Origin of the sequence: Amycolatopsis sp. CA-126428 (assembly GCF_002904335.1) — a bacterium.
GTDB lineage: Bacteria > Actinomycetota > Actinomycetes > Mycobacteriales > Pseudonocardiaceae > Amycolatopsis.
Map to the genome: position 1 here is coordinate 56,102 of NZ_PPHF01000021.1, position 47,153 is coordinate 103,254.

51 protein-coding genes (1 of these 51 cut by a window edge) are annotated in these 47,153 nt (G+C 71.4%); 23 read left to right on the plus strand and 28 right to left on the minus strand.

What is annotated here, in order from left to right; translation table 11 throughout:
- On the minus strand, positions 1-415 hold the start of the coding sequence (locus tag C2L58_RS05650; RefSeq protein ID WP_199191114.1) for an ABC transporter substrate-binding protein. 590 nt of this gene lie to the left of the window's left edge; 415 of the gene's 1,005 nt are visible here — the first part of the coding sequence; it begins with the start codon at positions 413-415; the stop codon falls past the left edge of the window.
- Positions 416-1,138: 723 nt separating this feature from the next.
- Here C2L58_RS05650 and C2L58_RS05655 point away from each other — a divergent pair.
- The 6 genes from C2L58_RS05655 (at position 1,139) to C2L58_RS51445 (ending at position 8,471) form a co-directional block, all read left to right on the plus strand.
- Positions 1,139-4,303 carry a sensor histidine kinase gene (locus tag C2L58_RS05655; RefSeq protein WP_103336416.1) on the plus strand — a complete coding sequence of 1,055 codons (3,165 nt, stop codon included), beginning with the start codon at positions 1,139-1,141 and terminating at the stop codon, positions 4,301-4,303.
- A gap of 20 nt (positions 4,304-4,323) precedes the next feature.
- Positions 4,324-4,785: a roadblock/LC7 domain-containing protein gene (locus C2L58_RS05660; RefSeq protein WP_013230256.1), complete on the plus strand. Its 462-nt coding sequence runs from the start codon at positions 4,324-4,326 to the stop codon at positions 4,783-4,785.
- Positions 4,786-4,810: 25 nt separating this feature from the next.
- Positions 4,811-5,590, plus strand: coding sequence for a DUF742 domain-containing protein (locus tag C2L58_RS05665; protein WP_103336418.1), 780 nt, complete (start codon positions 4,811-4,813; stop codon positions 5,588-5,590).
- On the plus strand, positions 5,571-6,179 hold the full coding sequence (locus tag C2L58_RS05670; RefSeq protein ID WP_013230254.1) for a GTP-binding protein: 609 nt from the start codon (positions 5,571-5,573) through the stop codon (positions 6,177-6,179). The genes C2L58_RS05665 and C2L58_RS05670 overlap by 20 nt, the downstream gene beginning before the upstream one ends.
- A gap of 402 nt (positions 6,180-6,581) precedes the next feature.
- Complete coding sequence (locus C2L58_RS05675) at positions 6,582-6,998, plus strand: roadblock/LC7 domain-containing protein (RefSeq protein ID WP_003085368.1); 417 nt, start codon at positions 6,582-6,584, stop codon at positions 6,996-6,998.
- 6 nt (positions 6,999-7,004) lie between these two features.
- Positions 7,005-8,471 (plus strand): DUF742 domain-containing protein, encoded by a 1,467-nt coding sequence (locus C2L58_RS51445; RefSeq protein WP_103336420.1) that lies wholly within the window; start codon positions 7,005-7,007, stop codon positions 8,469-8,471.
- On the opposite strand, the gene C2L58_RS05685 is transcribed toward C2L58_RS51445, so the two are convergent.
- Positions 8,468-9,040 carry a hypothetical protein gene (locus C2L58_RS05685; RefSeq protein WP_233225567.1) on the minus strand — a complete coding sequence of 191 codons (573 nt, stop codon included), beginning with the start codon at positions 9,038-9,040 and terminating at the stop codon, positions 8,468-8,470. The two genes, C2L58_RS51445 and C2L58_RS05685, sit on opposite strands and share 4 nt — an antisense overlap.
- Positions 9,041-9,096: 56 nt before the next feature.
- The gene (locus C2L58_RS05690; RefSeq protein ID WP_103336424.1) at positions 9,097-11,334 is read right to left on the minus strand and encodes a helicase-associated domain-containing protein; all 2,238 of its coding nucleotides are present in this window, start codon (positions 11,332-11,334) and stop codon (positions 9,097-9,099) included.
- A gap of 90 nt (positions 11,335-11,424) precedes the next feature.
- Between C2L58_RS05690 and C2L58_RS05695 the strand changes: the two genes are divergently transcribed.
- Entirely contained in the window at positions 11,425-11,604 is a 180-nt protein-coding gene (locus C2L58_RS05695) for a hypothetical protein (protein WP_103336426.1), read from the plus strand.
- Between the two features lie 104 nt (positions 11,605-11,708).
- Positions 11,709-13,097, plus strand: a complete 1,389-nt coding sequence (locus tag C2L58_RS05700) for an NAD-dependent malic enzyme (protein ID WP_103336428.1) — start codon at positions 11,709-11,711, stop codon at positions 13,095-13,097.
- Positions 13,098-13,330: 233 nt separating this feature from the next.
- On the opposite strand, the gene C2L58_RS05705 is transcribed toward C2L58_RS05700, so the two are convergent.
- Entirely contained in the window at positions 13,331-13,741 is a 411-nt protein-coding gene (locus C2L58_RS05705) for a type II toxin-antitoxin system VapC family toxin (RefSeq protein WP_103336429.1), read from the minus strand.
- Complete coding sequence (locus C2L58_RS05710) at positions 13,729-13,995, minus strand: type II toxin-antitoxin system Phd/YefM family antitoxin (RefSeq protein ID WP_103336431.1); 267 nt, start codon at positions 13,993-13,995, stop codon at positions 13,729-13,731. The genes C2L58_RS05705 and C2L58_RS05710 overlap by 13 nt, the downstream gene beginning before the upstream one ends.
- Positions 13,996-14,075: 80 nt before the next feature.
- Between C2L58_RS05710 and moaC the strand changes: the two genes are divergently transcribed.
- Positions 14,076-14,546 carry a cyclic pyranopterin monophosphate synthase MoaC gene (gene moaC, locus C2L58_RS05715; RefSeq protein ID WP_091318516.1) on the plus strand — a complete coding sequence of 157 codons (471 nt, stop codon included), beginning with the start codon at positions 14,076-14,078 and terminating at the stop codon, positions 14,544-14,546.
- Entirely contained in the window at positions 14,543-15,526 is a 984-nt protein-coding gene (locus C2L58_RS05720) for a molybdenum cofactor biosynthesis protein MoaE (RefSeq protein ID WP_103336432.1), read from the plus strand. Before moaC ends, C2L58_RS05720 begins: the two co-directional genes overlap by 4 nt.
- Here the strand turns inward: C2L58_RS05720 and C2L58_RS05725 are convergent.
- The gene (locus tag C2L58_RS05725) at positions 15,513-15,962 is read right to left on the minus strand and encodes a nitroreductase family deazaflavin-dependent oxidoreductase (RefSeq protein ID WP_103336434.1); all 450 of its coding nucleotides are present in this window, start codon (positions 15,960-15,962) and stop codon (positions 15,513-15,515) included. The two genes, C2L58_RS05720 and C2L58_RS05725, sit on opposite strands and share 14 nt — an antisense overlap.
- Before the next feature lie 53 nt (positions 15,963-16,015).
- Here C2L58_RS05725 and C2L58_RS05730 point away from each other — a divergent pair, with 53 nt between their 5' ends.
- Positions 16,016-16,471: a MarR family transcriptional regulator gene (locus tag C2L58_RS05730; RefSeq protein ID WP_233225568.1), complete on the plus strand. Its 456-nt coding sequence runs from the start codon at positions 16,016-16,018 to the stop codon at positions 16,469-16,471.
- A gap of 304 nt (positions 16,472-16,775) precedes the next feature.
- On the opposite strand, the gene C2L58_RS05735 is transcribed toward C2L58_RS05730, so the two are convergent.
- The 3 genes from C2L58_RS05735 to moaA form a co-directional block, all read right to left on the minus strand.
- Entirely contained in the window at positions 16,776-17,429 is a 654-nt protein-coding gene (locus C2L58_RS05735; protein WP_103336435.1) for a LysM peptidoglycan-binding domain-containing protein, read from the minus strand.
- 1,057 nt (positions 17,430-18,486) lie between these two features.
- Positions 18,487-18,738 (minus strand): MoaD/ThiS family protein, encoded by a 252-nt coding sequence (locus C2L58_RS05740; protein WP_103336483.1) that lies wholly within the window; start codon positions 18,736-18,738, stop codon positions 18,487-18,489.
- Positions 18,739-18,748: 10 nt separating this feature from the next.
- The gene (moaA, locus tag C2L58_RS05745; protein ID WP_103336437.1) at positions 18,749-19,756 is read right to left on the minus strand and encodes a GTP 3',8-cyclase MoaA; all 1,008 of its coding nucleotides are present in this window, start codon (positions 19,754-19,756) and stop codon (positions 18,749-18,751) included.
- 137 nt (positions 19,757-19,893) lie between these two features.
- Between moaA and C2L58_RS05750 the strand changes: the two genes are divergently transcribed.
- From C2L58_RS05750 to C2L58_RS05770, 5 genes are all read left to right on the plus strand, one after another.
- A complete protein-coding gene (locus C2L58_RS05750; protein ID WP_103336438.1) occupies positions 19,894-20,373 on the plus strand; it encodes a MarR family winged helix-turn-helix transcriptional regulator in 480 nt (159 codons plus the stop codon).
- Between the two features lie 33 nt (positions 20,374-20,406).
- Entirely contained in the window at positions 20,407-20,811 is a 405-nt protein-coding gene (locus C2L58_RS05755) for a TOBE domain-containing protein (protein WP_014467790.1), read from the plus strand.
- A gap of 59 nt (positions 20,812-20,870) precedes the next feature.
- Positions 20,871-21,677 carry a molybdate ABC transporter substrate-binding protein gene (gene modA, locus C2L58_RS05760; protein WP_103336485.1) on the plus strand — a complete coding sequence of 269 codons (807 nt, stop codon included), beginning with the start codon at positions 20,871-20,873 and terminating at the stop codon, positions 21,675-21,677.
- A 61-nt stretch (positions 21,678-21,738) separates the two neighbouring features.
- Positions 21,739-22,503 carry an ABC transporter permease gene (locus C2L58_RS05765; RefSeq protein WP_103336440.1) on the plus strand — a complete coding sequence of 255 codons (765 nt, stop codon included), beginning with the start codon at positions 21,739-21,741 and terminating at the stop codon, positions 22,501-22,503.
- Positions 22,500-23,567, plus strand: coding sequence for a sulfate/molybdate ABC transporter ATP-binding protein (locus C2L58_RS05770; protein WP_103336441.1), 1,068 nt, complete (start codon positions 22,500-22,502; stop codon positions 23,565-23,567). Before C2L58_RS05765 ends, C2L58_RS05770 begins: the two co-directional genes overlap by 4 nt.
- Positions 23,568-23,631: 64 nt before the next feature.
- Here C2L58_RS05770 and C2L58_RS05775 read toward each other — a convergent pair whose 3' ends face one another.
- Positions 23,632-25,407 (minus strand): multicopper oxidase domain-containing protein, encoded by a 1,776-nt coding sequence (locus tag C2L58_RS05775; RefSeq protein ID WP_103336443.1) that lies wholly within the window; start codon positions 25,405-25,407, stop codon positions 23,632-23,634.
- Positions 25,408-25,597: 190 nt separating this feature from the next.
- On the opposite strand from C2L58_RS05775, the gene C2L58_RS05780 reads away from it, so the two are divergent.
- Complete coding sequence (locus C2L58_RS05780; protein WP_103336445.1) at positions 25,598-26,392, plus strand: HAD-IIA family hydrolase; 795 nt, start codon at positions 25,598-25,600, stop codon at positions 26,390-26,392.
- 37 nt (positions 26,393-26,429) lie between these two features.
- Positions 26,430-27,230, plus strand: coding sequence for a metallophosphoesterase (locus tag C2L58_RS05785; protein ID WP_103336447.1), 801 nt, complete (start codon positions 26,430-26,432; stop codon positions 27,228-27,230).
- On the opposite strand, the gene C2L58_RS05790 is transcribed toward C2L58_RS05785, so the two are convergent.
- The 12 genes from C2L58_RS05790 to C2L58_RS49135 form a co-directional block, all read right to left on the minus strand.
- Positions 27,227-27,601 (minus strand): YccF domain-containing protein, encoded by a 375-nt coding sequence (locus C2L58_RS05790; protein WP_103336448.1) that lies wholly within the window; start codon positions 27,599-27,601, stop codon positions 27,227-27,229. The two genes, C2L58_RS05785 and C2L58_RS05790, sit on opposite strands and share 4 nt — an antisense overlap.
- A complete protein-coding gene (locus C2L58_RS05795) occupies positions 27,601-28,350 on the minus strand; it encodes a PhzF family phenazine biosynthesis protein (protein WP_103336450.1) in 750 nt (249 codons plus the stop codon). Before C2L58_RS05795 ends, C2L58_RS05790 begins: the two co-directional genes overlap by 1 nt.
- A gap of 64 nt (positions 28,351-28,414) precedes the next feature.
- Positions 28,415-29,887, minus strand: coding sequence for a hypothetical protein (locus tag C2L58_RS05800; RefSeq protein WP_103336451.1), 1,473 nt, complete (start codon positions 29,885-29,887; stop codon positions 28,415-28,417).
- Between the two features lie 2 nt (positions 29,888-29,889).
- Complete coding sequence (locus C2L58_RS05805; RefSeq protein WP_103336453.1) at positions 29,890-30,372, minus strand: hypothetical protein; 483 nt, start codon at positions 30,370-30,372, stop codon at positions 29,890-29,892.
- Between the two features lie 96 nt (positions 30,373-30,468).
- Entirely contained in the window at positions 30,469-31,020 is a 552-nt protein-coding gene (locus C2L58_RS05810; RefSeq protein ID WP_103336454.1) for a DUF3558 family protein, read from the minus strand.
- A 46-nt stretch (positions 31,021-31,066) separates the two neighbouring features.
- A complete protein-coding gene (locus C2L58_RS05815) occupies positions 31,067-31,780 on the minus strand; it encodes an ESX secretion-associated protein EspG (protein WP_233225569.1) in 714 nt (237 codons plus the stop codon).
- 23 nt (positions 31,781-31,803) lie between these two features.
- Positions 31,804-32,997, minus strand: coding sequence for a ComEA family DNA-binding protein (locus C2L58_RS05820; RefSeq protein WP_103336457.1), 1,194 nt, complete (start codon positions 32,995-32,997; stop codon positions 31,804-31,806).
- Complete coding sequence (locus C2L58_RS05825) at positions 32,994-33,437, minus strand: hypothetical protein (protein ID WP_103336459.1); 444 nt, start codon at positions 33,435-33,437, stop codon at positions 32,994-32,996. Before C2L58_RS05825 ends, C2L58_RS05820 begins: the two co-directional genes overlap by 4 nt.
- Positions 33,434-34,009: a 4Fe-4S single cluster domain-containing protein gene (locus C2L58_RS05830; protein WP_103336461.1), complete on the minus strand. Its 576-nt coding sequence runs from the start codon at positions 34,007-34,009 to the stop codon at positions 33,434-33,436. Before C2L58_RS05830 ends, C2L58_RS05825 begins: the two co-directional genes overlap by 4 nt.
- On the minus strand, positions 33,997-34,200 hold the full coding sequence (locus tag C2L58_RS05835; protein ID WP_233225570.1) for a DUF2997 domain-containing protein: 204 nt from the start codon (positions 34,198-34,200) through the stop codon (positions 33,997-33,999). The genes C2L58_RS05830 and C2L58_RS05835 overlap by 13 nt, the downstream gene beginning before the upstream one ends.
- A gap of 8 nt (positions 34,201-34,208) precedes the next feature.
- Positions 34,209-35,828 (minus strand): AAA family ATPase, encoded by a 1,620-nt coding sequence (locus C2L58_RS05840; protein WP_103336464.1) that lies wholly within the window; start codon positions 35,826-35,828, stop codon positions 34,209-34,211.
- Positions 35,829-35,865: 37 nt separating this feature from the next.
- Positions 35,866-36,765: a hypothetical protein gene (locus C2L58_RS49135; RefSeq protein ID WP_158264082.1), complete on the minus strand. Its 900-nt coding sequence runs from the start codon at positions 36,763-36,765 to the stop codon at positions 35,866-35,868.
- A 104-nt stretch (positions 36,766-36,869) separates the two neighbouring features.
- Here C2L58_RS49135 and C2L58_RS05850 point away from each other — a divergent pair, with 104 nt between their 5' ends.
- Both C2L58_RS05850 and C2L58_RS05855 read left to right on the plus strand, forming a co-directional pair.
- Positions 36,870-38,528: an AMP-binding protein gene (locus C2L58_RS05850; RefSeq protein WP_103336465.1), complete on the plus strand. Its 1,659-nt coding sequence runs from the start codon at positions 36,870-36,872 to the stop codon at positions 38,526-38,528.
- A 90-nt stretch (positions 38,529-38,618) separates the two neighbouring features.
- Positions 38,619-39,758, plus strand: a complete 1,140-nt coding sequence (locus tag C2L58_RS05855) for a hypothetical protein (RefSeq protein ID WP_103336467.1) — start codon at positions 38,619-38,621, stop codon at positions 39,756-39,758.
- 43 nt (positions 39,759-39,801) lie between these two features.
- Here the strand turns inward: C2L58_RS05855 and C2L58_RS05860 are convergent, their stop codons facing one another.
- Together C2L58_RS05860 and C2L58_RS05865 are read right to left on the minus strand one after the other, a co-directional pair.
- Entirely contained in the window at positions 39,802-40,770 is a 969-nt protein-coding gene (locus tag C2L58_RS05860) for a R2-like ligand-binding oxidase (RefSeq protein ID WP_103336468.1), read from the minus strand.
- Positions 40,767-41,366, minus strand: a complete 600-nt coding sequence (locus C2L58_RS05865; RefSeq protein ID WP_103336470.1) for a TetR/AcrR family transcriptional regulator — start codon at positions 41,364-41,366, stop codon at positions 40,767-40,769. Before C2L58_RS05865 ends, C2L58_RS05860 begins: the two co-directional genes overlap by 4 nt.
- A gap of 95 nt (positions 41,367-41,461) precedes the next feature.
- On the opposite strand from C2L58_RS05865, the gene C2L58_RS05870 reads away from it, so the two are divergent.
- A complete protein-coding gene (locus C2L58_RS05870) occupies positions 41,462-42,085 on the plus strand; it encodes an HAD family hydrolase (RefSeq protein WP_103336471.1) in 624 nt (207 codons plus the stop codon).
- Positions 42,086-42,139: 54 nt separating this feature from the next.
- On the opposite strand, the gene C2L58_RS05875 is transcribed toward C2L58_RS05870, so the two are convergent.
- On the minus strand, positions 42,140-42,376 hold the full coding sequence (locus C2L58_RS05875) for a hypothetical protein (RefSeq protein ID WP_199191115.1): 237 nt from the start codon (positions 42,374-42,376) through the stop codon (positions 42,140-42,142).
- 131 nt (positions 42,377-42,507) lie between these two features.
- Between C2L58_RS05875 and C2L58_RS05880 the strand changes: the two genes are divergently transcribed.
- Positions 42,508-42,894, plus strand: coding sequence for a cold-shock protein (locus C2L58_RS05880; protein ID WP_013230216.1), 387 nt, complete (start codon positions 42,508-42,510; stop codon positions 42,892-42,894).
- On the opposite strand, the gene C2L58_RS05885 is transcribed toward C2L58_RS05880, so the two are convergent.
- Genes C2L58_RS05885 through C2L58_RS05895 form a run of 3 tightly spaced genes read right to left on the minus strand, consistent with a single transcriptional unit; the run spans position 42,891 to position 46,084 of the window.
- Entirely contained in the window at positions 42,891-43,367 is a 477-nt protein-coding gene (locus C2L58_RS05885; RefSeq protein WP_103336473.1) for a DUF2771 family protein, read from the minus strand. The genes C2L58_RS05880 and C2L58_RS05885 overlap by 4 nt on opposite strands.
- 9 nt (positions 43,368-43,376) lie before the next feature.
- A complete protein-coding gene (locus tag C2L58_RS05890; RefSeq protein WP_103336474.1) occupies positions 43,377-45,266 on the minus strand; it encodes an MFS transporter in 1,890 nt (629 codons plus the stop codon).
- A 50-nt stretch (positions 45,267-45,316) separates the two neighbouring features.
- On the minus strand, positions 45,317-46,084 hold the full coding sequence (locus C2L58_RS05895) for a glutaminyl-peptide cyclotransferase (protein WP_103336476.1): 768 nt from the start codon (positions 46,082-46,084) through the stop codon (positions 45,317-45,319).
- 50 nt (positions 46,085-46,134) lie between these two features.
- Between C2L58_RS05895 and C2L58_RS05900 the strand changes: the two genes are divergently transcribed.
- Positions 46,135-47,153 (plus strand): DUF3027 domain-containing protein (locus C2L58_RS05900; protein ID WP_146073530.1); only part of this gene is annotated, 1,019 nt, incomplete at its 3' end.

A 47,153-nucleotide genomic window follows, 5' to 3' on the forward strand; every position in this document is an offset into this window, starting at 1 on the left:
GCACCGTGACGATGGCGTTGCTCTTCGCGTTCACCGACGTGCCGTCGGCGACCAGCTGGATGTCCGTGTCCTTGCTCTTGGCGATGAAGAACGGCGTGTACGTCGAGAGGGCGATGTCGACCTCGCCGGCGATCGCCTTCTGCATCGACTCTTGTCCGCTCTTGGCCACGACCTGCTCGACCTCGAGACCCTCGGCCTTGAAGTAGCCGCCGTCCTGGGCCAGCCAGAAGGGGCCGAGGTCGGTGGTCGGCATGATCGAGACCTTGATCTTCGACTTCTCCAGGCCGCCCCCGCTCGACGAGGCGTTCGAGCTGTCCGAGCCGAGCGCACTGCAGCCGGTGAGGGCCGTGGCGGCTGCGACGGTGAGGGCGAGCCCGAGCGCGGCGCGGCGAGTGCGAACCCGGCCACTGCTCATGGCGTTTCCAAGCAAGGCCTGCTCCTTGAAGAAAGTGACGGTTGGGGAACCGATTTAGGTGGAAGTGCGTGACTCATTCCCGGGAGCCACGCGGGCCACTGTAGAGAACGTGACAGCTTGCTCACAATGGGTGGAATCACTACCGAACCGAGTGGCGCACGTCACTCTTTAGGCCTCTGGTCTAGACCCACTGCTCCACTCGCCGTAGCTGTTCACCCAGCGTAGGGTGAGGTTCCTGAATTCAGGACGGCTGCTGTGCGTCGACTGAGCGAACGCTGTGCAAGATTGAGTGGGTCCTGTCGGGAGGGTTACATCTTCCCTTGCCGTTCGCTACCCTCTGCACCTGCGGGGAGGTATCAACCTCCGATGTAGTGAGAGAGAGTGCCTGGATGGCCGATCAAGAAGTCCCACTTCGGTGTACCAGCACACACTGTGCTTTTCCTGAGAGAATCTTCCCCGCGAAGACCACTGCCTGGCCGGGCACAACCGCCGCGCCGGTGGGTTAGGCCGACCAACAGACCGATGCAGGACCAGCGCAGGGACCGACCGTGATGCTCGAGCTGAACCGATTCCGTCCGGCTGGACGGGGTTCAGGAACCCCCAGTACCGATACTGGAGACGATCTTTTCACCCGTACGGGTAGCGTCTTGCGCTGGGCTCCTACCGATGGGCCGGAGCGCCGGAACGCCGGGAGCGTGCAGACGAGTGGCTGAGGAGAACGCGATGCGCCCTGGCGGGCGCTGGACCGACCAGGGTTTCCCGAGCACGAACGATGATGGTGGAGCGGCGGTGCCGAACGAAGACGCCGCAGGGGTGGGAGGGGCCCCTGCGCAGTCGCCCGGAGCGGATCCGGGCCGGAAGGCCGGGCTGTTCGCCGGCATGCGTGACTGGCGGCTGCGGTCCAAGCTGGCCGCGGTCCTGATCATCCCGACCCTCACCGCGCTCGCACTGGGTGCGGTGCGCGTGATCGACGACGCCCGCGAGGCGGCCGAGTTCCAGCGCACCGCCGACCAGGTGGCGTTCGCCGTCAAGGTCACCACAGTGGTGCACGAGCTGCAGAACGAACGCTCGCTGTCCGTGGCGCGGATCGCTTCGCAGAACCAGCTGCTGCAGACCGGGCTCGACTCGCAGATCGCCAAGGTGGACCGCGAGGTCCAGGACCTGCGCGGCGCGGCCGGCACCCTCAACTACGACGACCAGGCGACCAAGGACCGCTACACCCGCGGTCTCCAGCGCCTCGACGCCCTGCGCCCGCTGCGGGCGGCGTTCAACACCTCGAACAGCCTGCCCGACATCACGGTGCTCACCGCCTACTCGGGCGTCATCGACTCGCTCATCGAGCTCGGCCGCGAGGTGACCACCGCGGTCACCGACCGGGACGTGCTGCGCCTGGGCACGAGCACGCAGGCGGTCAGCGAGGCGAAGGAGTTCACCACCCGCTCCGACGCCGAGCTGCAGATCGCCGCGTTCCGCGGCAACTTCCCCGGCGACCTGCTGGACCAGACGCGCGCGTCGGCGTCCAGCGCGGACGCCTCCGTCGCGTCCTTCCTCGCGAACGCGGACGACGACCAGCGCCAGCTCTACAACGACACGTACTCCGGCCCGGAGGTCGACGACCGGCGCCGGATCCAGACCTCGGCGTTCTCCTTCGCCCAGCTGGGTGACCCGCCGAACATCGACACCACGGCGCTCAGCAAGGACAGCACCGTGTCGGCCGACAAGCTGCACGCGGTCGAGTCGAACCTGCTCGCCCAGCTCAAGACGCGCGCCGACGACCTCGCCACGCAGAAGGTCAACTCGGCGTGGGTCGGCGGTGCCGTGGTCCTCGCGGCCCTGGCGCTCGCGGTCGCGCTGATGCTCCTCGTCGCCCGCCTGATGCTGCGCCCGCTGCGGGTGCTGCGGAAGAGCGCGCTGGACATCGCCTACACCCGGCTGCCCGAGACCGTGCAGGGGATCCTGGACGACCCGGATCCCGTCGGCGCCTCGAAGCGAGCCGTCCAGCCGGTGCCCGTCAACACCCGCGACGAGATCGGCGAGGTCGCGCGGTCGTTCGACATCGTCCACGAACAGGCCGTCAAGATGGCCGCCGAGCAGGCCCTCCTGCGGGAGAACGTCAACGGCATCTTCGTGAACCTCTCCCGGCGGTCGCAGCGGCTGGTGGAACGCCAGCTCGGCGTCATCGACCGCCTCGAGGCCGACGAGCAGGACCCGGACCACTTGGCCAGCCTGTTCGAGCTCGACCACCTCGCGACGCGGCTGCGGCGCAACGGTGAGTCCCTGCTGGTGCTCTCCGGCGCCGGCCTGGCCAAGTCGGTGCCCAAGCCGGTGCCCGCCGCCGACGTCATCGGCGCCGCGGTGTCGGAGATCGAGCAGTACGCCCGGATCGAGGTCGGCATCGTGCCCGACGTCGCGGTCCAGGGCCTGGCGATCCACGACCTCGTGCACGTCCTCGCCGAGCTGCTCGACAACGCGACCTACTTCTCCGAGCCGGAGACGAAGGTCATCGTGCGGGCCGTGGTGACCCGGCGCAAGGCGCTGGCCATCCAGGTCACCGACCACGGCGTCGGCATGAGCGAGGAGCGGCTGGCCGAGGTCAACGCGCGCCTGGCCGACCCGCCGGACCTGGACGTGTCGGTGACCCGGCGAATGGGTCTGTACGTGGTTTCGCGGCTGGCCAAGCGCCACGGCATCGAGGTCCGGCTGCGCGAGAACGAGGACATCGAGGGTGGCGTGATCGCCCGGGTCGTCGTCCCGGCCGAGCTGCTGACCCAGCTCCGCCCGGGCATGCAGCGGCAGACCCCGCCGCCGGCGAACCGCTCCGAGACGTCGATGTCGATGCCGAGCATCCCGATCCCGGCCGCGCGCTCGGACTTCGACCAGACGCAGTCGTTCGCGCAGACCCCACCGCCGCCGTCGGCACCACCGCCACCGCCCCCGGTGCACGAGCCGGTGCCGAACCAGGGCGGCCTGGTGCCGCTCGACCAGCCGATCAGCCTGGACGACCTGGTCAGCGGCGGCCGTGCGGCGGGCCCGTTCCTGTCGCCGGACCTGCCGAAGCCCGAGACGCCGGCCTGGCCGACGGCCGAGGACCTGGCGCCACTGGCACCTTCGTCGAACGGCGACGGGGCGAGCTCGCGGGCCGCGGACACGCAGTTCGCGCCGCTGGTCCTGCCCAAGCGCGAGCCGAAGTTCGTGCCGCCGGAGGAGCCGCCCCCGCCGCCACCGCCCGTGCACGAGGTCGGTTCGTCGGCGCTCGAGGACGATGTACCCACCCGGCGGTTGCCGATCTACCAGTCGGTGCTGTCACGCTGGTTCAGTGAAGGTGACGACGCGGCAGCCGACCCGGTGCCGGCGCAGAGCGAGGGCGAAGACCCCAACCTGCCGCCGCTCACCGGTACCGACGAGCCGCTCGCGCCGCCGGCGCCCGCTGCGCACGTCCACGCCGAGCCGTCCCACGCTGAGCCGTCCCGTGACGAGCTCCAGCCGACCGCGGCGACCCGGCACCCACTCCTCCCGGCCGACGACGGCTGGCACAGCGCCTCCGACGACGGCTGGCAGGCGGCGCAGTCGCTGCTCGAGTCCAAGAACGAGGAGATCACCCCGGCCGGGCTGCCGAAACGCGTCCCGAACGCCTACCTGGTGCCGGGGTCGATCAACAGTCCTTCGGCCGACGCCCCGCCGCAGAACAGCTTCGCGGACAACACCGCGGGCATGCCCGGAACGGGTGCGATCACCCGCTCGGCGTCCGCGGCGCGGAGCCGGATGGCAAGCTTCCAACGGGGCTACACCTCGGGACGGCACGCCTTGAAGGAACTTCCGGCCGAAGAACAGCTGCAAGGCAGCAGGGTTCCGGGGCGTGGCAACACCACAGACAGCAGTGAGGAGTGAAAGTGACACGGGCGGGTGCAATGCAGCCGGGTGGCTCCGCGCAGCCGAACGGCCAGGCGCATGCCAAGGCGAACAATGCCGGCAGCTTCGCTTGGCTGATCACGGATTTCGTGCACCGGGTGCCCGGCGCGGCCCACGCGGTCGTGGTGTCGGCCGACGGCCTGCTCCTGGCGGCCTCGCGAGGTCTGCCGAAGGACCGGGCGGACCAGCTGGCCGCGGTGGCGTCGGGGCTGACCAGCCTCGCGCGCGGTGCGGCCAAGGTGTTCGAGGGCGGCACGGTGGCGCAGACCGTGGTCGAGATGGCCAACGGTTTCCTCTTCCTCATGTCGGTTTCCGACGGTTCGTGTCTGGCGGTGCTGGGATCGCCGGAAAGTGACATCGGCCTGGTCGTCTACGAGATGACCTTGCTGGTGGAGCGGGTCGGCCAGCAGCTGACTCCGGAGATGCGGGCGCAACTGCAGGGTTCGGCAGTTCGCCGCTGAGGACCTGGGAACCGAGGAGAGAGCCGTGGACGACGGGCGCTTGAGGGGTGAAGGGCGGCTCGGTGACGACTTCTCCGGCGGGTGGTCCGACCAATCGGACGACGGCCGGGAGGACTGGCAGTCGTTCCGGGACCGCGTCGACCGCGAGTGGCGCGCGCGGCGGGTGCAGGCCTCCGACAGCGACCCCGTGCGGGAGCCGCCGAACTGGCTGACCGACAGCAATGCCGGGCAGGAACCGATCCGGCCGATCGCCGGGGGTACCGAGTACCGCGACCGCCTCCTCGGCGGTCCGGGCGCGGAGCTGTTCGGCGGTTCGAGCGGGCCGCTGTACGACGCGCACGAGTTCGCCGCGTACAGCGCCGAGCGGGACTTCTCGTCGGGGCCGGACTCCGGGGAGCTGGCCGCGGCGCTGCCGCGGCAGGCCCACCAGGAGTACGTCGACGAGCCGCCGGCGACGGAGATGGAGACTTCGGGCCTGGTCCGGCCGTACTTCCGGACCCGGGGCCGGACGAAGGCGACGCTCGACCTGGCCATCGAGGCGTTGATTTCGACCAGCGAACAGGGCCGGATGCTCGACCGGGTCCGGGTGCCCGAGCACCGGTCGATCTGTGACCTGTGCCTCGACACCAGGTCGGTGGCCGAAGTGGCGGCGCTGCTGCGCCTGCCGCTCGGCGTGGTGCGCGTGTTGATTGGTGACGTGGCGGGCCTCGGGCTGGTGCTGGTGCACTCCAGCAGCCCGACCGTGGGCGACCGCCCGAGTATCGAGTTCATGGAAAGGGTGCTCAGTGGGCTTCGGAGAATTTGACTCCGACGCGAACGCGCCGCAGGTGACGGGTCCGACCTCGTCGGCCAAGATCGTGGTCGCCGGCGGGTTCGGTTCGGGGAAGACGACCATGGTCGGGGCGATCTCGGAGATCGACCCGTTGACCACCGAGGCCATGATGACCGAGGCGAGCGTCGGCCACGACGACACCACGGCCACGCCGAACAAGACGACCACCACCGTGGCGATGGACTTCGGGCGCATCTCGCTGGACTCGGACCTGGTGCTGTACGTGTTCGGTACCCCGGGTCAGCACCGGTTCTGGTTCATGTGGGACGACCTCGCGGTCGGTGCCATCGGCGCGGTCGTGCTGGTCGACACGCGGCGGCTGGCCGACGCGTTCCCGTCGATCGACTTCTTCGAGAACCGGAAGCTGCCCTACGTCGTGGCCATCAACTGCTTCGACCGGCTGCTGCACCACCAGATCGAGGACGTCCGGCACGCGCTCACCATCGCGCCGTCGGTCCCGATCATGGCGTGCGACGCGCGGGAGCGCGAGTCCGCGAAGCAGGTGCTGATCTCGGTCGTCCAGCACGCGATCGCGCACGATTCGGCGTTGCGCGCGGGATAGCCCATGACGCCCCGATCCGGATGCGGCCGTTGGAGTGAACTCCGCGTGCTTCACCCACTTCGGGGAGTGCTGTCACCGTCCGGAGGAGTAACCGGGCGGGGCGGTCCGGTGGCGCCGTCAGAGGTGGTGCCCGCGTGGGCTGGTCGCACCCGGGTTGACCTGCGCGGACAGCCCACGGGTGCGAGCCGTGGACGACGCCCTGGTGTGTCCCCCGGATGGGGGAGGCGAGCCGGGCTGCCGCGGAACTCGGCCGGGTGCACACGTAGGGTGCGCAGCGGCCGGCCGGTGGCGGGCTCGACACCATCGGCGGTGCGAATACGCTTTACCGTGGCGTCGCCGACCGGCCGTGCCGGGCGCTCCGGGGTGCGGCGGGCGACGCCGCACGAGCAAGGAGGAGCAGTAGTGACGGCTTCCGGCCAGGGCACGTTCGGCTGGCTCATCACGGACTTCGTCCGCCGGGTACCCGGTGCCGCGCACGCCGTTCTGGTGTCCGCGGACGGGTTGCTGCTGGCACCGTCGGAGGGGCTGCCCCAGGAACGTGCCGAGCAGTTGTCGGCGGTGGCGTCCGGGTTGATCAGCCTGACGGCGGGGGCCGCGCGTTGCTTCGAGGCGGGCGGTGTCAACCAGACCGTGGTGGAGATGGAGCGCGGCTACTTGTTCTTGATGTCCGTTTCGGACGGTTCTTCGCTGGCGGTGCTGGCCGCGCCGACGTGCGACATCGGCACGGTCGCCTACGAGATGACCCTGCTCGTCGAGCGGGTCGGCCAGCAGATCACCCCCGAGCTGCGCGCCCAGCTCCAGGGCGGCGTGCGTGGGTAGGGCGAGATGAGGATTTCGGGATTCGACGATCCGGACTCCAGCGGCTGGGACGCACTGCACCGCGGCACCGAGCGCGAGGGCTTCGATTCGCCCAGCAAGTTCGACATGTCGACGTTGTCGATGATCATGCCCAAGCGCAAGCCGGCCCGCCCTCAGCCGGACCCCCAGGGCTACACCGACGAGGACACCCGCGAGTGGGGCTCATCGGCCGACGACGACGAGGATTACGCGGCTCCCGCACCGGACTTCGCGGGCGACGACGAGCCGACCGGCCGCCGGGCCAGGCGCGCACGTTCGCGGGAGTACACCGCCGACGATGACGTCCGCCCGGAACCCAGGGCCCTCCCCGGCCGCCGCTCGGCCGAGTACACCGGCGGCGGTTACCGGGGTGAGCACTCGCCGGAGCCCGGCGACGACTACGCCCGCCCGGGACCCTCCGGCGACGAGACCGCCCGCTCGGCGTTCGGCGGCTACCAGGGCCGCCGCCGCCGTTCGCCGGAATCCGGCGACGACTACTCCCGTCCGGATCCCGTGGGCTATCAGAGCCCGCACTCGGAGTCCGGCGGCGACTACTACCGTCCGGATCCCGTGGGCTATCAGAGCCCGCACTCGCCGGAGTTCGGCGACTACTCCCGCCCGGACCCCTTGGGCTACCAGAGCACGCACTCGCCGGAGTTCGGCGACTACTCCCGTCCGGACCCCTTGGGCTACCAGAGCACGCACTCACCGGTGGTGGACGAGGACGGCTACGACCCCGTCGAGCCGGAGTGGCAGGACGGGGACAGGTCCGAGCCGGAACCCCCGCCGCTGGAGCCGGCGTGGACCCCGCCGCGGGGTGCCCGCTCGCCCGCTCCGCCGCGGCCGCCGGTCCACCCGGCCGCCCCGCGGCCGCCCGCACCCCGCCCGCCCGCGCCGCGGCCACCCGCCCCGGTAGCCCGGCCCGTGCACCCGGCGGCCCCGCCCGCACCCGTGTCGCGGCAGGCGGCGCCCCCGCCCGCGTGGACCCCGCCGCCGCCCGCCGACTGGACGCCCCCGCCGGACCCGGAGACCCGCTGGATCCCGCACCCGGAACCGTGGGAGGACCCGGCCTGGAACGAGCCGGCCCGGGTGGCGAGCCCGGTGCCCGTCGCTGCGCCGGGGTCGCGGGTCCGCCCGTACACCCGCACGGGCGGCCGCACGCGGTCGGACCACAACCTGGCGCTGGAGGCGCTGGTCTCGACGTCCGACGACGGCCGCCGCTACCGCGGGGTCCGCTCGGTCGAGCACCGCCGGATCTGCGACCTGTGCCTGGACACCCGGTCCGTGGCGGAGATCGCCGCGCACCTGCGGCTGCCCCTGGGCGTGGTGAAGGTGCTGGTCGGCGACATGGCCGACATCGGCCTGGTGCTGATCCACCAGACCGAGCTGATCCTCGGCGACCGGTCGTCCCGCGAGTTCATGGAACGCGTCCTGGCCGGCCTGCGCGCCCTCTAAGCCGGGGTGAGGTCGAGGGTCAGGGTGTTGCCGTCACCCGGCACGAACCCGTTGATCAGCGGCGTCGCCGAACCGCAGTTCTCGAAGGCACCGATCGTGTAGGTCGATTCGACACGGCCGCCCTTGCCCACGGTGAAATCGTCCGAGGTCCATTCGGTCGTCACCGGCTCGGCCGTGCCGCACTTCGCGCCGACGTCGTACGGCACCCCGTTGACGTGGACGTCGGAAAGCTTCACCGGCCAAGACGCCGAGCCGGAGAAGCCGCCGGACACCGAGCCCTCGGCGTGGCCGGGGCCGAACGTGACGGTGCCGCCGACCCGGCCCACGCCCGGCACCGGCCGGGTGACCTCGACCGGCGGCAGCGTGAACGTGCCGGCGAAGGTGCCCCGCCCGATGTCCACGGCGAGCTTCCCCGGCCCGAGCTCGAGGTCGGCGTCCGGCTTCGCGATGTGCGTGGTGCCGGTGACGGTGTACTCGGAGTGACCGGGCGGTACGGCCGCCGCCGCGGTTCCGGCTCCGCCCAGCACCGTTGCCGCGACCAGCGCGGTCACGCGTGTTCCCCGCTTCATGCACCACGCTTACCACCGGCCCGAGGCAGTCCGGCGGGAATTCACCGGATCCGGCGTCAGTCCTCGACCAGCGCCGCGGACGTGATGCGGTGCAACGAGTAGCGCTCGTTGTTCTCGCCTTCGAGCACGCCGCCGCCGACGCGCACCGGCCGGACGACCCGCTGGCTCGCCGTGCCCCGGGAGTCCACGAACCCGATCCACACCTCGCGGCGCTCCAGCGTCGCCCGGGACAGCAGTTCCAGCGTCGCCGACGTGTCCGCGCCGCCGCCGACCGGCGCCCGCACCGACGAGCCGCGACGGCGGGCCGAAGCCGCGTCGCCGGCGCGGAGGTTGGAGACGATCCGGGCCGCCTGGTCCTCCGTCAGCACCGCCTGCTCACCCGGGCCGCGGCGCGCCGCCCGCGCCTTCGCCGGCAGCCGGCGGCCGCCGGGCCGGATGTCGACGACCCGGCCGTCCGGGCCCTCCGCCGCCGGGGCGAACCCGGCGCCGCGCAGCGCGGTGAGGACCTCGTGCAGCGGGTCCGGGCTGATCACCACCGTCGGCGCGATGAGCCGCAGTGCGTGCTCCGCCGCGACCGGGTGGGCCAGCACCTCGGCCAGCAGCGCTTCGTCGTCGCACCGCAGGAACGACGCCGCGACCCCGCCACGCAGCCGGCCGTGCCGCCGGGCGACGTCGTCGATCAGGTAGCTCAGCCCCTGCGGCACCGGCGTCGCCGACTTCGACTTGAACAGCGCGTGCAGCTCGTCGGCCGTGCGGCCGGTGTCCAGCGCGCGCCGCACCGAGCCCTCGGTGATCCGGTAGACCGTCGCGTGTCCCGCCGACTCGACGTCGGCGGTGGCGGCGATTTCGGCCGCCAGCTCCGGTTCCAGCGGCCCCGGCGCGACGACCGTCAGGTCGGCCTGCAGCAGCACGCGGTCCACCGGCGCGGGCAGCGCGTCCATGATCGCCTCGACCGCGCCCGGCCGGTCGTCGGCGAGCAGCGCCCGCGTCGCCGTCGTGACACCCCCGAGCCCGACGATCCCCAGCGCGCTCGCTTCGGCCATCGTCCAGCGGACGGTCTCGTCCCGCAGCCGCCCACCCCGGCGAGGGGCCCGCCAGGCCAGCACCGCGACGAGCTCGTCGACGCTCTTCACGCCCGCGCCGCGGGGGAGGTCGGCCAGCGCGGCGAGGATCCGCCGCCGGGCGACCGAGGCCAGCGGGCGGCGGAGGTCCTCCGACAGCGGCGCGATCGGCTTGTCCTTGACGTCGCGCCCGCCGGCCATCCCCGGCAGGCGCGGTAGCTCCAGCCACGCCTGGGCGAGCGTCATCCACCGCTGCGCGGTCGGCGACGCGAGCCACGTGTCGGTCAGCGTCGTCGGCACCCACTCGGGCACGGTCGCCTCGCTGTCCGCGACGAGCCCGGCGCCCACGGCCAGCTCGGCGAGCAGGATCGCCTGGGTGTCGTCGATCTCCAGGTCCTTGGCGAGCTTCTTCAGCTCGCGGACCCCGAGGCCGCCCGACTTGAGCACCGGCGGCGGGGCCGCCGACCACGCGCGCAGCAAAGCTTCGGTGTGGCGCAGGAACTCCATCGCCTCACCGGCCGCCGCTTCGTCCAAAGTGGACGGCTGGTGCGGGTGGACCGGCAGCTCGGGCTCGGTGAGCGTGCCGGGCGCGAACGCCCCGCCGCGCACCGCGATGCCGAGTTCGCGCGGCAGCTCGACGGTCTGGTCGTCCCGCCGCAGCAGCAGGTCGCGGGCGAGCAGCTTCTGCACCGGCGTCCCGGCCTTCTCGAGCGGGAGGTCCAGCCCGGCGTCCCGGGTGCGGCCGATCGGCGGGCCCGCGGCGAGGGCGGTCAGCACGCCGCGTTCGTCGTCGGGCAGCTCGGCGAGCCGCGCGCCGAGGTCCTCACCGGCCAGCGCCGGCGAGGACGAGCCCAGCCCGGCGGGGAACGGCCCCAGGGCCTCCCGAGCCGAGGGCGGCACGCGCAGGGCGTCGTCCGAGCCCCAGGTCAGCGCCCGCGCGCGCAGGCGGGCCAGCGGCTCGGCGATGTCGGCGCCGATGAGCTTCGCGACGTCTTCGACCGGCACCGGGTCGCGGTCGGCCCCGGCGAGCAGGCACGCTTCGAGCACGGCCAGGGTGAAGGTGTCGAGGTCCTCGCAGGCGCGCGCGACCGAGCCCGGTGTACCGGCCCGGGTGGCCAGCACCGTGCTGTCGGAGGGCGGGGGCGTCGACAGGTCGCGCCGCGTGCGGAGCAGCTCTGCGAGTGCGTCGTCGGACTCCGCGCGCAGCCAGTCCGCCAAGGAGGTCGCGGGCATAGACGACCAGGATACCGGGCGGTTGTGACCGGCCGCGGGGGCTCAGGCAGACTGTCTGCGTCAGCCGAAGACCGGTGGTGGGAGGACGTTGTGGCCAAGGGTGAGAAGAAGCACAAGGGCATCGACCCGACCTGGCCGGGCGAGGACGGCGAACACCCCGTGACCGAGCTCGCGGCCGACCGCCAGGGCGCGCTTTCGCCGTTCGGCGACCTCACGTTCCCCCTCGACACCGTGCCCTACGTGCACCCCGAAACCGAGATCAACCGCTGATCGCATAGTTACTGGTCAGTACCGGTATCGGCCCCTCGTGAGGGCGGTCACGGGAGTAGGTTTCCTCCCGTCCCAGCCCAGCTTTCCCACACGGGGGTAGTGCCATGCCGGTTCCCGGTCCCGGATATTCGATCACCGTCCGGGTGGAGGCCCCGGCCTCGGTCACCGCGGCCGGTGACCTGACCGCCGCCGTCGGCCGCGTCGGTGGCGTGCTGACCGCGTTCGACGTCGTCGAGTCACACTCCGACTCGATCGTGGTCGACATCAGCGCCAACGCGCTGTCGGAGAACCACGCGAACGACATCACCCAGACGCTCGACTCGCTGCCCGGCGTCAAGGTCCGCAAGGTCTCCGACCGGACGTTCCTGATCCACCTGGGCGGCAAGATCGAGGTCACCCCCAAGGTCGCGCTCCGCAACCGTGACGACCTCTCCCGCGCCTACACCCCAGGTGTGGCCCGCGTCTGCCAGGCGATCGCCGCCAACCCCGAGGACGCGCGCCGGCTGACCATCAAGCGCAACACCGTCGCGGTGCTCACCGACGGCTCCGCGGTGCTCGGCCTCGGCAACATCGGCCCCGCCGCCGCGCTGCCGGTGATGGAGGGCAAGGCGGCGCTGTTCAAGAAGTTCGCCGACGTCGACGCGTGGCCGGTGTGCCTGGACACCCAGGACACCGAAGAGATCATCCTGATCGCGAAGGCGCTGGCCCCGGTGTACGCGGGCATCAACCTCGAGGACATCGCCGCACCCCGGTGTTTCGAGATCGAGAAGCGCCTGCGCGAGCAGCTGGACATCCCGGTGTTCCACGACGACCAGCACGGCACCGCGATCGTGGTCGTCGCGGCGCTGCGCAACGCCCTGCGCGTGGTGGGCAAGAGCATCGAGGACTGCAAGATCGTGGTCAGCGGCGTCGGCGCGGCCGGCTCGGCGATCATCCGCCTGCTGCTGCACAAGAACCCGGGCGACATCGTCGCGGCGGACATCGACGGCATCGTCCACCCGGCCCGCGGCAACCTCGACGACAACCTGGCGTGGATCGCCTCGCACACGAACAAGCAGCAGGTCAGCGGCACCCTGCACGAGGCGTTGGCGGGCGCGGACGTGTTCATCGGCGTGTCGGCCCCCAACCTGTTCGGCGCCGAGCAGGTGGCGACGATGAACAAGGACGCGGTGGTCTTCGCCCTGGCCAACCCGGACCCGGAGATCGACCCGATGGAGGCCCAGAAGCACGCGGCGGTCGTGGCCACGGGCCGCAGCGACTTCCCGAACCAGATCAACAACGTCCTGGCGTTCCCGGGCGTGTTCCGCGGGTTGCTGGACGCGAACGCCCACAACATCGACGACTCGATGCTCCTGGCCGCGGCCGACGCGATCGCGGACGTGGTGGACAACGGGAAGCTGAACGCGTCGTTCATCGTGCCGAGCGTGTTCGACAGCGCTGTCGCGCCCGCGGTGGCCGAGGCGGTGCGGAAGGCTGTGCGCGCGGAGCGCTGAGGGGTAGCGACCTCGCCCTTTTGTGGTGTCCGCCCGGCCGCGGAGGCTGTGCTCGCGAAGCGCTGACCGGCCGCGAACCAGCCCCGCGGTGGCCGAGGCCGCGCGGAAGGCTTTGCTCGCGGAGCGCTGAGCTTTGCGGCGTTTCCGCGGTGGCTGCCGGGCGATGGGCCGGTCGCTGCGGGCTCGGTGCGCGGCCCCGGCTCCGGAAGGCCGGACTCGCGGAGCGCTGAGCCTCAGCTGGTTCGCGCCAGCAGCCTCACCTCGACCTCCGGCAGGTCCTCGAACCGGGCCCGGCCGTCCGTGGTCACCAGCGTGCGGCCGGTGGCCCGGGCGGTGGCCGCGATGATCAGGTCGTGTGCGCCCCGAACCTGGCCGGTCCGCTGCAGGTGGGCCAGGAGCTCGGCGTGGTGCTCGACGACGTTCGTCGTGTAGTCGACCACCGGCGTGACGGCCAGGAACTCGGCCAAGAACGCGCTGTGCGCCGCCCGGCGGGCCGGGTTCGGGTCGAGCCGCAAGCCCACCTCGTACTCGGTGATCACCAACGCCGGTACGGCGATATCGTCCTCGTCGCCGATCGCGCCCGCCGGCAACCGACGGCGGGCGGCGTCGATGAGGATGCCGGTGTCGAGGATCAGTCGCGCCACGGGTCGCCGTCCAACTCGGCGGACGCCGTCTCGCGGACCTTCGCCACGTTCTCCTCGAACCGGTCGTCGACGTCGAGCTTTCCGGCCCAGCGGTGGAACACCGCGCACACCTCGGCGCCGTTCGCGCGCGGCGCGGGCACGATCAGCGCCACCCGCCTGCCGTTGCGGGTGACGACGATCGTTTCGCCCTTCTCCGCCTCATCGAGCACTGCGGAGAACGACCGGGAAGCTTCTGACGCCGTCAGTTCCAGCACGAGATCAGATTATCAGATTCCGGGGTTCTGAACCATGCGGCCGCGGCGGTGTTCCCCCGATGGTGGAATAGCCTCGGCTGGTGAGTGAACTCAGCCACGTCGACGAGACCGGCGCCGCCCGCATGGTCGACGTCTCCGGCAAGACCGCCACCGCGCGCACCGCGCTCGCCGCCGGGACCGTGCGGACCACCGCCGAGGTGCTGCGGCTGCTGGCCACCGATGGCCTCCCCAAGGGTGATGCCCTCGCCACCGCGCGCATCGCCGGGATCATGGGCGCCAAGCGCGTCCCCGAGCTGATCCCGCTGTGCCACCAGATCGCGCTGTCCGGGGTCAAGGTCGAGTTCGCGCTCGGCGAGGCCGAGGTCGGCATCCGCGCGACGGCGAAGACCACCGACGTCACCGGGGTCGAAATGGAAGCGCTGACCGCGGTGGCCGTGGCCGGGCTGACGCTGCACGACATGATCAAGGCCGTCGACCCGGCGGCGACGCTGGACGAGGTCCGCCTGCTCCGCAAGGACGGCGGCAAGACCGGAACCTGGGAGCGGCCGTGAAGCGCAGCGCGCGCGTGATCGTGGCGTCCAACCGCGCCGCGAAGGGCGTCTACGAAGACAAGACCGGCCCGGTGATCGCCACCTGGCTGGCGGACCGCGGCTACGACGTGCCGGCGCCGGTCGTCGTCGAGGACGGCGATCCGGTCGGCGTCGCGCTGCGGGCCGCGCTGGCCGACGGTGTCGCCGTGGTCCTCACCACCGGCGGGACCGGCATCTCGCCGACCGACCGCACCCCGGACGTCACCCGTGCGCAGCTCGACCACGAGCTGCCGGGCGTGGCGGACGCGATCCGCGCCGCCGGCCTGCCGAAGGTGCCCACGGCGGTGCTGTCGCGCGGCGTGGCGGGCGTGGCCGGGCGCACCCTGGTCGTGAACCTCCCCGGCTCCAGCGGCGGCGTCAAGGACGGCCTGGGCGTCCTGGACGGCATCCTGGCCCACGCCGTCGACCAGCTGGCCGGGGGCGACCACCCGCGGCCTGCCGCCGCCGCGCCTGCTGTGACAACCGGAGCTTCGCCCCGGGCCGGGGGCTTCGCCACCCGGACCCCCGAAAAGCCCGAGGTGCGGGTCGCGCGGGCGCTGGTGACCGAGGAGCCGCTGTCGGTCGAGGAGCACGCCCGCCTGGTCGAGGACGACGCCGCGGGCGCGGTGGTGACCTTTGCGGGGGTGGTCCGCGACCACGACGGCGGCAAGGGCGTCCGCGACCTGACGTACGAGGGCCACCCGAGCGCGAGCCAGGTGATCGAGGACGTCGTCGCGGACCTGTCGGGGCGCTGGACCGGCGTCCGCGCGGTCGCCGTGAGCCACCGGCTGGGGGCGCTGACGATCGGCGACGTCGCCCTGGCGTGCGCCGTGGCGGCCGAGCACCGCGGGCAGGCGTTCGCGGCGTGCTCGGAGCTCGTGGACGAGGTCAAGGCGCGGCTGCCGGTCTGGAAGCACCAGCACTTCGCCGACGGCACGGACGAGTGGGTCAACTCGCCGTGATCCGGAACGCCGCGACCCGCTGAGCGGCCGCGGCGAACTCGTCCGGGTCGGGGCCGGTGACCAGGCCCAGCCGGACGAACATGGGCACGCCGTGCGGCACCTCGCGCGGGAAGGCGCGCATCGCCCGCTCGCGCTCGTCGGCGTCGGTGACTTCGGTCAGCGTGACGGCCTGCCGACGGCGCCCGTGGGCGAGCTCGCCCCGGCCGGCGGCGCGGACGTTGCGCGCCCAATCGCCCTCCGGCAGGCCGGCGATGACGTACCGCCGGCCGTCGACGGTGAGCGGGGAGACCGGAGTGGGCCGTGGCGCGCCCGAGCGGCGGCCCGGGACGGTCAGGACGTGCACGGTGCCCAGGCGCAGCCCCAGGCGCGTCAGGAGGCGTACGAGGCGGTTGGCGGGGCGCAGCCAGCGGGGTAGGGCGGGGAGGGTGGTCGGCACGGTAAATCCTTTCGACGATCGAAATACTTACCGGCCAAGGTAGACTCTTTCGAGTGTCGAAGCAATCACTGGTCACCGAGGCAACCCACGCGGCAGCGGCGTTCGGCGCGGCGAACGACGTGGTGGACGAAGCCGCCGCGGCGGCTTTCGGCGTGAACCGCACGGACCTGCGCATCATCGGCCTGGTGGCGGCGGCGGGAGCGGTGGCGGCGGGCCGGCTGGCCACGGAGGCGAACCTGAGCCCGGCGGCGACCACGACGGCGATCCAGCGCCTGGCGAACGCGGGCCACCTGACCCGCCGGACAGACGCGGACGACCGGCGCCGGGCGGTGGTGGAGCTGACGCCCAAGGCGGCGGAGCTGCTGGAGGAGGTCTACGGCCCGATCGAGCGGGCGGGACGGGCGCTGCTGGCCGAGTACGCGCCGGAGCAGCTGGAGCTGGTCATCGAGGTGCTGCGGAAGGGCGAGCGGATGCAGCTGGCGGAGGCGGAGCGGATCCGGGCGCGCTGAGGGGCTGGGACCTGCTGGCGAATCTGTGCGCGCTTCTCGCGCTGAGGCGGTTGTGGGGCCGCTGGTATGGCGCCCGGCGCCCGGCTGGGGCGGCTGCGGGCCGCTGGGTTGGCGTCCGGCCTCCGGCTGGGGCGACTGGGGCCGCTCGCCTGGCCTCCGGCCCCCGATAGCCAGCTTACCGGCGAGGGCCGACAGTTTCGGGCGCCGCGGAACGCGTGAAGGGCTCCCACCGCCCGGGGGATCGGCGGTGGGAGCCCTTTCAGGTCACGGCTCGAGGCCGGACCCGCGCATCACTGCGAGATCGTCACTTGGTGGCGATCTTCTGCCCGACGAGGATCAGGTCCGCGTTCGGGATGTACTTCGCGTTCATGTCCTGCAGCTTCTGGTAGCCGCCCTGGACGTTGAACTTCTGGGCGATCTTCGACAGGGTGTCGCCCGCCACGACGGTGTAGTCACCGGCCGGGTTGGAGCTGCTCACGCCGGTCGCCACCGGGGCGGCCGGGGCCGCGGCCGGAGCCGACGCCGCCTTCTTCGGGGCGGGCGCGGTCGTGCTCTTCTTCGGGGTCACCTTCTTGGTGGTGGGGCTGCTGGCCTTGGGGGCCGACGAACCGCCGCCGCCCTTCTTGCCACAGACCGGCCACGCACCGATGCCCTGGCCCTGCAGGACGCGCTCGGCCACGGCGATCTGCTGGTCGCGGGAAGCGTTCGCCGCGCTGCCGGTGCCGCCGTAGGCCTTCCAGGTGCTCTGCGTGAACTGCAGGCCGCCGTAGTAGCCGTTGCCGGTGTTGGTGTTCCAGTTGCCGCTGCTCTCGCACTGCGCGATGGCGTCCCAGTTGGTCGCCGACGCGGGGGTCGCGGCGATCGCGAGGGGAGCGCCGACCGCAATGCCCGCGATGGCGACGCGAGCGACGGTGCGGGTGGCAGCGGACATTTTGCGGTGCTTGCCTCGGTAAGACATTTGGATGCTTCTCGGTTTCCCAGCGCCTACGAACCGTTGTGAGGGTCAGGATCGGGGTCCTGGCGCCGGCCATCTCAGGCCGACAGGCGAGTCCGACGCACGGCGCGTCATCGTCGTCCCCTCGTCCCTGTCCGGAAATGCTTTCGCTCGGGGTATGGGTCCGGGGATCCGTCGGACAGGGCTAGGCGCTACGGATTCCCGGTCTTGCTGGTTGGTCGGGGCCAACCGAAAAGCGACGGTACGTAACGATGGCCGTGATCGGAAATTATTCGGGGCGTGACCTACGTCACAGTAACAGCACGCAACCCTGGCCGATATGCATGTTTGTGCAGGTCAGCGGGCCGTTATCTGGCCGTTTCCTCCCCGAGATAAAACACGGATCGTGAGGCTTGCATCACGTGTTTCGGGGAGCGAATGGGCCATTCGCGCCCCCGCGATCGCGATTGAAGCGCGCATCTTAAGAGCCCCGGGGGTACGGCGCCAGACTTGACAATCCTGCCCCACATGCCCCAGGAGTCACAACAGTCCCACCTGTTCGAGCGGTTTCCCGACCCGGTCGGAGAGAAGCTGACCGTCCCGCCCGGGCCCTGATGCCGACGCAGGGCGACGGACCAGGTGAAACAGGTCACCGGAAGGCGTGGTGGCCGGTCGCGAGCAGCTTCTCGCGAACACCCGGATCCGGTGACGCGCGACGCCGAGGGCCCGAAACCCCGTCGCCGAGCGGTCGGCCGCCGTACCCGAGCGGTCGCCGAGTTACCGGAAGGGTGAACTCGCCACGCCTCCGCCGAACGGACCACCCGCTTACAAGCTTCGGCGCAAGCCGCCCAGTCCAGCCTGCGTACCCAGGCGGTCGGCCTGCGCACCCAGAGGGTCGGCCTGCGTACCCAGAGGGTCGGCCCGCGTGTCTGGAGAGCCGACACACGTGATCAGGAGGTCGACACGCGTGATTAGGGGGTCGACACGAGGGGCTTGCCTAGTTTCGCCGTGTCGACCCTTCGATCACGCGTGTCGACTGTTCAGACACGCGAGTCGACCCTTCGATCACGAGGGCGGGGGGTCAGCCGCCGGCGAATGGGGGGAGGACGTCCAGCTCTGCGCCGTCGCGGAGGGGGCGGGTGAGGTCGCGGACCGCGATGCCGTCCAGGAGGTAGCTGACCGCCTCCAGGATCCGCGGCAGAGAAGAAGGGTGCAGGCGGGCCAGCTCGGCCACCGCGTCGGCGACCGACGCCCCGGCCGGCAGCTGCACCTTCTCCTCTTCCACGCCCGCCGCGGCCCGCGCCGCCGCGAAGTACCGGACCACGATGGTCACCGTCGCCACCTCAACCACCGATCGCGCTCATCGGCCGGATCGGCTGCGCGAACCCGGCGTCGTTGATCTCGTGCCCGGCGAGCTTGCCCCACATCGTCGCCCGCCACGCGTCCGCCACCTCCTCATCGCGCGCGCCCGCGCGCACGAGGGACCGCAGATCCGTCTCGTCGTTGCTGAACAGGCAGGAGCGCACCGCGCCGTCGGCGGTCAGCCGCGTGCGCTCGCACGCCGCGCAGAACGGCCGGGTCACCGACGCGATCACGCCGACGTCGCCGGGGCCGCCGTCGACCAGCCAGCGCTCGGCCGGTGCGCCACCCCGCGCCGCCGGGAACGGCGTCAGCTCGAACTCCGCTTTCAGCGTCGAAAGGATCTCGGCCGCGGTGATCATCTCGCCGCGGTTCCAGCCGTGCTGGGCGTCCAGCGGCATCTGCTCGATGAACCGCAGGTGGTAGCCCTCGTCGAGGCAGAACCGCAGCAGCGGCACGGCTTCGGTCTCGTTGAGCCCGCGGATCAGCACGGCGTTGACCTTCACCGGCGACATCCCGGCGTCCCGCGCCGCGGCGAGGCCGGCGATCACGTGCGAGAGCCGGTCGCGCCTGGTGATCGTCTTGAACAGCTCGGGGTCGACGGTGTCGAGCGAGACGTTGATCCGGTTCAACCCGGCCTCGGCGAGGCCCGCGGCCCGCCGGGCCAGCCCGATCCCGTTCGTGGTCATGGACAACCGTGGCCGGGGCGACAACGCCGTGATCCGCGCGACGAGGTCCTCGAGGCCCGCCCGCAGCAGCGGTTCGCCGCCGGTGAGCCGGATGTCGGTGACGCCGAGCATCTCGACGGCGATCCGCATCAGCCGGACCAGCTCGTCGTCGGTCAGCACTTGCTCGCCCGGCATCCAGTCGAGGCCCTCCGCGGGCATGCAGTAGGTGCAGCGCAGGTTGCACCGATCGGTCAGGGAGACCCGCAGATCGGTGGCCACCCGGCCGAAGGTGTCGATGAGATGGGGGTTCTCGGGCCGGGGCACGCGAGAAGATCCTCGTGTACCGGGGACGCGAGGAAACCCGAGATCCACTGCTGTCATTACGCACAGAGTAGCTCCGCAACGGCCCGTTAGGATACTTTGCGCAGAGAGTGGTTCAGTGGACGAACTAACGAGGGCCCGTGACGGAAAAGACTTACCCGGTCACCGAAGAGGAACTCTTCCGCTTCGCGGAATTGGGCCGCCAAGGCAGCACGTTCACCGTCCTGCGGCACGCCCGGATCGCCGAGCAGATGGGGCTGTCCGGCACCGACCACAAGGCCTTCGACCTGGTCATCCAGGCTGGTGGGCCGCTCACCGCGGGCCGGATCGCCGGGCTGACCGGCCTGTCCACCGGCGCCGTCACCGGCGTCATCGACCGGCTGGAGAAGGTCGGGCTGGTCCGCCGCGTACGCGACCCCGAGGATCGGCGCAAGGTCCTCGTCGAGGTGGTGCCGGGGACGGCCGAACGCTTCGCGCCGCTCTTCGAGTCGGCCTTCGACGTCCTCCGCGAGCTGCTCGCGCAGTTCTCCCCGGCGGAGCGAAAAGTGATCGAGCGTTATCAGACCGCAATGCTCGAAGAGCTGCGCACCGAAGTCATGGGCAATTCGCGTCCCGCGTAGCTTTTCCTCAACTGCGGAGATAATGTCTGCGGCATGCCGCAATTTCGGTTGTCCGAGGCCGCGCGCCTGCTCGGCGTCAGTGACGACACCGTCCGGAGGTGGGTGCGCGCGGGGCAGTTGACCGCGACCGACGACGCCGCCGGCCGCAAGGTCGTCGACGGCGCCCAGCTCGCCGGGTTCGCCCGGGCCCAGGCCACCGCGCCCGACGACCCCTCCGCGGTCGGCCGGTCCGCCCGCAATAGGTTCGTGGGGCTGGTCACCGAGGTGATCACCGACAAGGTGATGGCTCAGGTGGAACTGCAGTGCGGGGCGCACCGCGTGGTGTCCCTGATGAGTACGGAAGCCGTCCGCGAGCTGGGCCTGCGCCCGGGGGTGCTCGCGGTCGCGGTGGTCAAGGCGACCACTGTCGTGGTGGAGACACCGGAAGGAAGTAGATGAACAAGCCCGCTTTTCGGGGGTCCGGGTGGCGGAGCCCCCGGCTCGGGGCGAAGCCCCGGATATCACAGCTTGCTCTGGCCGTCGCGGCCGTCGCCCTGTTCGCGGGCGCGTGCAGCAGCTCGGACGAGCCCAGCACGCAGCCCGGCGGGTCGGTCACCGCGCCCGCGCCCAAGGGGGCCGGCAACACCGGTGGCGGCACGCTGACCGTGTTCGCGGCCGCGTCGCTCACCGAGTCGTTCACCGCGCTCGGCAAGGCGTTCGAAGGCCGGCACCCCGGCGTCACCGTGAAGTTCAGCTTCGCCGGCTCGTCCGGCCTGGTCCAGCAGCTGACCAACGGCGCCAAGGCCGACGTCTTCGCCTCGGCCGACCAGGCCAACATGGACAAGGCCGTCCAGGGCGGCGTGATCGACGGCCAGCCGACGGTCTTCGCGACCAACAAGCTCGCCATCGCCGTCGCGCCCGGCAACCCCAAGGGCATCAAGTCCTTCGCCGACCTGAACAAGGCCGGCCTCACCGTGATCACCTGCGCCCCGCAGGTGCCGTGCGGTGCGGCGGCGAAGAAGGTCGAGACGGCCACCGGCGTCACGCTCAAGCCGAAGAGCGAAGAGCAGGACGTCAAGCAGGTGCTGAACAAGGTCGCCTCCGGTGACGCCGACGCCGGCCTGGTCTACGTCACCGACACGACGTCGGCCGCGGGCAAGGTCGACAAGGTGGACTTCCCCGAGGCGGCCCAGGCGATCAACAGCTACCCGATCGCCGCGGTCAAGGGCGGGCAGAGCGCCCTGGCCAAGCAGTTCGACGACTTCGTCCTCGGCGCCGAGGGCAAGAGCGAGCTGACGAAGGCCGGGTTCGGTCCTGCCAAGTAAGCGGCTCTCCAGCGGCCGGCCGGGTTCCGTCCCGGCCGGCCGTTCGCGCGTTCCGTGGGTCCTGGGCATTCCGGCCACGCTCGCGCTGGCCCTCGTCGTCCTCCCGGTCGTCGGGCTGCTGGTGCGCTCGGACCTGACGCGGCTGCCGTCGCTGATCGTCACGCCGTCGTCGTGGCACGCGCTGCGGCTGTCGCTGATCACGGCGGCGCTGTCGACGCTGGCCTGCGTGCTGCTCGGAGTGCCGCTGGCCGTCGTGCTCGCGCGGGCCCGCTTCCGCGGGGTCCGGCTGCTGCGCCCGATCGTGCTGCTGCCGCTGGTCCTGCCGCCGGTCGTCGGCGGCCTCGCCCTGCTCTACCTGCTCGGCCGCAAGGGCTTCCTCGGCATGCTGATCACCACGCTGACCGGGGAGTCCGTGCCGTTCACCACGACCGCCGTCGTCATCGCGCAGACGTTCGTCGCGATGCCGTTCCTGGTGGTCAGCCTCGAAGGCGCGCTGCGCGGCTCCGGCGACCGCTACGAGCAGGTCGCCGCGACGCTCGGCGCGCGCCCGTGGACGGTGTTCCGCCGGGTCACGCTGCCGCTGCTGCTGCCCGCGCTCGGCTCCGGCGTCGTCCTCAGCTTCGCCCGCGCGCTCGGCGAGTTCGGCGCCACGATCACCTTCGCCGGCAGCCTCGAAGACGTCACCCGCACGCTGCCGCTGGAGGTCTACACCCAGGCCGAAGTGGACATCGACAGCGCCGTCGCGCTCTCGCTGCTGCTGATCGTCGTGGCGGTCCTGGTCATCGCCGTCGCGCGGCCGCGCTCGTGGGAAGGCGGCCTCCGGTGAGCCTCGCCGCCCGGATCGCCGCCGTGCGCGGCTCGTTCGACCTGGACGTCGAGCTCGACGTCCCCGCCGGGCACGTGCTGGCGCTGCTCGGCCCGAACGGCTCCGGCAAGTCGACGGTCCTGGGCTGCCTCGCCGGGCTGATCACGCCGGCGTCGGCGGAGATCACGGTGGCCGGCCGCGCGCTGGCCGGCGTGCCGCCGCACCACCGCGGGATCGGGCTGCTTTCCCAGGACGCGCTGCTCTTCCCGCACCTGTCCGCAGTGGACAACGTGGCGTTCTCGCCGCGCTCCACCGGCGCCGGCCGCCAGGCCGCGCGCGAGCGGGCCTTCTACTGGCTGGCCGAAGTGGACGCCGTCGCGCTCGCCGATCGGCGGCCCGGGCAGCTGTCGGGCGGCCAGGCGCAGCGCGTCGCGATCGCCAGGGCGCTGGCCGCCGAACCGGATCTCCTGCTGCTCGACGAGCCCTTCGCCGCCCTCGACGTCGACGCCGCGCCGGCGATCCGCGGCCTGCTGCGGCGAGTGCTCAAGACCGGGCCGACGACGGTGCTCGTCACGCACGACCCGCTGGACGCGCTCGCGCTCGCCGACCACGTCGCGGTGCTGAACGACGGCCGGATCGTCGAACGCGGCCCCACCCGCGAGGTCCTTTCGGCACCGCGGACGGCGTTCACCGCGCGGATCGCCGGCCTCAACCTCGTCGCCGGCACCGCGGTCGCCGAAGGGCTGCGGACGGCGTCGGGCGAGGTCGTCAGCGGGCTCCCGGCGGCCGACGTGGTGCCGGGGGAGGCCGCGGTGGCGGTGTTCCCCCCGAACGCCGTCGCCGTCTACTCCCGCGACGGCGAGCACCGCGGCAGCCCGCGCAACACGACCGGCGCGGTCGTCGCGGCCCTGGAGCCGCACGGGCCGGTGATCCGCGTCCGGGCCGAGGGTGACGGCTGGGCCCACGGCCTCACCGCCGACCTCACCCCGGCCGCCGTCGCCGAGCTCGCCCTGGAACCCGGCTCGGCGGTGACGCTGTCGGTGAAGGCCGCGACCGTGGCGATCCATCCGGCCGCGGCTTCCTGACCACCAGACCCGTCGTGAGTGGTAAGGCGGGTTAGAACCCGCCTTACCACTCACGACCGGTGGGTCAGGCGGCGTCGTGGTGGTGGCCGCCGCCCGGGTGGACGTGGAACTTCGCCACCTCGGGCGGGTGCACGACGAACGGCCGCATCATGCCCTCGTCCTCGTGGTCGAGGATGTGGCAGTGGTACATGAACTCGCCGGTGCCGCCGCCGAACTGCCCGGCGACGCTCACCCACTGGCCGGGGTTCACGATGATCGTGTCCTTCCAGCCCTCCTCGTACTTCTCCAGCGGGACGTCGGTGAAGCCGTCGATCGGCGCCGTCGTCCGCTCCGACGCCGGGTCGAACGTCGTCGTGAAGGCCCGCCGGAACAGCGCCTGGAACTCCGTCAGGTGGATGTGGATCGGGTGCGCCGGGCCGCCGTTCGCCACGTGCAGGATGTTCCACACCGCCCACCGGTCGTGGTCGATGAAGATCCCGGTGGTGTCGTCGAAGACCCGCCCGATCATCCGGAACGTCTTCAGGCCGCCGTTCGGGTCCTGGACCTGGATGATCCCCTCGCCGCCCGGGTCGGCGACGACCTGCTCGAGGTCCCACAGCTCCGGGTGGCCGGCCTTGTTGAGCAGCAGCGCGATCCAGACGTGGTCGTGGTCCTCCGGCAGCGTCGTGCCGTGCTGCAGCCGGACGTACGACGTCGAGATCTTCTCCGGCAGCGTGAACGGGTCGTGCTTGGCCCGGCCGTCCACCCGGAACTCCATCAGGTCCGGCTCGACGATGCCCAGCCGCGGATCGGCGTTACGCAGCTTGAGCTTCCGGCCCTTGAAGCGGCTGAAGTCGATGAGGACGTCGAAGCGCTCGGCCGGGGCGACGGTCAGCCCGCCGGTGGGCAGCGGCGCCGGCGCGGGCAGCAGGCCGCCGTCGGTGCCGATCAGCCGGACGGCGTCGTTGACCGGGACGTCGTTCTCGTCGACCAGGTTCAGCGTGTAGAACCGCGAGTTGGCCGCGTTGAGCAGCCGGAAGCGGTACCACCGCGCGTCGACGTCCAGGTGCGGCCAGATCACCCCGTTGACCAGGTTGAACGGGCCCGAGAACGGGATCGCGGGCCCGTTCGGGATGACCGGGAACTTGAACAGCAGCTGCCCGGTGAGCTCGCCGGTCGCCGGGTCGAGGTCCAGGTTCCGGTCGGTGATGACCAGCGGGATCTCGTGGTCGCCGTGCGGCAGGCCGAGCGCGTCCTCCTCGTCGTCGCGGACCAGGTACATCCCGGCCAGGCCCGTGTGGACGTTGAAGCGCGTGATCGCCATGGCGTGGTCGTGGTACCAGAGCGGCATCGCCCGCTGGCGGTTCGGGTACTCGGCCAGCTGGGCCGTCCCCGCGAGGCCGGCGTTGTGCGCCCAGCCGTCGTTGCCCGCGTTGGTGCGCGCGCCGTGGAGGTGGACGACCGTCCAGGCCGGCAGGTCCGCGACACCCTCGACGATCGAGTAGCCCGGCCTGTCCAGTTCGCGGCCGGGGCGGCTCGTCGGCGCGTCGTTGAGCGGCCCCTGCACGGCCACGAGCGGGAACTCCCCGTCGATTTCGTTCGACCACGAAATCCGCAGCTGCTTGCCGCTGCGCACTTCGATCGTCGGCCCCGGGAAATGTCCCGCGTACGTCCACAACGTACTTTCGGGCAATTCCGAGTGCAGCCGCCGGCGCGTCGTGATCATCGGAATCGTGATCATTTCCCGGTTGCGGGGCCGGAACACGGGTGGAATGCGCAGCGGGTCCAGGAACTTGGTGAGTCCCCAGTTGGGCGCGGTGATCGGCCCGGTCGTCGCCGGGCGCTCGATGATTTCGGTCATGGTTCTCCCCCTTCGGTGCGGGGGCAGGAAGAATTGCGCGGCGGCGCGCACGCCGTCGACGTCGAAAAGTATTCCCCCGAACCCCCTCGGTGACCGGACGCGCGACTCCCCTCGCGATACCGGCAATTCCCATGGTAGCCGTTTTCGACGTATCACGCAGGGGTCTCGCACGCGTGATAGGTTCCGCACCATGAACGAACGCCGGTGGACGTACCTCTCCGACATGGACGGCGTCCTGGTGAAGGAGGAGCACCTCGTCCCCGGGGCCGACGAGTTCCTCGCCGAGCTGAAGGCGAACGGCATCGACTTCCTGGTGCTGACGAACAACTCGATCTACACCCCGCGCGACCTGCGGGCGCGGCTGGAGCGCACCGGGCTCGACATCCCGGAGGAGTCGATCTGGACCTCGGCGCTGGCGACCGCGAAGTTCCTCTCCTCGCAGCGGCCGAACGGCTCCGCGTACGTCATCGGCGAAGCGGGCCTCACGACGGCGCTGCACGAGGTCGGCTACGTGCTGACCGAGCGTGACCCGGACTACGTCGTGCTGGGCGAGACCCGCACGTACAGCTTCAGCGCCATCACGCGCGCGATCCGGCTGATCGAGGGCGGCGCGAAGTTCATCGCGACGAACCCCGACGCGACCGGCCCGAGCGTGGAGGGCTCGATGCCGGCCACCGGTTCGGTCGCGGCGCTGATCGAGAAGGCCACCGGCCGCTCGCCGTACTACGTCGGCAAGCCGAACCCGCTGATGATGCGCTCGGCGCTGCGCCGGCTCGGCGCGCACTCGGAGTCGACGCTGATGATCGGCGACCGGATGGACACCGACGTGCACTCGGGCATCGAGGCCGGGCTGCAGACCATCCTGGTGCTCACCGGCATCTCCACCCCGGAGTCGGCCGAGCGCTATCCGTACCGGCCCACGCTGGTGATCGACTCGATCGCCGACCTGATCGGGCGAACCGGGGACCCGTTCGGCGAAGGCTGACCGCGAGCCGGGAGGCCAGAGGGCATATCGTCAGCGGATGAGCAAGTCGACGTACGTGGTCGGCGACGTCCACGGCCACCGTGACGAACTCGCCGACGCGCTGAGATCCGAAGGCCTGGTCGACGAGGAGGACAACTGGTCCGGCGGCGAGGACCAGCTGTGGTTCCTCGGCGACTTCGTCGACCGCGGCCCGGACGGCGTCGGGGCGATCGACCTGGTCATGCGGCTCGAAGCGCAGGCGGCCGAGGCCGGCGGCCAGGTCCAGACGCTGCTGGGCAACCACGAGATCCTGGCGCTGGGGATGTACCACTTCGGCGACGAGCCGGTGCCGTCCGACTTCGGCCCGCGCAGCTTCGCCCGCAGCTGGGAGATCAACGGCGGCCTGCTGTCGGACCAGGACCGGCTGACCCCGGAGCACATCGAGTGGCTGAGCGCGCGCCCGCTGGCCGCGCTCGCCGCCGACCACCTGCTGCTGCACTCGGACACGCTGGAGTACCTCGACTGGGGCTCGTCGCTCGACGAGATCAACGAGGCGGCTCGCGACATCCTCGAAGGCAGCGACATCGAGGCGTGGTGGGACGTCTGGCGCCGGATGACGACGCGCTACGCCTTCCGTGGCCCGGACGGCGAGGAAAACGCCCAGAAGCTGATGGACGCCCTCGGCGGCTCGCGGATCGTGCACGGCCACAGCGTCATCGCCGATCAGCTGGGCATCCACCCGACGCAGATCGAGGGCCCGTTCCTGTACGCGGGCGGCAAGGCGCTGGGCGTCGACGGCGGCCTGTTCGTCGGCGGGCCGTGCCTGGTCGTCGAGCTGCCGTATCAGCCGGAGTCCTAGGCGATCTCGACGATCTCCTTGCCGAGCGGCACCAGCGACACCGGGATCAGCTTGAAGTTCGCGATGCCGAGCGGGATCCCGACGACGGTGAGGCAGAGCGCGATGCCGGTGAAGACGTGCCCGAGCGCCAGCCACCACCCGGCGAAGACGAACCAGACGACGTTGCCGACGCACGACGCGGCGCCCGCGTCCCGCCGGTCGACGACGGTGCGGCCGAACGGCCAGAACGCGTAGTGCGCGATGCGGAACGACGCCAGCCCGAACGGGATGGTGACGATCAGGACGCAGCAGATGACGCCGGCGAGCAGGTAGCCCACGGCCATCCAGAAGCCGCACAGGACGAGCCAGATGATGTTCAGCAGGGTGCGCATCAGACGTGCAGCTCCCCGCTGAGGACGGTGACGGCCTGGCCGGCGAGGTGGACGCGGTCGCCGTCCTGGCGGGTCCGGACGATGCCGCCGCGGGCCGAGGCCTGTTCGCCGGTGAGGTCTTTCCGGTCGAGCCGCTCGGACCAGTAGGGCGACAGGATGCAGTGCGCGGAGCCGGTGACGGGGTCTTCGTCGATGCCGACGCCGGGGGCGAAGAAGCGGCTGACGAAGTCGTCTCCCTGCGCGGTGACCAGGAGCCGCCCGGTCCAGGTGTGCTTGAGCTTCTCGAGGTCCGGCTCGAGGCCGCGGACGGTGTCGGCGTCTTTGACGACGGCGAACAGGTTCTCGACGCCGCGGCCGGTGTACTCGATCTCGACGCCGGGGAGGATTTCCGACAGGTCGTCATCGGTGGGGTTTGGTGGATCGGAGGGAAAGTCCAGCTCGACCCAGCCGTCTTCGGCGTTGGCCCGCAGTTCGCCGCTTTTGGTGGTGTAGGTCTGCTTCCCGCCGAGAACGTGCGTGACGGCGAGGGTGGCGTGCCCGCAGAGCGCGACTTCGACGGCGGGGGTGAACCACCGGAGCGACTTGGGTCCCGCGTCGGTGGTGACGACGAAGGCGGTCTCGGCGTGCTTCATCTCCGCGGCGACGGCCTGCATCCAGGCCGGGTCGGCGGGCTCGTCCAGCAGGACCACCCCGGCCGAGTTCCCGGCGAAGGCGCGATCGGTGAAGGCGTCGACGATGAAGAAGCGCATGTCCCCAATGTAGCCGGGGTTTTTCCGGTTGATCCCGGCCCGGGCCGGATCCCGGGGATGACCCCTAGGAGGTCTCCCCGATGGTCGGCTTCACGATCTTTTCCCCGTCCGGACCGCGTTCCGCCTTGAGATCGAAAACCTCTTCGTCGACGGCGTACTTGTTCTTGTGCTCTTTGTCGTCTTCCTTCTTTTTCCCGGCCCCGGCGGCTCCGGCGGTACCTGAGCCGCCTTTCCCGCCCTTGGCCGCGGCGGCCGCGGTGGCTCCGCGCTCGAGCCGTTCGCCGGGCTTGCTGCCGGTCTTGCTGCCGCCTTCGCCGGGTGCTTCCTGGGGTCCGGCCTTTCCGGCGCTGCCGGAGACCCGCGACCCGGCGAACCCGGTCCCGGCCCGGCCGGAGCCGATGCCTTTGCCGCGGGTGACGTCGCCGCCGCCGGAAGTACCACCGGTGGTGGTGCCGGGCATGGCGAGCCCGTCGGGCGTGACGCGGCCGAAGCCGCCGGCGGCGGGGGTGGCGCGGAAGTTGGAGTTGCCGCTGAAGGTGCCGGTGCCGGTGCTGGTTCCCGGGGGGACGTAGGTGGTGCCGCTGGGGGCTCCTGGTCCGCCGGGCCCTCCGGTGATCCCGGGTCCGGTGGTGCCGCCGGGTCCTCCTGTGCCGCCGGTGCCTGCGAGGCCTCCGGGGGCGGTCCCGCCTGGCCCGCTGCCGCCGATGGCGGGGGCGCCGCTGAAGCCGGTGCCGCTGGTGCCGTGGAAGCCACTGACCGAGGTGGAATCCCCTTGCCCCAACTGCGGCGGCGGGGTGTAGGTGGGCTGGGTGCTGGCGGTTTCGTGGTAGGTGGAGTCGAGGTTTTGCAGGACCTGAACGGCCTGCTGATGAGCGGCATCAGCCTGCTGCTGCTTGGCGGCAACGTTGGTCATGGTCTGCGTCGCGCCGGCGACGTCCCCAGCCTGGTATTGCACGGTGGCCTTGGTGATCTCGGCCTGCTGGTTGAACCCGGTGGGCTCGGGCATGTTCTTCTGCGCATAATCGGCAGCGGCCGCTTGCTGGGAGTAGCGGTTGGAGCTGAGCTGGGCGGCATTCGCGGTGTCACCCGTGTAGGTGGCGGTGCTTTGGAAGAAGCTGTGCGCCTGGGCGGCTCCGGAGCCTTGCCACTGGATCTCGCTCGAGTTGACGGCGTCGTTCGCGGCGTTGGAGACGTCGGCGAGCCAGTTGCCGAGCTTGTTGGCGACCCGGCCGCGATCGTCGAGATCCGCCGGCCGCATGTTGTCGTGCACCATGCCGTACAGCTCTTCATGCGAGCTGGAGGCGTAGTTCTGCCCAGGCGCGGGCGCGTCGCCGCGGGTGGCCTGGTTGTGCAGCAACTGCTTGCCTTGCTCGACGGAGTATTGCGCCGCTTGGTTTTCCGTCTGCGGCGTCACCCCCGCGCGGGCGTCCCCTTGGTCCTCGGCGCCGAAGTGGTGCACGTTCTGCTGCAGCTTCTGTTGCGTCTGCGCGTAGAAGTCGCTCTCGTACTGGCGATGTTCGGCGTGCTCGTGCGCCATGGTCACTCGCTCCCGCGAAGCTTGGCGAAGGTCTGGCTGTGCGCGTCCTCGGTTTCGCGGTAGTTCTTGCGGGCGATCTCGAGCGCTTCGCGGACCTTCTTGAAGCCATCGGAGAGCAGTTCGAGATTCGGGACGAGCGACTCGGGATCGCCGGCTGCGACCTTGACGTTGAAGTTCGCGACCTGATTCGCGTAGTCGCTGCCACCCATCTGGGCTGCGTGGCCCAGAATGTAGAGGTCATTTCTCATGTCGTCGTAACCGTTGATGAAGGTGTCGCACACCTTCTGGTAGTGCTGGAACCCGGCTTCGTTGATCGCGAATCCGCCACCCTCGGCGAGAGCCTTGAACTGCTGGGCGCCTTCGTTGACCCGCTTGGCGCCCTCCGCGTCCAGTGGGACGTCGAGGAGACTGGACAGGAAGTTGTTCCCGGCATCGCCAGCCGGTGGGGTGGGGGGAGGCCCCCCGAACTGCGCTCCTGTGGCCATCGGTCCCCTCCCAAGGCGTGGCTATCCGTCGATCACCCTCTGTGTCGCACCAGTACTGTAGTAGTGACTGGGCCTCATGTCACTGTTGGCTCTACGCTACTTCGGCAGGAGCGGCTCTACCTTGGTCGAAATGTCGTTGACGTCCGTGCAGGCCTGGTCTGTGGTACCGACACCCAACGTCACCGCCACGAGCGCCCGGGATTTCGGTTTGACTTCCATCCCGACGGAGCACTGCCCTTTGGCTCCGATGGGTTCCCGCTCCTGAACCGCAGGGCGGTCGTTGACCGTGCCGGTCGAAGCTTTGCTGGGATCGGCGATGTTCTCGTTGATCGTCTGACCGGCGTGCAGGGATAGGCTGACACGGATCGAATCGTCACCGGTTTTCTTCTCGGTCGTGCAACTGCGCGCCGCATCGGCAGTGGTTGGTACGGAGGCCGGGTAGCCCTGACCGTTCAGGGCCTGGTCGAGCGTGGTGCAGGGCTTCATGTCCCCGAACGGGTTGTCACCCGTCGCGCCGCTCGGCTTGGTCGTGGGTGCGCTGCTCGAAGACGTGCCCGCGGCCTGCGGCGTACCCCCCACCTTGCTGTCACAGGCGCTCAGCGCGAGCGCCAGGGTGGCCAAGGCGAGGACGGTGGCTGCGCGGGTCACAACCTGAACACTACGGGTAGATCACGCGCCGATGCGAGGACGTGGGTCACCGCTGGGTCGTCTCCGTGATGCGCTCGTGCAACCACCCTCTCAGGTGTCCCCCGTCCGAGGGGACGAACCTCAACCGGGACTCGTCGCCCGGCAGGGGCTCGGTGAACGTCAGGTAGCGGCCCGCGTCGGTGTCGACGAAGGTCACCGTGCCCACCGGGCGGAGGCTGCCCTGGCCGGCTCGGGTCGAGAGCTCGAACGTTCCGTGGCGGTGGGGGGCCCACTGGGCGTACTCCCGCAGTGCTTCGGTGTCCGGTGGCCGGCTCGGGGCCACCGTCGACGTCACCGGGGCCACCGGTAGCGGCCCGTAGCGGGGGAGGATGCCGACCAGGGCGTCGACCAGGTGGTCGGGGCGGATCTGGACGAAGTTGATCCCGTCCGGCACCCTCTCCGAGTACACGCCCAAGCCGTGGCCGATCGTGGCCCGGTAGAACACCTGGCGCCCGTCCGCCACCTCCGCCGCGCGGACGATGATCAGCACCTCCGGCTGGGTCCAGGCGCGCAGCGTCTGCTCCACCTCGATGTCCAGCTTCTCCGGCCCGGCCAGCCCACGCCCTCGCATCGCGTCCCACGCCGCCGCCAGGATGCGTTCGTGCTCCTCCAGCGTGTGGCCCGGGCTGGGGATCTCGAACGGGTGCCAGTGCGCTGGGAGACCCGTGCGCCGGACCGCCGCGGTGACCTCCGTCAAACCCAGCGAGAATTCCTCCGGCACGTTCCCGAGCGTAGCGGAATCCCTCAGATGTCCAGCTGACGAACGCCCGTCTCCGGCAACGCCACCCGACCGGCCGTCGCCCGTCCGCGCAACCGGACTATTTCGTGCGGCTGCAAGCCGATCGCCACTCCGAAGGCCTCCACGTCCGGGAAACCGCCCTGCTGTCGGCGCAGCTCCAGGGCCGTTGCCACCCGCGATGGCGTAAGGCCCGGAAGACCAGCCAAATCGGAAGCCGGCGCCGTGTTGACGTCCACCACCGCCACCGGTGGCGGCGGAGGTGGCGACAAAGGGGGCGAAGACGGCACATACGCCTCGATCACGTCGTTCTGGCGCAGATCGCGCGTCCCGAGCCCCACCGTGAACACCCGCGACCCCGCCGTCGTCCGCACCGCGATCCCGTCGCGCGCCAGGGAAAGCACCGGCAACCCCGCGGCGATGACCGTGCTCCGCTCGTTGAACGTCGTGCCGATCGGCCGCAGCACCCGGACACGCACTCCCACCGTGAACGCCGCGCTCCGCCCCTCCGGCACTTCGACCGCAGCCACCACCGCGCCCTGGCCGAGGTCGCTGACGCCGTGCACCACCGCCGTTCCGTCGCGCTGCTCCACGAACTCCGGCGACGGGAACGCCGTCAGCGTGTCGCCGGCCATCGGGGGCGCGTCGCACTGGAAGCCCAGCAACACCGTCCCCACCTGACCCGATGGCAGCTCCTCGAGCGGCCCGGCCGGCCCGAACAGCCCGAGCACCCGCATCGGCTGACCGCCGCGCGTCGAAGAACACAACGCCCCGAACCGCAGGACGCCGTCCCGGACCTGCACTTGCGCGTGGAACCCCGTCAGCGGCTCGAAAGCCGGCGCCACCACCGACGCGGCACCCTCCGGACGGCTCAGGTCCGGGCCGACGGTGTCATCGGTGTACAGCTCCAGCGCGTCGCCGTTGCCGAGGTCCCGCCGCCCGACGGCGACGAACACGTCCTTCAGGAACCCGGCGTCGGTCACCGGCTCGACGTCGCTGGAGAAGTACTTCTTCCGCACCACGATCCCCAGGCGCAGGTTGTCCTCGACGATCCGATCGCCCCGGCGGAGCCGCGCGCGGGCGCCGCGGACCGCGCGCCCCGCGCTCACCTGCCCGCCCGGCAGCTCCCCGAGGCCGGGGACGGTGACCGAGTCGTGGATCGCCTTGCCGAACTCGATCAGCCCGACCCTGGTCTCGGTCACGACGTGGCGGCCAGCGTGACGCTGATCGACTGGTCGGCGTTGACCCGCTCCGCCTCGACGCGCATGCCCGCCTGAGCCGCCCGGTCCTTCAGCCGCGCGAGCACCGCTCGCTGCACTTCGGCCGCGTACGCCTCATCGACCGACAACACCAGCCGCGAAGCTTCCTCGGGCACCAGGCCCGGCCCGTCGACGTGCGCGACCTGGACGCCCTCGGGGCCGTAGCCGAACGTGATCCGCCGCCCTTCCCAAGCGGCGACGACGGACGTGCCGTCGTCGGTGACCTGCGCCCGCAAACCGGCGAGCGCGCGGGCCAGCAGGTCGCGGTGGCGCATCCGGGTCCGCACGGTGACGACCCCCGGCTGCGCCTGCGCGTGCGCGGCGATCGTGGCGGCGTCGAGCTGGGCCAGTGCCGCACTGCGCAGCTTGAGCGTGACACTCATCGGCGTTCCCCTTCGAGCAGCGCTTCGAGTACTTCGGTGGTGGCGAACCCGTTCAGCTCGATCGCGCCGTCGCGGGCGATCGTCAGTTCCAGGCGGTTCGGGGTGGTGAAGATCGACTCGTCGTAGCGGTCGGTGAGGAAGTGGAACCGCTGGTTCGCCGAGCCCACCCACGGCCGGGACGGCTCGGGCCGGTCCGCCAGGAACGGGCCGTCCACCAGCAGGTCCGTCGAATCCAGCAGCGAAGACGGCGGCAGGTCCTCCAGGACGTGCCCGGTGAACGTCAGCACCGAGAGCCCCGCCGAGCGCACCGCGGCGGCGAAGCGACCCAGCGGCTCGGGCTGGTCGAACGGCTCACCGCCGAGCAGCGTGACGCCTTCGATCCCCGGGACGGCGAGCACGTGCGCCGCGAGTTCTTGCCACGAAAGGGAAAACCCGCCGCGGGTCGTCCACGTCTGCGGGTTGAAGCAGCCCGGGCAGCGCACCGAACACCCCTGCGTCCACACGGCACACCGGACGCCGGGGCCCTCGGCGGCGGTGGTGTCGACGATCCGGTGGAGGTTCAGGAGTTCCATTGCGACTGCTGCTGCGAAGCGGTGTCTTCCGCGGACATGGTCGTGCGCCGGTAGTCCTCGGTGAACTCCGACGTCACGGTCTCCGCGTCGAGCAGGTCCTCCAGCAGCGGGATGTAGTCGAGGCACTTCGAGCCGGTCACGCCGTGCGTCTCGGCGCTGATCGAGCCGTCCTTGCCGATGGTCACGGTCACGCGGTGCGTCATACGTCGATCGTCCTCCCACTCGGTGCCGCCGGGGGCGGCGGCGCGACGGGCTCCGAACCGGGAACCGCGGTGTCCGTGGCGGCGACGGCCCTGGTCTCCGCCCAGTTCCGGATGGCCAGGATCTCGTCGGCCTGGGTGACCGACAGCGGCACGGTCGACTTCACCGCCCGCACCAGGTCGTCGCGGCGCAGCGGCCGCTTCTCGGCGAAGGCGTCGACCAGGCCGGACAGCACCGCCTGCTCGATCTCGGCGCCGCTGTAGCCCGCGCTGACGTCGGCGAGCTCGGCGAACAGCGCGTCGTCCAGCCGCAGTTCGCTGCCCACGAACGGATCGGTGACGCGCTTGGCCAGGTGGATCCGCCAGATCGCGGCGCGCTCGGGTGCCGAGGGCAGGTCGACGAAGAAGATCTCGTCGAACCGGCCCTTGCGCAGGAACTCCGGCGGCAGCGAGCCGACCTGGTTCGCCGTGGCCATGACGAACACCGGCGCCGACTTCTCCTGCATCCAGGACAGGAACGTGCCGAACACGCGGCGCGCGGTGCCGCCGTCACCCCCGCCGCCGGCCCCGGCGAGGCCCTTCTCGATCTCGTCGACCCACAGCACGCACGGCGCGATGCCCTCCGCGGTGCGGATGACCGTGCGGATGTTCTTCTCGCTCGAGCCCACGAGCCCGGCGAAGACGCGCCCGAGGTCCAGCCGCAGCAACGGCAGCCGCCACATGTTCGCGACGCACACCGCGGACAGGCTCTTGCCGCAGCCGGGCACGCCGGTGAGCAGCAGGCCCTTCGGCGCCGCGAGGTTGTACGCCGACGCCGCCGGTGTCCAGGTGCCGGTGCGCTTGGTCAGCCAGCGCTTGAGCCGGTCGAGGCCGCCGACGGCGTCGAAGCTCGTCTCCGCCGGCACGATGTCGAGCATCCCGGACCGCCGCACGGCCTGGCGCTTCTCGGCGAGGATCAGCTCGAGGTCGCTCGGGTCGAGCCCGCCGCCCTCGACCAGGGCCCTGGCGAACGCGTTTTCGGCCTCCGGCAGCGTGAGCCCGCGCGCGGCGGCGACGATCATGTCCCGGTCGTCGCGGTCGATGGTGATCCGGACGTTCTGCCGGTGCGCGGCGACCATGCTGTCCAGCAGCTCGCCGATCTGGCGCTGGTCGGGCAGCGGGAAGTCGACGACGGTGGCGTCGTGCTCCAGCTCCGGCGGCACGGGCAGCGACGGCGACACGAGGATCAGGCTCAGCGGCACCGGCCGCGTCTTGAACGCGGCGGCGAGCTCCCGCAGCCGGCGCACGACGTCGGGATCGGGCCGGTGGCCGCCCTCGGACACCAGCGAGGGGTGCAGGTCGGCGAACACGAAGACGGCGGGCTCGCCCCAGCCGTAGATGCGTTCGAGCGCGGCCGCCGCGGCGCGGGTCTCGCTGATCGGCGGCCCGCCCGCGGGCGCCAGGCCGGTGGTGGACGACCAGACGTAGACGCGCCGCGGGGTGCGCAGCCGGTGGGCGTCTTCGGCGACCGCGCGGATTTCCCGCAGGACCCGCTGCTCCTCGTGCGTCTCGACGACGAGCAGCGGGTAGCGCGCCTGCAGCAACTGGGTCAGCTCGTCCCGAAACCCCTCGCCGGCCATCGAACGCCCCCTCGAAGTCCGTTCGGACCCTACCAACTCACGCGTCGACGACGAGGACCTCGTACGTCGGGCTGGTGGGCGGGGTGCCGCTGTAGATGTGGGAGTTGACGACGGCGAGCCGGTCGCCGATCTTCGCCGCCGAGACGGGCTGGTCGAACAGCGGATCGGTGATCGTGCCGGCCGCCGTGCCGTGGCTCAGGTCGCCGTCGAGGCACCACCGGGTGATCTTGTCGTCGAGCTGCACCGCCCAGAGCCGGTGCCCTTCGAGCACGAGGCTGACGACGCTGGGCGCGTCCACGCCCGCGATCTCCGCGCTGGCCCCGGTGACCGGGTTGATCTTGTACACCTTGCCGGGGATCGTGGCGGCCACGAGCAGGGTGTCGCCGGACGGCGTGGCGATGACGTCGTTCATGAAGAAGCTGCCCGGAGAGCCGCCGGCGCCCGGCCCGCTCAGCGGCAGGGTGCGGGGCGTGCCGAGCCGGCCGGCCACGATCGGCACGAAGAACAGCTGCGGGTGGTACGAGTCGGTGAACCACGCGCCCTGCGGGGTCACCGCCACGTCGTTGACGTAGGACGTCTGCGGGTCGCCGAAGGTGTAGTCGGCGACCTTCGCCTTGGTGCGGACGTTGTAGACGTACGCCTTGCCGTGGTCCCCGCCGGCGACGAACAGCAGGTCGTGGCGCCGGTCCAGGTCCACCCCGGCCGCCGCGGCGCCGGGCGGCGCCTCGATGAAGCGCTCGGCCTTGCCGCTCCGGACGTCCTCGCGGAAGATCGTGCCGGCGAAGAGGTCGCCGGTGTAGTAGGTACCGCCGCCGGCGGCGGTGATCCCTTCGGCGGACGTGGCACCGGGCAGCACGATCACCCGCGTCGCCGCGGACGCCGGTGCGGCCACCGCGAGCAGCAGGACGGCGGACGCCGAAGCCAGGATTCTTCGCATCGGGTTCCCTCCCTCGTTCCCGGGTGGATCCTGCCACCGACCTGGCTGACCCGGTACCTGGTTCTTAGACTCGGCGGCAGTCACCGTCGACTTCAGGAGGCACCATGCCTGACGCGCCCGCCCTGCCGAGCTACGCCTCGGGGACCTCGCAGGTTCCGCTGCTCGGGGACACCATCGGCGACAACTTCGACCGGACGGTGGCCGCGTTCGGGGAGCGGGACGCCCTCGTCGACCGGGCCGCCGGAACGCGGCGGACCTACCGGGAGCTGGCCGCCGAGGTGGCCGCGCTCGCGCTGGGGCTGGTCGCGCAGGGCATCGGCAAGGGTGACCGGGTCGGCATCTGGTCGCCGAACCGGGCGGAGTGGACGGTGCTGCAGTACGCCACGGCGAAGATCGGCGCCATCCTGGTCAACATCAACCCCGCCTACCGCGCGCACGAACTGGAGTACGTCCTCAACCAGGCGGGGATCCGGCTGCTGGTCGCTTCGGACTCGTTCAAGACGTCCGACTACCCCGCGATGGCCGAGGAGGTGCGCGAGAAGTGCGCCGCGCTGGAGCACGTCGTGATCCTCGGTGGCGAGACCTGGCAGGCGCTGCTGGACGCCGGCCGCGGGGGTGACCCGGCGCAGCTGGCGCACCTGCAGGCCGGGCTGTCGGCCGACGACCCGATCAACATCCAGTACACGTCCGGGACCACCGGCTTCCCCAAGGGCGCCACGCTGTCCCACCACAACATCCTGAACAACGGCTACTTCGTCGGCGAGCTCTGCAACTACACCGAGCAGGACAAGGTGTGCATCCCGGTGCCCTTCTACCACTGCTTCGGCATGGTGATGGGCAACCTGGCCTGCACCAGCCACGGCGCCTGCATGGTCATCCCGGCCCCGGCGTTCGACCCGCGCGCCACCCTCGAAGCGGTCGCGGCCGAGCGGTGCACGTCGCTCTACGGCGTGCCGACGATGTTCATCGCCGAGCTCAACCACCCGGACTTCGGCGAGTTCGACCTGACGTCGCTGCGCACCGGGATCATGGCCGGGTCGCCGTGCCCGGTCGAGGTGATGAAGCAGGTCATCGACCGGATGGGGATGGCCGGGGTGTCGATCTGCTACGGCATGACCGAGACGTCCCCGGTGTCGACGCAGACCCGCTCCGACGACTCGATCGAGCGCCGCGTCTCGACGGTCGGGCGCGTCGGGCCGCACCTGGAGGTCAAGGTCGTCGACCCCGAAACCGGCCTGACAGTCCCGCGCGGCGAGCCGGGCGAGCTGTGCACGCGCGGGTACTCGGTGATGCTCGGGTACTGGGAACAGCCCGACAAGACGGCCGAGGCGATCGACGCGGCCCGCTGGATGCACACCGGCGACCTGGCGGTGATGGACGGCGACGGGTACGTCAACATCACCGGCCGCATCAAGGACATGGTCATCCGCGGCGGCGAGAACCTGTACCCGCGCGAGATCGAGGAGTTCCTGTACACACACCCGGACATCCTCGACGCGCAGGTGATCGGCGTCCCCGACGAGAAGTACGGCGAAGAGCTGATGGTCTGGGTCCGGATGCGCGAAGGCGCGGAACCGTTGACGGCGGAGAAGGTGCGCGAGTTCTGCGGCGGCAAGCTGGCGCACTACAAGATCCCGCGGTACGTCCACGTCGTCGAGGAGTTCCCGATGACGGTGACCGGCAAGGTCCGCAAGGTCGAGATGCGCGAGAAGTCGATCAGCCTGCTGGGCCTGGAACGGGCCGCGGCGGCCAAGCACGCCTAAACCGGCCGGGGTGGCCACGCGTTGTCCCGTCGCGGCGGAGGGGGCGCTTCCGGACGGAAGCGACGGGAGCCGCCGCGGGAGGGGGTAGTCGTGCTGTCCAACCCGAAGAAACCGCTCACCGTGGGGACGCTGCTCGCGGCGGCCGCGCTGGGCCTGCCGGGAACCGCCACCGCGGCCACGGTGGGCCCGGTCGACCTCGGCACCCTGCCGGGCGACGCGTTCAGCACGGTGAACGCGGTCAACGCCGGCGGCACCATGGTCGGTGAGTCGCTTCCGCAGGACGTGCGCATGCGGTTCCACCCGGCGAAGTGGGACAGCCAGGGCCGGATCAGCGCCCTGCCGACGCTGGGCGGCGAACAGGGCCGGCCGGTCGCCGTCAACGACTACGGGGTGGCCGTGGGCTGGGCCCAGGACGCGCAGGGGGACACACACGCGGTCCGCTGGACCCCGGACGGCTCGGTCAAGCAGCTGCCGTGGGCCGGGTCGTCCGACGCCGCCGTGATCAGCCGGACCGGCGTGATCGCCGGTGGCGGCAGCGACCCGCAGAGCACGTACGTCGCGCTGCGCTGGGCCCCGGACGGCTCGGTCACCCAGCTCGCGTCGCTGCCCGGCGGCGGGCAGGCCGTCGTCACCGGGATCACTGCCGACGGCTCGCTGATCAGCGGCGAAGCCTGGGACGCCGCCGGCAACCAGCACGCGGTCCGCTGGAGCGCCACCGGCGCGATCACCGATCTCTCGCCGGGCAACCAGGGCAACCCGGGCGCCACGGCGGCCGCGATCAACGACTTCGGGGTGGTCGCCGGGACCGTCACCGAGGCCGGCCGGCCCGTCCCGGTGGCCTGGAAGCGGGACGGCCGGCAGGTGCGGCTCGACTGGCCGGCGCCACCGGCCTCCGCAACGCCGCGCGCGATCAACCGCGCCGGTGTGGTCGTCGGCAGCGGGGAGGTCGACTTCGCCGAGAACCGGGCAGTGCGCTGGAGCGCGAGCGGGATGACCGTGCTGCAGGGCGCCCGGCGGTCCGAGGCGGTGGCGATCAACGACTCGGGCACGGCGGTCGGCAACGTCGAATCGGTGGCGGCCCGCTGGGCGGCCGACGGTACCGAGACGATCCTCGGCGCCCTGCCCGGCGGTGACTACAGCTGGGCGACCGGGATCGCCCGCGACGGGACGATCATCGGCCGGTCCGACCTGGACTACGGCTGGCACGCCGTCTACTGGCCGGCGAGCTGACGGACTGACGCCGGGGCGGCGCCCGCACCGCCCCGGCCCGGCCTCAGGAAACCGCCGCGGCGGCTTCCGCGATCGCCTTCGCGTCTTCTTCGCCGAAGGTCTCCTCGAGCTGCTCGGGCGAATAGTCGACGTCGATCTGCTCCACCGGCATCCCGCGCGCCGACTCGATCGCGCCCAGCCGCCGCTGGGCCCGGTCGGCCGCGTACTGGATGATCTCCTGCGGGTCGTTGTCGAACGGCAGTTCCTCGAACTGGTCCTGCACCCACTGGATCATGCTCAACGCGTGCGGCAGCAGCTCGCCCATCCGCTGCTGCACCGCGTCCCACAGGGAGTCGTCCGCGGCGACGTGGCGGCGGCAGGTGAACGTGCCCCAGGCCATGTGGCGGCGCTCGTCGTCGCCGATGCGGCGGACCAGTTCCTGCATGCCCGGCAGGATGTCGTGCTGGGTGCAGATCAGCTGCCACGAGTAGTACCCGGTGAGCGCGAGGCTGCCCTCGATCACGTGGTTGTAGGTGACGCTCGCGCGGATCTGGTTGAGCGGGCTGGGATCGTCCTCCAGCGCCCGCAGCGACTGCGGCAGCTCTTCGTAGAACAGCTTGCGGTAGTGCGGGTTCTCGGCGACGAACGGGTGGAGGTCCTGCGTCAGCCCGACGGCGTCCATCCAGCGCCGGAACACCTCGGTGTGCTTGGCTTCCTCGAAGCAGAACTGCGTCAGGTACATCTCGTCGCCGAACCGGCCGGTCGCCGACATCGCCCGCATGAACGGCTGGATGTCCTCGGTGACCGCCTCTTCGCCGGCGATGAACTGCGCGACCAGGTAGGTCGTGCTGCGCTGCTGCTCGGGGTTGAGGGAGTCCCAGCCTTCGCGTTCCCGGCTGAAGTCGATGTCCGCCGGGTTCCAGAACTTCTTGTTGCCCTTGACGAACAACCGCAGCGGGAACGAGTCCCAGTTCAGCCCGCCCTTGCGCAGCGAGGAGAAGCCGGTCCGCAGCTCGGGCAGCGTTTCGGTCATGGTGTCACTCCATTGTGGACGAATTGGCGGATGGCGGGTTCCAGTACCACGGTGACGGCGTCGGCCGCTTCGGCCGCCGAGTGCGTGGAGAGCACCAGGTGCGACAGGGAAAGGCGCACGGCGGTCTCCGCGAGCAGGGCCGCGGCTTCGGCGGAGAGCCCGGGTTCGAACTCGCGGTACTGCTCGGCGGCGAGGGCCGCGGCCGCGGTGAGGATCGGCTCGCCCCGGGTCGTGAGCAGCGGCAGCAGGTCCTCGCCCGCTTCGGTGCCGAGCGCCGCCGCGACCAGGCGGTTCTCCCGCGCGTGCTCGATCGTGTAGACGACGGCGTGGTGGATGCCCGCCAGGAGCCCGTCCGCCGTTTCGAACCGCTGCCGGATCCCGTCGAGGAACTCCGCCGCGGTGCGCAGCGCCACCGCCTGGGTCAGCGCCGCCTTGTTCCCGAACTCGTTGTAGACCGTCTGCCTGCTCACGCCGGCCTTCGCGGCGACGTCGGCCATCCGCAGGCCCGCGTGGCCGCGGTCCGGCAGCAGGTCGGCGGCCGCGTCGAGCAGCGTCTCGCGCAGGGACGCCTTCGTCCGCTCGGTGAAGCTGGTCACACTTTCACCTTGACACAGATCGCTCCGCTGTCAAGGTGCTGTACACGTTTGGTTGTGGTGTAAAACTGTCGGTCCCTGCGGCTACCGTGTCGGCTGTGGGCATCACCGTGGGGTTCGACCTCGACATGACACTGATCGACGCCCGGCCGGGCATGGCCGCGGCGATGAACGCGCTCGGCGTCGAATCCGGCTTGCCGCTGGACGGCGACGCGTTCGCGGCCAACCTCGGCCCGCCGCTCGACGACATCCTGCGCGGCTTCGAAGCGCCCGAGGAACGCATCCCCGGGCTCGTCGACCGGTTCCGTGCGATGTACCCCGAGGTCGTCGTGCCGAGCGCGGTCGCGCTGCCGGGCGCGGTCGAGTCGCTCCGCGCGGTGCGGGCCGCGGGCGGGCGCACGCTGGTCGTCACCGGCAAGTACGGGCCCAACGCGCAGCTCCACGTGGACGCGCTCGGGCTCGACGTCGACGAGGTCGTCGGCGAGCTGTGGTCGACGCAGAAGGCCGAGGCGCTCCTGGCGTACGACGCCCGCGTGTATGTCGGAGATCACGCGGGCGACATCCGCGGTGCCCTCGCCGCCGGGGCGATCCCCGTCGGCGTCACCACCGGGCCGTGCGATCGCACGCTCCTGCTGAGCGAAGGCGCCGAGGTGGTGTTCGAGTCGCTGACGGAGTTCCCGGAGTGGTTCGAGAAGACGTTCTCGGGGAGCGTGGTGCCCTAGTCCGTCCATCCATGCCCCCGCCGCCGCCCTCAACGGAGCAGCTGCGCTGCGCTGCTACTTCTTGGCGCGGGCCTCGATCACCAGCGCGATCAAGCCCAGCAGCAGGCCCAGCGGCGTGATGACCCCGGCGGCGACCGACAGCCAGATCGGCAGGTTCTCCAGGCCGGCGGCGAACATGATGAACACCGCCAGCACGGCAAGCATGCCGAGGCCGAAAAGCCCGATGCCGACGCGCATCAGGAACGGTTTGCCGGGAGTGGCCACGCCGGCCTCCTTCGTCGTGCTCTTCATGACGCAAGAGGGTATCCGGCGGTATCGGCTTCTCCCCAGGGCCTGTGGCGAGATACCCTTTACCCAGCGCGCCCTGGGTACGCCCCGGGCGCGTTCGTCGTGAGCGGACAGCAGAAGGACTGGTGAGGGAAGTGCCGACCGGCAAGGTCAAGTGGTACGACGCGGAGAAGGGGTTCGGGTTCGTCACGCAGGACGGTGGCGCCGACGTCTACATTCGCAAGGCCGCGCTGCCGCAGGGCGTCGAGGGGCTGAAGGCCGGCCAGCGGCTGGAGTTCGGCGTCGCCGACGGCCGCCGCGGTCCGCAGGCGCTCTCCGTCCGGCTGCTCGACCCGCCGCCGTCCGTCGCCGAGGCGCGCCGTCGCCCGGCCGAGGAGCTGCACGGCCTGATCGAGGACATGATCAAGCTGCTCGAGCTGAAGGTGCAGCCGGACCTGCGGCGCAACCGCTACCCGGACCGCAAGCACACCAAGCAGATCGCCGAGATCATGCGCGCGGTCGCCCGCGACATCGATCCCTAAGCCTCCAGCCGCAGGCCCCACACGTCACTGGGCAGCAGGCCCGACTCGCCGGTGTCCGCGTTGAGCACGGCCGTGTACTTCTGCACGTCCACCGCCGAGATGCGGTCGGCGGGCGTCGGCGGCGTGACCGTGTAGGCGTAGCGGTCCAGTGACGTGAACGGGATCGGGGCGCTCTGCTTGAACTCGCCCTGCGGGGTCACGTACTCGTAGACGATCTGCCAGGGCGAGTCCGCGACTTCGCCGGGCACCGAGATCTGCACCGGCTTGCCCGGGCGGACCTTCAGCGTCTGCGTCGAGCCCTTCGCGTTGCAGGGCTGCGCGAGCTTCTGCGAGTAGTCGCACGTGAGCACGGGCGCGGTGTTGATGGTGTGGCCGTCGGCGTAGAAGGTGACCTCGGCCGGGCCGGGGGCCGAGCAGCCGGCCACCGCGAACCCACCGGCCGCAAGCAGGGCCACCACCCGGGAACGTCGCATGGCCGGAGCCTACCGGCGGGCTCGCGGGTCGCTGGGCAGGCCCTGGGCCGGGAAGCTGCCGGTCGGCTCGGGGCGCAGCGGCCGGTCGCCGCCGAGGCCGGGCACGAGCGAGCCGCCGCGGCGCACGAGGAACGTCTGCGCGCACCCGACGGCCAGCACGACCGTGATCACCAGGAAGCCGATCCAGTACGTCGGCGGCAGCAGCAGGCCGACCGCGCCGCCGAGGCACCAGGCCAGCTGCAGCACGGTTTCCGAGCGGCCGAACGCCGAAGCGCGCGACTCCTCGGGCAGGTCTTCCTGGATGACGGCGTCGAGGCTGATCTTGGCCAGCGCGCTGGCCGTCGCGCCGACCAGGCCGACGATCGCGGCCGTGGCCAGGCCGGGCAGGATCGTCGCGACCAGCGCGGCCAGCACGCAGCCGGCGACACACCCGACGATCACCTGGTCGGGACTCCCGAAGTGCAGGCGCGAGCCCAGCGCGTTGCCGAGGAAGCCGCCGGCGCCCGCCGCGGCCCCGATCACGCCGAGCAGCAGCAGCTGCATGAACGGCGTCTGGCCGCTGCCCTCGGTCTGCGCCTTGACCGCGAACGCGGCGAACATCATGAGGAAGCCGGTGAGCACGCGCACCGAGCCGTTGCCCCAGAGCGCGACGACGATGTGGCGCCCCATCGGCTGACGCCGTTTCTTCTCCTTCGGGTGAGCCGAAAGGGAAGTCGGCACCTCGCCCTCGGTCGCCTCCACCCAGGCCGGGATCCGCATCGACTGCACGGCCGCCGCGACGCAGATCAGCGCGGTGAACCACAGCGCGCCCGCCGAGCCGGAGATCGCGTTGATGCCACTGGCCACCGCGCCGAACACGCCCGCGGCGACCAGGCCGAACGTGGTCAGCCGGGCGTTCGTCTTGGAGAGCGTGATTTCCGACGGCAGCACCCGGGGGGTGACCGCGGCCTTGAGCACGGTGAACGACTTCGACAGCACCATCATCCCGAGCGCGGCCGGGTAGAGCAGCCAGTCGTCGAAGTGCAGCGCCATCACCACGGCCATCAGCCCCTGGCCGACCGAAGACGCGCACATCGCCAGCCGCCGGCCGCGCTGCACCTTGTCGAGCGCGGGGCCGATCACCGGCGCGACCAGCGCGAACGGCGCGATCGTGATGAGCAGGTAGAGCGCCACCTTGCCCTTGCTCTCGCCGCTGGTGGCGGCGAAGAAGAGGGTGTTGGCCAGCGCGATCGCCATCGCCGCGTCGCTGGCGTAGTTCAGCATCACGGCGTAGGTCAGCGAGGTGAGGCCGGACTTCTCGGCGCCGTCGGCCTTCGTCGCGCGCTGGAAGGCGTCGACGGCCTGGCCGGTCAGCTGGCGGCTGCGCATCGCCGCCACCCGCGTGACGGTGATCTTCTTCGGCAGCTTCGGCGTCCCGCCCGGTGTGCGCGGCTCTTCCCGAGGCGGCTGCGGTGGCTGGGGTGCCGGCTCCGGCGGCCGCGGTTCGCCCGCGTAGCCGCCGGTGTCGTAGTGCTCGTACTCGCCGCTGCCCGGGTAGCGTTCGCCCTGGTAGAAGCCACTGCCGGGCGGCTCGCGGCGCACCGGCTCGGTGCGGTGCGGGTCGTAGGGCCGGGCCCCGCGCGGGGGCGGCGGCCGGTGGTTCGCCGGCGCGGCCGCGGTGGGGGCTTCGTCGGCGTTCGGCACGCGGCCGCCGGGGAACCCCGCGCGCGGCGGGACGGGCCGCTGGACGCGGGTGGGTGGCGGCGGGCTGCCGTGCTCGGCGCGCGGCGCGGCGGCGTCCCGCCAGGACCGGGCCCGCGCGGCGCCCGGTTCCGGCGTCCAGCGCCGCTTGGACTTCCGGCCGTGCGGCTGACCCGACGGGGTGCCGTCGGAGCCGGAGCGCGAGCCGAAGAGTGCCACGTGTCAATCCTGCCTTACCGGGGGCCGGTTCCGCCTGCTCATCCGTGCTTTCACGCCCGCGCCGGGACGAACCTCACCCGGAACGTGACCGGCCACTGCTTCCCGGTGAGCAGGAAATCGCCGGTGCCCGGGACGGCGGCGATACCGTTGAGCACGTCTTCGGCGCCCGTGGCGTTCACTTTCGCGCGCAGCTGACCTGCGTCGATCGTCCCGGTCACGCGTCCGGTGGCGGCCTCGATCCGCAGGATGGTGTCGGTGTGCCAAACGTTTGCGTAGACGTCGTCGCCGACGCATTCGAGCTCGTTGAGCTGGTCGCGGCCGACGTCGACGCCCCCGGTGACGGCGAAGGTCTTCGGGTCCCGGAAGGTCAGCCGCGCGGAGCCGTTGCTCATCACCAGCCGGCCGCCGGCCTGGTGGCACAGGCCCCAGCCTTCGCCCTGGAACGGCACGCGCCGCAGCTCGGCGAGGGTCGCCGAGTCGCGTTCGATGGCGAACCCGTCCTGCCAGGTGAGCTGCCACAGCGTCGGCCCGAGGACGGTGACGCCCTCGCCGAACAGCGGCGACGGCAGCGTGGCCGTGGTCCGGGGCGCGCCGCCCGCCGGCCCCGCGGTGAGCGTCGACTGCCCGGCGAGGCCGGTGCTTTCGTAGAGGGTGTCGCCGGCGAACTCGAGGCCTTCGGTGAAGGCGGCGGGGTCGTGCGGCAGCGTCTCGACCACCTGGACGGTGAGCCGTTCCGGCCCGGCTGGTTGTTCCGGGGCACCGGCACAGCCGCCGAGCGCGGCGGCCAACAGCAGCGAGGTGACGATCGGCGTGCGCACGTAGACAGCCTGGCACGGGCGCCGCGGATGCGTGCGGCACAATTGGCCGCATGACTCTGCTGCTGACCCTGGACGACGGTTCCGTGCAGCGCAAACTCGCCGAAGCGGTGGAGTTCGCGCGAGCTGCGGTGCTGGAGGACGCACCCGAGGAGCAGCTCGGCGCCCATGTGGGGGTCAGCCGCGAGGACGCGGTCACGGCGAGTCACCTGTTCGAGGCCCAGGTCCCGGGCTACGGGGGCTGGCGCTGGTCGGTCACGGTCGCGGCCGCGGGCGACGACGAGCCGGTGACGGTCAGCGAGGTCGTGCTGGTGCCGGGCCCGTCGGCGCTGGTCGCCCCGGCCTGGGTGCCGTGGGAGCGCCGGGTGCGCGCGGGCGACCTCGGAGTGGGCGACATCTTCCCGACGGCGGAGAACGACCCCCGCCTGGTGCCGGCGTACCTCCAGTCGGACGACCCGGCGGTGGAGGAGGTCGCCCACGAGGCGGGCTTGGGCCGCGTGCACGCGTTGTCCCGGTTCGGCCGCACGGAGGCGGCGGCTCGGTGGCACGCGGGCGAGTTCGGACCGCGGTCCGACATGGCCCGCAGCGCGCCGGACGTGTGCGGGACGTGCGGGTTCTTCGTACCGCTGGCGGGCTCGCTGCGCGGGGTGTTCGGGGTCTGCGGCAACGACATCTCCCCGGCGGACGGCCACGTGGTGGACGTGGAGTACGGGTGCGGAGCGCACTCGGAGATCGAGGTCGAGGTGACCTCATCGGTCCCGGTGGCCGAGCTGGTGTACGACGATTCTTTGCTGGACTTCACCCCGGTGCCCTTGCCCTCGCCGGCGGTGGTGGAGACGGCGGCGGCCGAGCCGGAGACGGGTATCGCGGAGTCGGATGTGTCGTCGGCGGAGGTGGAGCCGGAGACTGCCGAGGCGGAGCCTGCTGAGGCGGAGTCTGCTGAGGCGGAGTCTGCTGAGGCGGAGTCTGCGGCGGTGGCCGAGCCGGTGATAGCCGAGGCTGCGGCGGTGGCCGAGCCGGTGGCGGCGGAGGTTGCTGAGCCGACTGTTGCGGCGGTGGCCGAGCCGGTGGC

What these genes read in the sequence shown, in the direction of transcription:
- C2L58_RS05655 (WP_103336416.1), top strand. Translation starts at nt 1,139, where the DNA reads ATGCGCCCTGGCGGGCGCTGGACCGACCAGGGTTTCCCGAGCACGAAC.
- C2L58_RS05660 (WP_013230256.1), top strand. Translation starts at nt 4,324, where the DNA reads ATGCAGCCGGGTGGCTCCGCGCAGCCGAACGGCCAGGCGCATGCCAAG.
- C2L58_RS51445 (WP_103336420.1), top strand. Translation starts at nt 7,005, where the DNA reads ATGAGGATTTCGGGATTCGACGATCCGGACTCCAGCGGCTGGGACGCA.
- C2L58_RS05685 (WP_233225567.1), bottom strand. Translation starts at nt 9,040, where the DNA reads ATGAAGCGGGGAACACGCGTGACCGCGCTGGTCGCGGCAACGGTGCTG.
- C2L58_RS05690 (WP_103336424.1), bottom strand. Translation starts at nt 11,334, where the DNA reads ATGCCCGCGACCTCCTTGGCGGACTGGCTGCGCGCGGAGTCCGACGAC.
- C2L58_RS05700 (WP_103336428.1), top strand. Translation starts at nt 11,709, where the DNA reads ATGCCGGTTCCCGGTCCCGGATATTCGATCACCGTCCGGGTGGAGGCC.
- C2L58_RS05735 (WP_103336435.1), bottom strand. Translation starts at nt 17,429, where the DNA reads ATGTCTTACCGAGGCAAGCACCGCAAAATGTCCGCTGCCACCCGCACC.
- C2L58_RS05755 (WP_014467790.1), top strand. Translation starts at nt 20,407, where the DNA reads ATGCCGCAATTTCGGTTGTCCGAGGCCGCGCGCCTGCTCGGCGTCAGT.
- C2L58_RS05775 (WP_103336443.1), bottom strand. Translation starts at nt 25,407, where the DNA reads ATGACCGAAATCATCGAGCGCCCGGCGACGACCGGGCCGATCACCGCG.
- C2L58_RS05780 (WP_103336445.1), top strand. Translation starts at nt 25,598, where the DNA reads ATGAACGAACGCCGGTGGACGTACCTCTCCGACATGGACGGCGTCCTG.
- C2L58_RS05785 (WP_103336447.1), top strand. Translation starts at nt 26,430, where the DNA reads ATGAGCAAGTCGACGTACGTGGTCGGCGACGTCCACGGCCACCGTGAC.
- C2L58_RS05790 (WP_103336448.1), bottom strand. Translation starts at nt 27,601, where the DNA reads ATGCGCACCCTGCTGAACATCATCTGGCTCGTCCTGTGCGGCTTCTGG.
- C2L58_RS05795 (WP_103336450.1), bottom strand. Translation starts at nt 28,350, where the DNA reads ATGCGCTTCTTCATCGTCGACGCCTTCACCGATCGCGCCTTCGCCGGG.
- C2L58_RS05800 (WP_103336451.1), bottom strand. Translation starts at nt 29,887, where the DNA reads ATGGCGCACGAGCACGCCGAACATCGCCAGTACGAGAGCGACTTCTAC.
- C2L58_RS05805 (WP_103336453.1), bottom strand. Translation starts at nt 30,372, where the DNA reads ATGGCCACAGGAGCGCAGTTCGGGGGGCCTCCCCCCACCCCACCGGCT.
- C2L58_RS05825 (WP_103336459.1), bottom strand. Translation starts at nt 33,437, where the DNA reads ATGAGTGTCACGCTCAAGCTGCGCAGTGCGGCACTGGCCCAGCTCGAC.
- C2L58_RS05830 (WP_103336461.1), bottom strand. Translation starts at nt 34,009, where the DNA reads ATGGAACTCCTGAACCTCCACCGGATCGTCGACACCACCGCCGCCGAG.
- C2L58_RS05840 (WP_103336464.1), bottom strand. Translation starts at nt 35,828, where the DNA reads ATGGCCGGCGAGGGGTTTCGGGACGAGCTGACCCAGTTGCTGCAGGCG.
- C2L58_RS49135 (WP_158264082.1), bottom strand. Translation starts at nt 36,765, where the DNA reads ATGCGAAGAATCCTGGCTTCGGCGTCCGCCGTCCTGCTGCTCGCGGTG.
- C2L58_RS05850 (WP_103336465.1), top strand. Translation starts at nt 36,870, where the DNA reads ATGCCTGACGCGCCCGCCCTGCCGAGCTACGCCTCGGGGACCTCGCAG.
- C2L58_RS05860 (WP_103336468.1), bottom strand. Translation starts at nt 40,770, where the DNA reads ATGACCGAAACGCTGCCCGAGCTGCGGACCGGCTTCTCCTCGCTGCGC.
- C2L58_RS05875 (WP_199191115.1), bottom strand. Translation starts at nt 42,376, where the DNA reads ATGAAGAGCACGACGAAGGAGGCCGGCGTGGCCACTCCCGGCAAACCG.
- C2L58_RS05885 (WP_103336473.1), bottom strand. Translation starts at nt 43,367, where the DNA reads ATGCGACGTTCCCGGGTGGTGGCCCTGCTTGCGGCCGGTGGGTTCGCG.